Here is a 57,671-nt window from a genome sequence, read left to right as displayed (position 1 = left end):
CAGAGCGACGGCGACTGGTCGTCGCGGCTCTACGCCGTACCACACCGCCAGCCGCCGCCGAACGCGCGCCGTCATCTGCGCCACCGTGCGCCCTTGGCTCATTTCCCTCTCCACGGCCGCAATTACGCGCTGACGGTCTCGCTCGCTCATCCGCAGTTGCCAGGTGAGGGGAAGCGCAGCCATGACACTCAGCGCTCCTCGCGGCCGAAACATCCGAGGCACGCTGCCCGTGTCGTCGTTGATTGGCCTCTCGCGCGAAAGCGCGTGCTCCGCGTCCTTGCTACGGACCTGTACATCGCCTACGGCGAGAGGCGCATCATCGCGCTTCTCAAATCCGGTTTCAAGGTCGCGCTTCTGTATCGCCTCAGCGTCCGAGATCGTTTCGACCGAATTTCCGAGATCGTTTCGCCTCAGGTTCCGAGATCGTTCCGCAGTCGGCTCCTGCTCAGGCTCGTCGTCCGGCTCCGCACGGGACTCCTCGTCGAGGGTGGAGGCGGGGCCCACGACGCGCAACGGGGCATCGTGTGTGCGGTAAGCAATTATGCGGCCAGCACGGCGACGTGAAATCCACCCATCGTCTTCGAGAGCGGCCAGCATGGACCGGAGCGTCCGGTCGGTTACCTCCAGGTCTTTGGCCAGCTCAGCCTGACTGCGGACCGCCCCAACCGCTTCGTCACGGCGGAGCCGGCAGTAGAGCTCCAAAAGTGCCGATCGGTTCCGTCGAGGCGTCCACACGCCTTGGATGCTGCGGCAGCCGACACCGGCCGCCGCACGATAGGACAACCTCGCCCAGGCCGCGTCCTCCGGAAATGGCGCAAGATAGCGACGGGTGGTCCGGGTGCTCGTGTCGGTAATGATCCACGCGCCAGCCGCGTTCAACGCGTCGTAGATGGTCGACGGATGCATGCCGAGTCGTTCAGCCAGGAACCCAATGCTCGCAGTGCAGCCTGCGCGTCGCTGCGAAAGAGCGGCCACCTGGGCTACGACGGGCCAGACAGCGCCATGAGGAAGCCCCAGCGGGATTTTGACCGTGCCATCGGGCAGTTCGTCGAGCGGGCGTGGGACAGCGGGGGAGTAGGCGGTCATGCTGCGTCCCGGCCGTGGTCGTGCTTCAAACGGGGCTGGGGCAAATCCTCAATAACGGCGGCGCCGTCGAGCGGGCCCGCCGTTCGGGCGCTGAATGGTCCGGTTTTTGGGCGCGCTGAATAGAGCGCATGGCTCATGGTGTGCTCCGATGCGGTTTTTGGGTGCACTAAATAGAGGTGCTGGCGTCCCTGCTGTGCAGTTGGGACGGCACCGTCTGGGTGCGTTATGGGGTTAGGCGGGCCCGGGTATATCGCCTCCGGGCAGCGGGTGACCTAGATCAAGGGCGCCTCCGGGGTGACGTGCAGCGGGTGCGCCGGTCGCGGTAGGGCGACGGCGAGCTCGTGCGGCCGACCGGCCAGCCAGCGGCCCTCAGGCGAAGACGTGACAGAGCACGCCTGTATGAGGCAGGGCCGCGGCCGCCGCACCCTGCGGCAGGTGCTGGCAGGGCTAGTCGGTTGCGGCTCTGTTTTTGGGTGCGCCAAATAGAGCGCATGGCTCATGGTGTGCTCCGATGCGGTTTTTGGGTGCACTAAATAGAGGTGCTGGCGTCCCTGCTGTGCAGTTGGGACGGCACCGTCTGGGTGCGTTATGGGGTTAGGCGGGCCCGGGTATATCGCCTCCGGGCAGCGGGTGACCTAGATCAAGGGCGCCTCCGGGGTGACGTGCAGCGGGTGCGCCGGTCGCGGTAGGGCGACGGCGAGCTCGTGCGGCCGATCGGCCAGCGGGCACGCTTCCGCGTGTGGCGTGGTCCAGCCTGCGCGACACAGGGGTGGCTGGCCGCGAGGACGTTGGGTGCGAATTGGCCTGGAGGACGTAGCGAGCTGTGGCATCAGCGGCGCGCTGGTGACCCGTCGTTTGGCCGAGCCGGCGAGACAGGCGCATGTGACCTGTGTGATGTCGGCCGTATGAGGGCGCAGTTGCGTGGCCGGTTGCCCGCTCCAGCTGGTGTCCGGTTTATGGCACACGGGGCACACGCGAGCGGTAAAGATCATCATGGGCAGCGACACGCCGAACACGCCAATTGCGTGCACGACTTGGCCGACCCGGGGATCCTCGTCTATCTTGGACTCCGAGACTTCTGGACACCGGCCAGGCACGCAAAAGCCGAAGCCGATACGCGCCGGGCTGGATGTCTGTTTGTAGAGAGAGCTCTCGCGCACGGTTTACCAGGCCAAGTAGCGCGGGGGCTCTCTGCATTTGTGCAGGTGCGCCGGTGTCGGCGCGGCTTACGTCGGCGTCTGAATGCCTCCTCTTGCCGGGGAGTCGGCGGGCTTAGGCCGCGGTCTGTTGGGGACGTTCGAGGTCGTATCGATCCAGGACCGCCTGCTGTTCGTACCTTGATGTGCTGTCCGCATTCGGGAGCGGCGTGTCGACGCCGCCGTTCAGCAGGATGCGCACCAGCGAGTGAGTGGCCTCGGGCGTCAGCGCAGGAACATTGCGCCCCCGGTCGTTGCGATCGGTTGCCCGCTTCGGGGGCGCGGGATGCAAGGCACTTATCAAGGCCACGAGATAGGCAGTCATGTGGGAGTAGCCGAAGGCCGTGTACGCGGATTTGATGCGATCCTTGACGCCCACGCGGGTGCGGGTGGCGAACACGTGCCTGTCGTTGGACGCCAGCTCTGGTGCCCTGGCTAGCAACATCGGAATCATCGAACGTATCGATGCGGCGAGCTCTGGCTGCTGCCGATGCTCCGGATGCAGGGCGCTGATGAGGTCCGTGAGGTAGACGCCAGCCTTCTTGTAGCCGTGGCGTTTCGCGGCAGCCTCGATGCGCTCCTTCAGCTCCAGCGGCACCGCAAACGTCGATGTGTCTCGCTTCCCCTTGTGGAGCTGTGCCATCGCTATCCCCTCCCATCACTGGTGATCGAGACCGTAGCGCACTCACAAACAGTTTGCGAGGAGCCGCGCGGAGAACTTGCCGCGTTGCTCGCAGTCCGTGGGGGTCACCGCTGGGCGACATGGACGTCTCCTGCTCTTGTGACGGTCACGTAGGAGAACCCGTGGCCCTCTGTAGCTCCTGGTCATTGGCCTTGAGCGCGAGATCACGGCCGCGTGTTCCAGCGCCGCCCATGTCGAATTCCACTGTTGCCGGCCGACGCGTCGTTGCTCGTGGCGCGATCTGAATGAGCCTCTGCTGGTTGAGTCGCCGCGGCTTGTGGTTCGGGAGTTCACGAACGGCCCGGCGGTTGTGGCCTGATGTGTGCAGGGCCTCGAGGCCAAGCTGCCTCGGTGAGGGGGCCGGGGGTAAGTGATCCGCCCCACAAGGTGGCGGCCACTCGCCTTGCTCACCTTCAGGCCACCGTGGGTGGCCAGCTGTGCCTGGCATGTATCCCGCATGCGGGCGCCAGCGCAACCCGTGGGCGGGGGGACCGGATGGCAATCGTTCGGGGGAGGGGACGAATGCTGTCGTCAGGTCACCCTTCTCTTGATGGACCCGCCCCTCAAGGGGGACAGCAGCCGACGCCTGCCCACGGCCTTCAAGTAACAAACTGGTCACAACAAGCCCTTGTCAAGAAATTTGACTCCTTGTAGTAATCGAACCTGTTTACACTCTCACGCGCATCTCTGACAACGACCTTGACTCTTGTAAAGGCGTCTGACTCAGCGAATGCTAGGTGCTTTCGGACTGTTTGTCCCGGTTTCTAAGGAGGTGGCGGTGCCTGTGTCGCATGCATTTCCTCAGGAGATGAAGCCAGCCGGTCCAGGTTGCGACGCGGCGCTGTCTCTGGCCAGCTACTCATCGCGTCGATTCCCGCCAGGCGAGCCCGCCCGGCAGAGCTGTCACATCGCGGCTGCGCGGGTGTTCCCACGCGCGATGCGTCTGGCGTCATCACCGCAGGCGTCGCGATGACCGGGACACATCAGGTGACCACCCACCGGGTGCCCGAAGGCGGACGTGGTCATGCACAAGTCGTCAAGGCTGCCCGGCATCGTGCTGGCAATGGTGCGGGGTTGGTTCAACTGGTGGCATACGGCGGAGCGGTCCTGGTCATGCTGGACAGCAGCGCGACGCCAGCGGTGTTGGTCGCACTCCGCAGCGATGGCATCGCCGAGGCTGTCGCCCAGCCTGAGCTGACGTCGGTGAGCACACTCAACCTGATGGCCGCCGTTGGCTTGCTCGCTGGTGTGGGCGGAGTGTCCAGAGCCTTGGGGCACCGGCGGATGCTCTGGGCGGGGCTGGTGCTTTTCGGGTTGGGCGGGATGATTTCCGCTGTTGCCCCTGCCTGGGCGGTGCTGCTGGCCGGACGGCTCGCTCAGGGGGTGGCCACAGCTTTGCTGCTGCCCGCCTTACTCATGTTGGTGATGCAGGACCTGCCCATAAGGCGGCGCAGTAGGGCGTTGGCGTACTGGGTCTGCTGGTGCGGGCTGGGCTCGGTGCTGGCCTTGTCGGGAGCAAGCCCGATAGTCAGCAGCCATGGCTGGCGGGTGGTGTACCTGGCGGCAGCCGTCGGGGCATTCGCCTTACTGACAGCCTTGACAAGCTTGCTCCCTGCGCGACAACCGTCTACGGCACGGGCGGACGTCGCGGTCAATCTGCTGACGTTGGGGTCGCTGGTCGCGGCGGGCGTAGTGGCCAGCGAGGGAAGCCGGTGGGGATGGACCTCGCTGCGCACCGTGGTGTGCGGCGTGATGGCTCTGGGGCTTGCCGGTGCTGGGCTGGCACTCCGTACCCGCACCGCTCACGGTTCAGCAGCGTCGCAGGAGCGGTGGCACCCAGGGTGGGGAGGACTGTCCTCCTGCCTGCACGGCGCAATATGGCTGATCATGCTCGGCCTGGGAGCGCCGCTGGCGCCCCCTGCAGGCCTGGATGTCATCCAGTGGGGGGGATGGCTTCTGCCGGTGTGGTTGGGCCTGGCGGTGGCCACGCCCATCGCTGCCGCCTGGGGACGGCGATACGGGGCAAGGGCGGTGTTGTACGGCAGCTGTATCGCCGCAATGGTCGGCTGCCTACTGCTGGCGGCGCAACCCAGTCTGCCCGGATGGGGCGCGCTGGCAGCGGCTCTGGTGGGCGCAGGTCTAGGAGCGTTGCTCACCGCGACCTGTTCGGCCGGCCTTCACCCGGATCCTCCGTCACAGCAGGCGAGCGCGGCAGGGGCGTTGGCCGGCGCCCGCACGCTCGCGGGAATGATGGGCACCAGCACCGCCGCAGCGCTTGTGGATCACCCGCTGCCAGGCGAGCGCCTCCCGGGCCACACCGGCGTGATGATCGGCGCTGTGGGCCTGGCCTCGCTATTGGCCACCGCGCTACTGGTCCACGCCCTGCCAGCCCTACATGCCGCTCACGGCCCCGCCGCGGCCCCCCGCGCCGCGTTGATCGTGCACCCGCTTACCGCCGAGGCCGAGGCCGCCGCGCTGCGCCAGCTCCTGACCGAGGTCCGCCACGACATCGCCAGCATGCATGACGACGTCAGCGTGGCCCTAGCCCGGCTGCAGGCCACGGCTCAGGAACCGGTCGAGCTCGACGAGCCGCCACCATCACCGACACATCTCGCACCAGGTTGACCATCCATAGGAGCCGTTGTGCACTCCCCAATCTCCCCGAATCCGCGTCCCACGCAGCACATCACGCTTCGTTGCAAGACCCGGCGAGCGGCACTGTCACATGTCCGGTGCGGCCGCTTAACACGCCCCGCTGGCCCGGACCGGAGTGCTGGCCTGTCGCGCCTTGGCCGCCCTCCCCATAGCCGTCTGAGCCCGTCAGCCGGCGGCGCCGGTTGGCGCGGGGTGCGTCACGGACGCCTCTTGCGGGGCGATACATCGGCTCGGCGGCGCCACAACGAGGCTGCGCCCCGTGCGGCGACCCGCTCTCCCTACGCCGAGAGCTCCGCTCGGGGGCGGGCGTGGTGAGCCCGGATCTGGCCCAGGTCGTCGCCCGGATCTGTGCGCGCGTGGCCCCTGAGGCGATAGCCCGAGTGGTCGTGCTCTCCAGCGGCGTCCGGGTCGACATCGCCACCGGCCCGGACGAGCGGCGGCGCTGGATCAGCGGCCATCAGGTGCTGCGCGAACTTCGGCTGGTCGGCTGGCGAGTTCAGCCGCACCCAGACCAACTGCTGGTAGGCCGGTGGAGCTCAGTGAATCTGGCCCACCGGGTCCAGACCTTGACCGCCGGCGTGCAGGCGATGCAAGAGGTGATCTTCACCGCGGAGGCGGTGCTGGCTGCCGTCCAGCGTCACTACCGAGCCCATCATGACGCCGGCCCTGCCGAGGCGCTCGCGGCGGCCGGTGCCGAGGTGTCGGCCTGGTACCAGCGCTGGCCGGTACGGCTCGCTGAGCTGGAGGGGTTCGACCGTGAAGCGGACAGGCATGTCACCCAACTCCTGCTGGCCCGGTCGCAGGAGCTGGAGCGGCAGGTCCTGCCCTTGTGCGTGCTGCATCGCCAGGTCGTGGACTATTCGGTTGCGGCGCTGGGCGATCTCCTGCCTAACTGGGATGGTCCCGTCGACGTTCGCGCACGCCTCCTCCAGCGAGTGGGGGAGCACTTCGCTGGCTTTCTGCCCACCCCGTCCGGCCCTGCCGCGATGGGGGAGTCGTGATGGCCTGGCTGTTGCTGGCGTTGGCGATCGCCATCGAGATCGGTGCCAGCACGGCTCTTACGGCCGCCGCATCCCACGGTCAAGCGCCTGGTGCGTCAGCTCCACTCACCGCGCTGGCGCTGGCCGGGGTGGTGCTCTCCTACATCCTCATGGCCGCCGCCCTGCGCCAGCAGATGGAGGTCGGTATCGCGTACGCGATCTGGTCCGGGGTGGGCACCGCGGCCATCGCCGTCATCGGCATCGTCGCCTTCGGCGAATCGATCAGCCTGACCAAAACGCTTGCGATCGTCCTGATCATCAGCGGCGTAACCATGCTGCAACTGGCCCCCCAAGCTCGCACCACCACCGCCGCCAGGACAACGATGCCCCCATCGCGGCCAGCGGTGGTGGTGGTGCGACCCGACACGATCCAGGCACTAACCCTCGCCCTGACCGACTTGACCACCGCCCTGGCGCCACTGCGCCCTCCGAACACAGCACTGGCCCCCGCGACGCGCTCGGTCGCCGAACCGGCGGCCCTTGGCCCGCGCACTGCCTTCCTACCCGACGTCCTCCTCACCGCCGCAGCCGCGGTCGTCTCGCCGCAGCGGCGAGTACCCGTCGACGCCACCCACACCAGGCATGCTGACCGGTCCACAGCCGGTACGAGCCCACGGGCGGGCACGACGACCGCTGCCCGCAGCGGCCAGCCGCGGCCGCCGTCGATGACTTCCCCCCTCGATGGCGAGCCTCATGTCTTCATGGCGGCCAGCCGATGAACTGCTCCGCACGCCTAGCACCCCCCCATTTCCCCAGAGCACGGACAGGATCACGATGACTCTTCGCTCGCGTGCCAGGGCGCGCCGCATGCGTTTACCTACCGCCTACGACGACGCATGGCTGCCCCGCCTGGCCACCCCCCATCGCGGCACGTCCTACCGCGGTGACACCGCCACCCTCCTGGGCGCCGCCTGGCGCAACCCGCGCCAGCTCGGCACGATCGCGCCGAGCTCACGCGCCCTGGCTCGCTTGGCGGCCAGCGTCGTGCCCACCCAGGGCACGCCCACCGTGGTGGAGCTCGGCGCCGGCGGTGGCGCCATCAGCGATGTGATCGCCACCCGCATGCCGTCGGGCGGCCGCCAACTGGCCGTGGAGATCAACAACGACCTGGTCCGGCACCTGAGCCGCAGCCGCCCGTGGCTGCAGGTCCTCGGCGGCGATGCCGCCCAGCTGACTCAGCTGCTCGGCCAAGCTGCCGTCGACCGGGTCGACGCGGTGGTCAGCGCCCTGCCCTGGACCTTCCTGCCTGCGGCGCACCGCCAGAGCATCCTGGCCGAACTCCAGGCCGTGCTGGCCCCGGACGGGATCCTGAGCACGATCATCACACTCACCGCCTGGCCCACCCGCTCCTGCCGGGTCTTTCGCCATCAGCTGGCGAGCACCTTCGGCCACATCGAGGTGCTCGGCCCGGTCTGGGCGGCGCTGCCACCAGCCGTCGTGCTGACCTGCCGCAAGCCGAGCCATGGCTGAGCACGGCAGCGGCACAGCCACCTGGCCGCGCAGCTTCCGCCACCGGCGCGTGCACCCGCTGCCCGGTCTGGCCGACCTGATCCGCATCGCTGTGCACGGTGGCTGGACGCGTCGCGATCTGTCCGAGGCCCACCTCTTGCCCGTCCAACGCGCCGAGCTGCGCCCGGTCGGACAGGGGGAGGTGGCGCTGACCTGGCTCGGGCATTCCTCGTGGCTGGTGCGCACCGCCACCCGCGCGATCCTCATCGACCCGGTTTTGTCGGCGAAAATCCCCGGTGTGCGGCCGCGGCTCACTCCGCCCGGGCTGGACGTCGCCGAACTGCCGCCGGTCGATGTTTTGCTGATCAGCCACGATCACGTTGATCACCTGGATTGGTCCACCGTGGACAGGCTGGATCGCCGCATCAGCGTGCTCGTCCCGGCCAAACTAGGTCGCGGGTTTCGCCGCCGAGGCTTTTGCCGGGTGCAAGAGCTGGACTGGTGGCAGCACGCGATGGTCGATGACCTGAAATTCGTCTGCCTGCCCGCCGCCCACTGGTCAGGTCGCACCCCGTGGGGGCTCTGGCGCACGCTCTGGGCCAGCTGGCTGCTGACCGTCCCGACAGGCCAGCAGATCTATCACGCCGGTGACAGCGCCTACGCCCCGCACTTCGCCGCGATCGGCGCGCGCTATCCCGGGATTGATCTGGCCTTGATGCCGACCGGATCCTTTGGCCCGCGCTTCTTCCAGAGCTGGGCTCACCTCGATCCTGCTCAAGCGGTGCGCGCGTGCGCCGATCTGGGCGCGGCCCGGATGGCATTGATGCACTGGGCGACCTTTGTGCTGTCTGACGAACCCCTCCTCGAGCCGCGCACGCTGAGCATCCATGCCTGGCGGCACGCCGGCCGCCCGGAGCAAGACCTGTGGGCGATGGCCATCGGTGAGACCCGCACGCTCGCCACCGCCCACACGCGCGGGCCCGCGCTCGAACCTACACCCCGACCCGCCGGACGCAGCACGCCTGCCCACCCGCACGAGACATGGCCGGACAGCGGCACCCCGCATCGCCCGTCAGGTCAGCGTCAGGAGGTATCGTCGTGATCGACGGATTCCCACGCCAGCGTGGATTGCTGCGGCTGAGCGGTGCCCCACACCTCCCTCTCCAAGCACTGGCGGACGAGCTGCGCTCGCTGACCGGACGCGACGTCCAACCAGTCCCGGCCGAACTGGTCTCCCTTCCGGTCGGCGCTGCGGCTCAGGTGGGTCAGCAGCCGGCGGCGAGCGTGCGTGCGCTGCGCGCCCAGTTGGCGGCTGGTGAGATCGATTGTGCGGTCCATGCCGTGTCGGATCTGCCCACCACCCCGGAGGGGCAGCTGGCGATGGCGGCCACCCCCGCCCGGGATGATCCCCGTGATGTCCTGCTCGCCGCCCGCCCCTTCGGCGAACTTGCCCGGGGTGCGGTGGTGGGCACCACGTCGGCCCGCCGTCTGGCCATGCTGCGCCGGCTGCGGCCTGACCTGAGCTATCACCTCATCGACGGCGACGCCCAGATCTGCATGGACATGGTCGCCGACGGGCAGCTGGCCGCCGTTGTGTGCGGCCGACTCGACCTCGGCCGCCGCAAGGCCAAGGTCGGCCAGGTTTTCGCGATCGAGCAACTGCTGCCCGACCCCGGTCAGGGCGCGCTCGTCTTGGAATGCCTCAACGACCGGTATGACGTCATCGACACCGTGCGCGTGCTGCACGATCTGCGCACCTGGCGCGCGATCACCGCGGAACGGGCGCTCCTGGCGGCCCTGAACCCCGAGGGCCGGTTCGTCGTCGGCGGCTACGCCGCCGACGACGGCCACCTGGTCAGCGTGACCGCGGCGGTGCTGTCGCGCGACGGGCGGCGCCTGGCCCGCACCTTCGGCACGGCCGATTCCACCGAAGCGGCCGACCTGGGTCATCGGCTGGGGGCTGACCTGCACGCCGCAGTTGCCTCCTGGGACCTGCTCGCCGAAACCGGAACGGGTGAGACGACATGAGCGTCCCCGCAACTCCACTGCGATCGCCCGCACGGCGCGCCCCCAGCGCGCCGACAGCCCGCACCGCCACCACCCTTGCCACCTGCTTCGCTGGTGGTGGGAGCGCGCGCCGCCCCACGATCGGCGGTGCCCTTCCCCTGACGCGCGCCACCACTGCTCCCGTCTGGCCGCACCCGCCTGCCGGGCGCGGTGGTGGCGCGACCTCTTCTGCTACACCCAACCGACACCGCAGCCCTTTGCGACAGTGCCGCCCTGTCGCCTCCTCCCGGCCGCCGCTTGCTCAGGCCATCCCATCGGCTGCGACGGGCCGATCGCTCAGGGAGGTCTGGTGTCGGTAACCCCGCAAGCCGCGCCCGCTGGGTCAGCCGCTGCCGCCACGCACGCTGAGCACATCCACGCTGACCACATCCCTGCTGACCACGCGCAAGCCCGCATCTCCCGGTCGCACCGCGATGTCGGGTCGAGCGTGGTGCTCGTGGTGATGTGCGGCATCGCCAACGGCCTGGTGATGGCCGACATCGTCGCCGCGACGATGTGCATCAGCGTGATGCCCATGGCCGGGCCGCGCGAGGCCGTCGTGCCGGACGCGCTGGCGCGCCAGCTGGGGCTGGCCGGCTGGAGCTGGATGGCTACCGGTTTTCTGATTTGCTTCGCGGCCCTGCTGAGCGTCGGTGGGCACTTGGCCGCCCGGCTCGGCCCTCGCTTGGTCCTCGGGAGCGGGCTGGTGATCTTCGCGGCGTCCACCGCGGCGATGATGGCCGCCCCCACCTGGCTGATCCTGCTGGCCGCCCGTGCCGGACAGGCCAGCGGCGCCGCGCTGATGATCCCCGCCTCGCTCGGGCTGTTGATCGCGCACCTGCCCCGGCACCGTCAGCGGGCGGCGATTGGCTGGTGGAGCGGCGCGGGCGCAGCGGGCACGGTCTTGCTGCACGCCGGTGGCGGCGCGCTGGTCGCCTCGCTCGGCTGGCGGGCTCTGTTCCTGCCGGGATTGGTGCTGGCCGCAGCGTCGGTGTGCTTGCTGCCTGCGCTCCCGCGTGATCATCCCGGCGCTGGCCGGATGCCCGATCTGCTGGGTGCGCTGCTGCTGGTCATTGGCATCGGCGCTCTCGTGCTGGTCATCTGTCACGGCGCCGATTGGGGATGGACCTCGCGGCGCGTCCTGGCCGTGACGGTGCTGGGCCTGACCGCCGTAGCGGCAGTGCTGTGGCGCTCACGCTTCCACCCGCGTCCGGCCGTGCCGCTCGCCCTGTGGCGGCACGGCCGCTGGCGGTGGGGCTGGCTGATGTCGGCGATTTACGGCGTGACCGCGTACCCGATCTTGGCGTTCGCTCCGTCCTACCTGGCCGACATCGGGTTTGACGCCTGGTGGGCCAGCCTGCTGCTGTGCCCGCTGTCAGCGGCGGTCATGCTGGCCGGCCCGCTCGCGGGCGCCGGGAGCGGGCGGTGGGGATCGGCCGCCGCCGCCTACACCGGCGCGATGCTGGTCATCGCCGCCGGCATCGCCTTGGCCTGGCTGCTGCGGACCGATCCCGACAGCGCTCTGGCGCTGGCCGCGCTCGCCGTGCTCGGGCTGGGGCTCGGCATCCTGTCGGCAGTGACCGCGACCGTCGGAAGCCAGACGCATGTGCCTGGACAGGCGGCCGTGGCCAGCGCGGCCACCATGACTGCCCGCCAAGGTGGGGGAGCCCTGGGGGTAGCGGGCGCCAGCGTGCTGCTTCAGCACCCCCTCCTGTCCGGCCCGTCGGCCGGATACCAGTCGATCCTGATCACCTGCCTGGCCGCCGCCGGGCTATGCGGGCTGCTAGCCGTGGCCCGGCCGCTCATGCTCGCCTGGAAGAGCAGGCGCGTCCCCCAGGAAATCCGGCAGCGGCCCGCCCGGGTCCGCCTGGCCGCCGTCCCGCCCCCCGCGGCGCCGCCCCTGCCGCCCACGGTGCCGCCCGCACCAGCCGCACTCTCCGCGTCACCCGTGCCCCGCGAGGTGCTCGAGCAGTTGCATACGGCGCTCATCCAGGCCGCCCAGGCCGCCGAGACCTGGCTGCAGGCCTACCCCTCCGATCCCGTGCCGATACAGCCATCATCACGGGCAGCCGCCTTGCCAGCGGTCGCCACCGGCGACATCGCCCGCTGCTGCCCATGTCACCCCGAACTCGATCCCCTGGCGGCGACCATCCTGCATGCCACGCCCGCCGTCACCGCCCGGCGACGCCGGGTCCACCAGCGGCTCCAAACCGCAGCGCCCATCGCCGGGGGACACGCTTATGGCCGCTAACGACACCTCTGCGCGCCGGCTCGCAGACGCCGCGCCGCGTGGCTGCCCCCCGCCGCCTTTTTCGCAGCTCACCCCTGCTCTCACCCCGATGGCTCCCCACTCCAGGGAAGGATTCCTGTGCTGATCACCATCGAAATCGCCGCCGATCCGGTCGACGGTCGAGCGACCCGCGACCTACGTACCGTCACGCAAAGCGCCGTGAAGTTGTTGCACGTGCGCCCGGACCAGGTTCACCTGACCGTCAGCGACACCGGCCACACGACGCGAGCCCGCCACGAGCGATGGGCCGCGATCACCTCACCGAAGACGTTGTGGAGCGGGTGCTGATGTCCGCCTCGACCGTGACGGCTCCGGCGCCGCAGGCGGGCGAGGCCGCCGAGCTCGTCGCGTCGTTACACGACCGCATGACACACGTGATCGACAGTGAAGTGGCGCGGTTGATCAGACGCGTGAGCTTCACCCCGGCAACGCACACGGAGCTCGCCACCGCACTGAACCGGATCGCAGATGCGCTTTTGGGGCCTGTGTGCGCGCGAGTCAGCGCGCACGCCGGCACCCCCGACGCCGACCGCTACGTCACCGCGGCACGGGAACTGTTCGCCCTGACGCCCGGCCGCCCCGACACCGGATGGACAGCGTGAGGACCCAGGTCCTTGCCGCGCAGGCAGCGACCGACGCAGCCGTGCTGCGCGGCCGCGTCGGCTTGGTGGTGCCGCCGAGCAATCCCACGGTGGAGTCGGAAATCACGCGCCTGCTCGGGACCGGCTACGCGGTGCACACCACCCGCTTTTCCGTCTCACACCAGCCGCTGCGGGCCCGCCTGGAGTCCTACAACGCCGAGCTGCCCGACAAGATCATCTCGTTTGGCGGGCTGAAGCTGGATGCGCTGCTGGTGGCCTGCAGCGGCTCCCGCTACCTGCTGGGAGCCCACAACGACCATGATGACTGCGCCGCCCTGAGCGCCCAATTCGACGTGCCCATCTCGACCGCCACACTGGCCACGCATCAGGTCCTGCGCCGCCTGGACACCCGTGCCCTGGTGTTGGTCTCCCAGTATGAGGCCTGGCTGACCGAACACGCCAGGCAGTACTGGCGGCGAGCCGGCTGGCGCGTGCGCGTCCTGGCTATCCGCCCGGGGACTCGGTATGCGCCCTACGCGGTCGGCGCCGCCGAGCTAGTCGAGCAGGTCGCGCGCGCTCATCTCCCACACGATGCGGTGCTGCTGTGCACCGGCGCCGGGACGGCGACCCTGCAGGCGTTGCCGGAGCTCGGCCACGGAAACAATCGCGTGCTGCTCACCTCGAACCTGTGCAGCGCCTGGTGGCTCATCCACCAGGCGGGGGCAGCGCCCGACGAAGGCTTGCCCTGGGCGCTGCGACGCCTGGCCGCACAAGGACTGGCTCCATGAACAGTCCCCTGTCTGGCCGCAGCCCGCGCGTCATCGTGGTGGGGGCCGGTCCAGTCGGCCTGACCGCCGCACTCACCCTGGCCCGCGCGGGCGTCGCCGTCACCGTGTTGGAACGCAGCCCGGAGCTCGGCTCGCACTCGCTCGCCACGACCTTCCACCCTGCGACCCTGGACCTGCTCGCAGGTCTCGGCGTCGCCGAGCCGCTCATCACCGGCGGCACTCTGGTCGACCGGCTGCAGTGGCGCACCTGCCGCGGCCGTGTGCTGGCCGAGATGAACATGGGCCTGTTGACCGGGATGACCGACCATCCGTTCCGACTGCACGCCGACCAGGGGAGACTCCTCACGCTGCTGGAACGTGAGCTAGCACGACACCGCCACGCGCAGCTGCGCCTAGTCTGCGCGGCGGACGCGATTACCGACACCGGAGCGCAGGTACACATCCACGCGGGCGGCCAGTGGGAGGCGGCCGACTACGCCATCGCCGCCGACGGCGCACACAGCACCATCCGGTCCCTGCTCGGCGTGCCCCTGGCCGCGACCCCGTATCCCACCCAAGCGCTGCGCGTCCTTACCGACACGCCCCTGCAGCAACGGCTGCCCGGGCTTGCCCCGTTGACCTACCTGCAAGACCGCACCCTGTCCTGCAGCCTGCGCCAGCTGCCCGACCACTGGCAGCTCGTGTTCCGCCTGCCCCTCACGAAAGACCCCAGCCCAGCCACCCCCCACCCCACCCAGCGCCGCCCGTCCCGCGCCGCGGTGACCGCGTTGACCCGCCAGGCCCTGCCAGGATTCGGCAAGAACCTGCGGATCTTAGACGCGCACAGCTATCGCCTCGCGAGAGGTGTCGTGCCGAGCTTGCGGCACGGGCGCGTGTTCTTCGCTGGCGACGCAGCCCACCTGACCTCCACCGCCGGAGGACTCAACATGAACGCCGGCCTCCAGGAGGCCGCTGAACTCGGGGAAATCCTGGCAGCCGTGCTCAGCGGTGGCTTGCCCGACGCCGCCCTGGACGGATGGGCGACGCGGCGCCGACGCATCCTACTGCAGGCGGTTATCCCCCGCGCCGAGGCGCAGGTGGCCGGGGTGCAGGACCGTGACCGGCATCGCCGGCGGCCCGCCGTCACCCGGCTGCGCGCCATCGCCGCCGACCCGGCGGCCACCCGAGACTACCTGGCCAAAGCCTCCCTGCTCGACACCATCTCCCCACCGATAGGGCACACCTGATGCGCATCTGGCTTCAGAAACACACCGTTGAGGGCCGCTCGGCCCTGCTCGACAAGCTGTATGCCGAACACGTCGTCGCCGTGGCCGGACCCGGCACCACGATCGACATTCACACCCTGCCGCCGGACACGTACGCGGCCGCCTTACCCGAGCCACTCGTCGGCTATGGCGAGATCGGGCAACTATTCGCCGACTTCTTCGCCGCGTCTGCGGTGGCCGCCGAGCGGCAAGGCTATGACGCATGGATCAGCGCAGCCGAACAAGATCCCGGCCTCGCTGTGGCCGCCTGGCGCACCGGCATCCCGGTCGTAGGCTATGGACAGGCCGCCTGGCAGCTGGCCCGCAACGGCGGCTATCGCCTAGGTGTGCTCGGCTTTGTCGACGCGCTGGCCGAGCCGATCATCGGCAACATCTGCGCGGCGGGGGCGGATCTGGTTTCCTACCAGGTCATCGCTGAGGGCACCGCGCTGGTGGAGCACGCTTTGGCCCAAGATTTCGACCCGTTGGTCCGGGCCTACACCGCGGCGGCGGCGCGGGCGGCGGCCGCAGGCGCGCAGTGGCTGGTCTCTGCTGCGGGCATCCCTCACGAGATCCTGGTGCACCTAGGGGTGCGTGAACTGGCTGGGCTGCCCCTGATCGATCCGCTCGGCCTGGCTGTCGCCACCGCCGAGCATCTGCACCGGCTGCGCACTCTGGGCATCATCGCCCGCCCGGAGGTGGGATATGCGCGCCGGCCGCCACGCTCCCTCGTCGAGCAGGCGGACCAGGAGCTGATCGTGAAGGCAGTGGCCCGATGATCGATCCGCTGCTGCGCCGCTTGGCGGCCCCTTACATTCACGCCGGCGATCTGGTACAGCCCCGTTCTGTTGGCGAGCGCCTGGATGAGCCCCTGCCCAGCGACGGGATGCCCGGCATGGTCGTGCAAACCTGCGAGACGCTGCGCAAGGCCTCCGCAAGTGCGGCCGATGCCGGGGTCGTCGGCCTCATGATCACCGGCGCGGTCCGCGCCGCAGCCGACGCGCCGCTGGCCGCCTACCAGACCAGCGGTGAGGACGCGGTGGTGGAGGCCGCCGCAGCGTACGGCGGGATCGACCGCAGGCGGGTCGTGCGCGAATGCCCGCTGGCGATCCGCCGAGCTATCGCCGGCTTTGTGCCCACCGATGGGGCCAGCGAGGTCGCCCGGCGGGCAGACGCGTGACGCGCCGATCGCCCACCGACGCTTTCGCCGGCCAAGTCGTCCTGGTGACGGGCGCCGCCGGAGGCATTGGATCGGCCGTCACCAGCGCCTTTTCCGCCGAAGGCGCCACCGTCGCCGCCGTCGACCTGGCGGATGCACCGCTGCGCAAGCTGGCCACGATGATGCCGAGGGTCGTGCCGTATGCGGCCGATCTCACCGATGAAGCCTCAGCCACCGCGATGGTCGACGCCGTCGAGCGGGAACTCGGCCCGATCACGGCGTGCATTCACGTGGCAGGACAGCTGGTGGCCGCACCGGTTATCAAGACCACCGCCCGGCAATGGCGGCACATGTTCGCGGCTAACACCGACACGACCTTTCACGTGTGCCGTGCGGTGGCCGACGCCATGATCCCGCGTCGCCGCGGCGCGATCGTCACCGTGGCCTCCAACGCCGCCAGTGTGCCCCGCGTCGAACTGGCCGCCTACGCCGCCTCCAAGGCCGCCGCGGTCATGTTCGCCCGTTGCTTGGGATTGGAACTCGCCCCCTACGGCATCCGCTGCAACATCGTCTGCCCCGGCTCAACGGACACCGGCATGCTGGCCGCCACCGGCCAAGATCCGGCCAGCGCAATCGCCGGGGCCCCCGATCGGTGGCGGCTGGGAATCCCCCTGGGCCGTATCGCCCAGCCAGCCGACGTGGCCGCCGCCACCCTATTCCTGGCCAGCGAACAAGCCCGGCACATCACCATGCACAGCCTGTTCGTCGACGGCGGCGCCAGCCTGAGCGCCTGACGCCTCCACCCACCCCCTCCGCCCCGTTCAGCCCCCATCCCTGTTGGGAGACACCATGACCCTGTCCCTGCTTCCGCCCAAAGCACCGTTGGCCAGTGAGCACATCGCCCCGCTGATCGGCCAATACCGCAGCGGCGACATCCTGCTGAGCGGCGGCTCCTACAGCTTTCTGGGCCGCGGCGGGCGCACCCTGACCGGCATCTCCCTGGACGATCTGCCCGCCACGCTGGCCACCTGCCTCGGCTCCGACCCTCAGGCCATCGCGGCTGGCGCGATCACCTTTGACGCGACCTCTTGCCGGCTTACCCTGTGCGATGAGGCCCTCTGGGCGGGTCCGCTGTCGGCTCGCTCGTGTTTTCGGTGCGGCACCAGCGACTGGCAGATCACCGCGATCCCGGCCGAGCCAGACTACGTCAAGGCGGTCCAGATAGCCCGTGACCGGATCACCGCCGGCGAGCTGGACAAAGTCGTGCTCGCCCGCACCTTGGAGCTGATCGGGCAACAGCCGGTCAGCGTCACCGACCTGCTGCTCCATCTGGGCGGCCGCGGCGCCCACACTTACGCGGTGCCGCTCGGCGGCCAGGAAACCCTGATCGGGGCCAGCCCCGAACTGCTCGTGGCCCGCCATGGCCGCACCGTGACCGCCAACCCGCTGGCCGGCTCGGCCCGCCGCAACCCGGCCAACCCGCGCAAAGACCGCGCCATCGCCGATCGGCTGCTGATGTCGGCCAAGGACCGGCACGAGCACCGTCTGGTCGCCGACGCCGTCGCCGCGGCGCTGGCCCCTCACTGCGAGCACGTGCACGTGCCCGAGCCGACCCTGCTGGCCACCCCCACCATGTGGCACCTGTCCACGCCGATCATCGGGCGCCTGGCGTCCCCGGCGCCGACCTCGCTGGAACTGGCCGCCGTTCTCCACCCCACCCCGGCCGTGTGTGGTACCCCCACCGCCGCGGCGGCCGCACTAATCACCGAGCTCGAGGGCGGCATGGGCGTCGCACGCGACTACTACGCCGGGCTGGTGGGCTGGCAGGACGCCTCGGGCGACGGCGAGTGGGCGATCGCGCTGCGCGGCGCCGTCCTGGACGGCGAGCACCGGCTGCGGCTGTTCGCCGGTGCGGGCATCGTCGCCGACTCCAACCCCGACCTTGAACTCGCCGAGACCGACGCGAAATTCCTCACCATGCTGCGCGCCTTGCACGCCCGCACCGTCCGCTGACCCACGCCCGCATACCAACCACGCCACCGCTGTGAAGGAGAACACCCCATGTCCCTGCCCTCCATCGACGCCTACCTGATGCCCGACTCGCCGGTCGAAGGCCGGGTGACCTGGCCGATCGACCACGGCCGCGCCGCCCTGCTCATCCACGACATGCAGAACTACTTCCTGAGGGCCTTCCCGCAACCGGCCGCGCCGCCGTTGGCCGACCTGATGGCCAACGTGCTCTCACTGCGCGAGGCCTGTGTACAGCACGGCATCCCCGTGCTGTACAGCCGTCAGCCGGGCGGCCAATCCCGCGCGCAGCGCGGCCTGCTGCTGGACTTTTGGGGGCCCGGCCTCAGCGCCAACCCGTTCGACACCGCCATCCCTGACCCGCTCGCCCCGCGCCCGGGCGATCACGTGATCGACAAGACCCGCTACAGCGCCTTTCACCACACACACCTGGCCGAGGTGCTGGCCGGCCTCGACCGCACACAGCTGATCATCTGCGGCGTGTACGCCCACATCGGCGTGCTCACCACCGCCACCGACGCGATGATGCGCGACATTCAGCCATTCGTCGCAGCCGACGGCGTCGCCGACTTCAGTCGCGACCACCACGAGGCGGCGCTGCGCCACATCAGCGACCGGGTCGGCCGAGTCATGGCCACACGCGCCATCATCACCGCCCTCAGCCAGCAGCGCCTGGCCGTGTCAGGGCGGTAACCCCAGCATGTTGACCGAAGGACCACGCCCATGATCATCCCCGGTTCCTCTCCACGCATCGGCTCCCGGCAGCACACATGGCCAGGCAGCGATCGCACGCCGTCCATCCATCAGGCCTGCCGTCCAGAGCGCGACGGCAGCCTCGGCCGAGGCGCACCACTCCGACTGCCGGATGCGGCCGTGCACTGGCAGGCCAGAGCTCCGTGGCCGGTCGCCGCCGATCCCCTGCGCCGCGAGCCCCAGGCCGCCGCCGTGAACGCGCCTGGAGGGCCGCGGTGAGCCCGATGATGACTCACACGACACCACCGGATGCGCAGCCCGTGCCGCTGGAGACACGGGGGAGCGCGACGCCGATCCTGTCGATCGATCTGCAGCAGATCAGGCTCAATCATCACGCCATCTGCGCCGCGTTTCCAGACGCGTTGGTGTACTACGCCGTCAAAGCCAATCCGGCCCCCGAAGTTCTGGCTAGCTTGACCGCCGCAGGCTGCCGCTTTGATGTCGCCTCGCTCGGTGAGGCTCGCGCGGCGTTGTTAGCGGGAGCTGAGGGCTGCCATTTGTCCTACACCACGACGGTCAAGAAGGCCGCTGATATCAAGGCGGCGCACGAGTTGGGCGTGCGCGTGTTCGCGGCCGACAGCGCGGACGAGATCGACAAGATCGCCGGTGCTGCGCCGGGTTCGCGGGTTTTTGTTCGCATCGCCGTCGACGACAGCCAAGGCACGGCGGCCGCGCCCTTTGGCAGCAAATTTGGGTGCGAGCCGGAACTGGCGGCGGATCTGCTGCGGCGCGTGGCCCGCGTGGGGCTGGTCCCGGCCGGGGTCAGCTTCCATGTCGGGTCCCAGCAGCTTGATGTGGACGCGTGGGAGCAGCCCATCGCGGCCGCGGCCACAATTTGTCGCCAGGTCGGCTGGGAACTGCCGCTGCTGAATCTGGGCGGGGGCCTGCCAGCGGGTTACACCGAGCCGGTGCCCGCACTCAGCCAGTACGCCGCCGCCATCAACCAGAGTCTGGACAGGCACTTCGGCGGCAGCCGGCCCCAGCTCATCCTCGAGCCAGGACGGGCCATCGCCGCCTCGGCAGGGACCACGGAATGCGAAGTGGTGCAGGTGACCCATCGCCGGGGCGAACGCTGGGTGTATCTGGATGTCGGCCGGTACGGGGGCCTGGCCGAAACCGAGAACGAAATGATCATCTACCCGATGTGCGCTCCCGACGTCGGCGGCCCGCTCGGCCCGGTCATCGTGGCCGGACCCACCGCTGACGGAGATGACATCCTCTACCAACGCCACCGTCCCGAGCTGCCGCTCGCGCTACGCGCCGGCGACCGGGTCCGGATCGGTTGCACAGGCGCCTACACCGCGACCTATTCCTCGGTGTCCTTCAACGGCCTGCCGCCTCTTCGGATGCGTGTCGTCGACTCCACCTTGGCCAGCCGGGGGAGCCGGTGAGCGCCCCGAATCCGGAGGTCGGGCTGTTCAAGGGGCGGCACGTGCTGGGGGAGTTCTACGGCGTCGACCCGGGCCTCCTCGACGATGAGCCCCGCCTCTGCACCGTTCTGCAGCAGGCACTGGCCGAGGCCAAGGCCACCGTGGTCGCCATGGCCAGCCACCACTTCGATCCGCAGGGCGTGACCGTGATGGCCCTGCTGTCGGAGTCACACGCCACCATGCACAGCTACCCGGACTACCACCCCGGCGAGGGCGGCGCCTGTTACGTGGACGTCTTCACCTGCGGATCAGTGGCCGACCCCGAACGCGCATTCCATGCCCTCAGCACGGCCCTCCGGCCTGCGAGATACCACGTCGTCATCCTCGACCGAGGTACACCCGCCCCGCCCATCCCGCATCCGCTGACCTCTCTACGAAAGGCGAACCCATGACCCGCAACGCAACCGAGACGCTGTCGCCGGGCCTGACCCGCACCTGGACGATCACCGATGTGGTGTACGAGGCGAAAACCCCCTACCAGCAGGTGCTGATCGGCGACACCCCGCACGGTCGTACCCTCTTCTGCGGCGACGCCGATGCGATGGAGCGGCAGAGCTCGGAGCTGTCGCAGCTTCTCTACCATGAGGCGCTGATGGTGCCGCCGCTGGCTCTCGCCCCTGCCCGGCCCCGAGTGCTGATCATCGGCTCCAGCGAGGGTGTCGCCAGCCAGATCGCGCGCCGGGCGGGCGCCGCACACGTCGACCACGTCGACATCGACCTCGAATGCGTCCGGGCCTGCGCCGAGCACCTGCCCTACGGCTACACCCTCGCCGACGTCGAAGCCGCCCTAGCCGGAGATGGCCAGGTACGGTTGCACGCCGAGGACGGTCACCAGTTCGTCCTGGCACGGCTGGCGGACGGCACCCGCTACGACGTCATCGTGGTCGATCTGCCGGATGAGGCGCCCGACAGCGACGCTCAACACAACCGCCTCTACGCCCGCGACTTCTTGAGCCGCTGCAAGGACCTGCTGACCGCCGGCGGCGTGGTCAGCACCCAAGCGGGATGCCCCACGCTCTGGCGGCAGGACACTCTGCGGCGCGCCCTGACACGATTCAACGAACTGTTCCCGAGCGTGCTGTGCTTCAACGCCTGGGAGCATGAGTGGAGCTTCATCACCGGCGCGCCCCATGCCAGCGACTATCCGCTGTCCACGCTGCTTCAGCGTCGCCTTTCTACCCTGCCCTACCGGCCCGAGACGATGGACACGGTGAGCGCCGCGAGCGCCACAATTCTCCCGTACCACCTGCGGCCCGCCATGGTGCCGCTGCCTACCCCCGCCACCGTGCGGGAGCCGTGATGGGCATCGGGATGATCAGACAAGGGCGGCCGAACATGGCGCTGGCGACCCGGATCGTCGCAGCCGCGCAAACCGCGGCAGCCCATCACCGGCATCAGCACCCCGCCGCTTCCGATGGCGCGCAGGGACTTCCGGCAGACAACGTTCCTCCACCGTCGGCACCTGGGGACGGCACATGCACCCATGAGCCAACACCAGGTGGATCAGAGACGGACAGCTCGGAGCCGTTCATCAGAGGGCTGCGCCACGAGCACCGCCCACTGTCGTCCCCTTGACGATTCGTTTCGACCGGTATCAGCAGTCCTGCGTGATTCAAGTGAGCTCCTTGGCTGGAGTCTCGAAGGAGGAAACATGCTTGATCCTTTTGAGGAGTACAACGAACTGCGACGCAGTCGTCCCGACCTCTTCGTCAACCCGCATGCGACGGTGATTCAGGATTTGGACCCGTCGGACCGTGAGGCGTTCGGTCTGCGCTACCGCGACCCGTATGTGATCCTGCTGCGAGACAAGGTCCGCTTCCCTGACGGCAGCGAGGGCGGATATGTGCGCATCGTGCACGCCGCCGAGGGAGCAGGTGCGGCCATCCTCCCTGTACACGAAGGGAAGGTCGTGCTCGTGGAGCATTTCCGGCATGCCACCCGCCGATCGCACTGGAAGATCCCGCGAGGATTCTGTGCGCCGAACGAAACCGTAGCGGACACCGCAGCCCGGGAACTCACCAAGGAACTGGGCTGCGCTGCGAAACGCTTATGCAGGATCGGCACCATGCATGCCGACACCGGGCTCATCGCTCACTCCACCGGTCTGTTCTGGGCGGAAGTCGGTCCTCCCGGGCGGTTGGACACCAGCGAAGGCATACGACAGGTGGCCCTGTGCGATCGTGCCGAACTCTCGGCATGGATGTCACGGGGAGACATCACTGACTCGTTCACCTTGTCCGCCCTCAGCCTGGTCCAAGAACTCGGGCTTCCGCCGTATGCACGCGAGTCACTCCCAGCGGGGTCACATGCGCAAGAAGGGCGTGAACAGTTCGCTGTGTCCGAACGCATGTAGACGCGGCCACTGCCCGGCCTTCCCGCCGTCAGGCCACTCAAGCCAGCGCCCCCTTCTCCAAGGGCCCGGTGCTCCGCCCGCGCGGCTGTCGCGTCCCGCGCCTGCCGTTCGGCAGGCGCCGATCCGCGTCACGTGCCTCGCGCGACCGCGCGATCGTGGCAGCGCTCAGCAGCAGATCAGACCTGATGCCGTGTCTGTTTCGGCCGCGCAGGAGTGGCAAGCTCCGCTGCCCACGCCCTCCGGCATCCAAGATCACCCGGAAGGATCTCTGCCATGCTCCTGCCCGCTTCCTCCCGCCCGCTTTTCTCCCACGGCGGTGGCGCGCAGACCTTCTACACCGTGCGCCTGCGCGATGCGGACTTGCCCGAGATGACGAGCCTCCGGCTGCCTCATGCGCCCCGTGAGCCGCATCTTCTGGCTCCTGGCCTAAATCACGTGGCCATCAGTGACCCACCACTTCCGTGGCCACGGGCGGTGGATAATGCTGAGCACCGGCTCCGCGCCACCCTGAGCTACCTGTGGGATCGGCACCCAGACGACGTTCTGACCGGCGACGCGCTGATCGAACAGGACCTGCGGCCCGGGCACACCAGCTGCACCGTCTACCCGGGTCTGCGCCTGGACGGCCTTCTTCACCACGTGTGGCCGCGCGGCACCCCGCCCTCGGTCGACGTGCACGCCCTCGACGCGGTCGTGCTCCTGCAGGGCGTGTGCTTGTTCAGCGGCGCGGCGGCGTGGGCCACCACAGCGGCCGGCCGCCGGGTGCCGCTCGCCAGCACCCGCGGCGGCGGTCTTGACGAGCCGATCATCGCGGTCGGAGCAGATCCCCGGCCTACCGTCTCGGAGGTGGAATGCACCCTGCGGCTCGGCACCGTCTGCGCCGGCCTCGCCCGGGGATCCCCCGCCGCGTGCCGGTCATCGGACGTCTGGACTCGCCATACCTGTCCTATCCCCTGTTCGCGCTGCAGACCGCGCTCGACGGGTTGATGCCGGCCCGGCTCCTGGCCCGATGGACCGACCTGGCCCTCACCCGCCACCACCAGGAAGTCCGCCGCCAGGCGCGCGTGATGCGGGCGGCCATGGCCGGACGGCGCCCGGTGCGCCTGGATGTCTGGCCCGAACTCACCGCTGTCGCGCTACACCTGCGCGCCGCGTTAGCACGCGGACGCGTGCCAACGCTGGAGGAACTGGTCGACCTGGCCTGCCAGCAGGACCAGCTGTGGAAGGAGTTGATCGCGCTGGAGCCGCCGAGCAGCCCGCTCGAGTTCGGCTACTTGACCTACGTCGCCTCCGCGCTGCGCGCCGGCATGCCCGGCAACGGCCCGCGGCTGGTCGTCTTCGTCGACGACCCGTACGAGTGGAGGATCCTGGAGCGCACCCGCCGCCTGGGCCGCCAGCTGCACGGCGGCGCTGGCCTCGCGCCGCTGGGGCTGTATCCGCTGTCGCGCATGTGGGTGCAGCCCTCAGACCGGGCCCGTCCCGACCTGTACAGCCATGACCCCGGCCGCCACGCCCTGACTCCCGACGGCCAGCGGATCGATCTGACCGACCTGGCCACCTCGCTGTACACGCCAACGAGGAATGATGCCTGATGCAGCCGACATCCCAAGCTCCCATCGCTTCGGCCGTACGCCACCCACTCGCGCCGCTCACCGAACAGGAGGCCGCAGCGGCGTGCCGGGCGGCGCTGGCCTCCGGCGCGGTGCATCCGGGGGCACGTATCTCCTACTGCGCGCTGGCCGAGCCGACCAAGCAAGCGGTGCTCAGCTGGGACGGCACGTCGCTGCCGCGTGAGATCACGGTGGTCACGTACGAGCCGAAGCTCGGCCGCACCAGCACGCTCACGATCGCCCTGCCGGAAGGCACGCTGGTGTCCTGCATGCGCGCGCCTGCCGGGCAGGCGCCGATCATGCTTGAGGAGTGGCTGGCCAACGCCGAGGCCGTCCGCCAGAACCCCAGATTCAAGGACGTCTGCGCCCGGCGCGGCGTCACCGACATGTCCACGATCAAGATCGACCCGTGGCCCGCGGGCAACCTCGGGCTGCCCGTGGACGCCGAGGGCCGCGCTGCGTCGCGTACGTCTCGGATGGGCCCGGCGACAACGCCTACGCCCATCCCATCGAAAATCTCGTCGTGCTGCTCGACCGCGACACCGGCGAGATCGTCGAGCTCCACGACGGCGAGGTGATCCCGGTGCCGCGCGCCTCGGGCCGCTACGAGGGCGGCGTTCGGGAGCTCGCGCCACTGCAGATCGTCCAGCCAGACGGCACGGGCGTCACGGTCGACGACGGCGCGCTGCGCTGGGGACCGTGGCAGCTGCGCGTCTCGATGCACCCGATCGAGGGCCTGGTGTTGCATGAGATCTGCTACGTCGACGGCGAGCGTGTCCGCCCCATCGTCTACCGTGCCAGCCTGTCGGAGATGGTCGTCCCGTACGGGTCGACCTTTATGAACCATTTTTGGAAGGCGGCCTTTGACGCCGGTGATGTCGGCGTCGGTATGGCTGGCGTGGCCAACAGCCTGGAGTTGGGCTGCGACTGTCTCGGCGAGATCGTCTACCTCGATGCGGTCACGGTGGACGAGGACGGCACTCCCGCCACGCTACGCAACGCGATCTGCCTGCACGAGGAGGACTACGGAATCCTCTGGCGGCACGCCGACATGACGGCTGGCACGTCGGAGGTCCGGCGGTCACGGCGGCTGGTGGTGTCGTTCATCGCAACCGTCGGCAACTACGAGTACGGCTTCTTCTGGTACTTCTACCTCGACGGCACGATTCAAGTCGAGGTCAAGTTGACCGGCATCGTCCAGACGCAGGCCGTCGCCCCTGGCAAGACTGTCGCGTACGCGAACCTCGTGACGCCCGAGCTGGCCGGGCCGCACCATCAGCACCTGTTCAACTTCCGGCTCGACATGTGCCTCGACGGACCGCTCAACTCCGTGTATGAGGTCGAGGCCACCCGCATCCCGCTCGGGCCGGACAACCCGTACGGCAACGCCTTCACCGCAACTGCAACGCTGCTGACGACCGAGGCCGAGGCTCAGCGGATGGCCGCCCCGGACAAGGGTCGCTACTGGAGGATCGTCAACCACGGGTCACGCAACGCCGTGGGCCAGCCCGTCGCCTACAAGCTGATGCCCACCCACGTCGGCCCCGCGCTGCTCGCCGACGAGGGGGCGGCGATCAGCAGGCGGGCCGCGTTCGCGACCAAGCACCTGTGGGTGACGCCGTACGCGGCCGGCGAGCGGCGGGCCGCTGGCGACTTCCCCAACCAACACCCCGGCGGGGCGGGGCTGCCCGAGTGGACGGCCGCGGACCGGCCGGTCGTGGATGCCGACATCGTGCTGTGGTACACCGCCGGCACCACGCATTTCTGCCGACCGGAGGATTGGCCGGTGATGCCGGTGGAGTACGTCGGCTTCATGCTCAAACCGGTCGGCTTCTTCGACCACAACCCCGCCATCGACCTTGCCCCCGCGCAACCGCCACCAGGTCACTGTCAAGCGAAGCCGGGTTCGGCGGGCTTGGACGGTTCGCGCGGCGGCACGACATGAGCCCGCTGCAGCGCGGCCGCCTCTGGCTGGCGGTCTCGACAGTCGGGTGGGCTTTGCTCACCCCGACCAGCAAGTTCGCCATGAACAGCGGATTCCTTCCGCTCAGCCTGCTGGCGGTGCAACTGGCCACCGCGGCGGCCGCCCTCGGCGCGGTGGTGTGGCATCGCGGGCGGCAGGCGCTTCCGCCCCTGCGCCACAGCTTGCTGAGGGCGCTGCTGGAGCCGGTGGGCAATGTGGGCCTTTGCTGGCTGGGATTGGCGTATCTGTCGGCCGCGCGCAGCTCGCTGTTGTACAGCGTGGAGGGGCTGCTGACCGCCGTGCTCGCCGCGGTGGTGCTGCGCGAGCGGCTCAGCGCGGCGGCCTGGTGCGGTCTGCTGGCGGGGGTGCCGGGCCTGTGGCTGCTGATGGGAGCCTCGACCGGCCTGTCGATGACCGCGGGGAGCATGCTCGTCCTGGCGGGGGTCACCTGTTCGGCGATCTACGGGATCGTGACCGCCCGCGTCATGCGCCGCGACGTCGACGCCATCACTACTAGCGCCGTGCAGATGACTCTGGCCCTGGTGGTGGTCGCCCCCTTGGCCCTGGGCGGTGAACTGTTCGGCTCTCATTCGGTCCCGGACCTGCCCGCCTGGGGCGCGGCCATCGGCGGGGGGTTGCTGCTGGCCGGGCCTAGCCTGCTGTACACCGCCGCTTTGGCGCATGTCCCAGTGGGGGAGAGCGGCCTAATTTACAACGCGATCCCGGTGATCGGCGCCGGGCTCGGCGTGCTGTTGCTCGGTGAGGCCCTGAGCCTGGCGCAACTGGTCGGAGGCGTGCTCGTGCTGGCCGGCGTGCTACTGGTGACGACGCATAAAGAGACAGGGTCGAAGCCTCGTACACGTGACGACCTCGACGCGCTCGGACCGCCCACACGCTACGCCAACGTCGGCCGCCCAGGCTCAATTACGGAATCAGACCCCGAATGACGGCGATGAACATGTCTCGATATGGATCGATGTTCGGCCCGGACGTCACGTTCCTAGGCGTTGAGCGCTGCGACGTCCACGATCCTGCTTCGTACCACGGTGCCGATGTGGTGATCATCGGTGCACCGTTCGACGGTGGCACCACGAACCGGCCGGGCGCCAGATTCGGCCCGCAGGCGCTACGTCAAGCGTGCTATCAAGAACACAACGGGTCCCGGCCCAGCCTAGCCCTGCGCGTGGATGCCCTGCGCGACCTGCGCGTGCTCGACGCCGGGGACGTCGAGTGCTATTCCGGCGACATCGAGGGCTCGCTGGAGGCGATCGAGGAGGCCGTGCAGCACATCGCCGCCTCGGGGGCGATCCCGCTGGTGCTCGGCGGCGACCACACGATCGCGCTGCCCGACGCCTGTGGCACGGCCAAGGCGTACGCCCCGGGACGCACTTCGATGATCCACTTCGACGCGCACGCCGACACCGGCGACATCGCCTTCGGTCACCTGTACGGGCACGGCCAGCCGATGCGCCGGCTCATCGAGTCGGGCGCCATTCGCGGCGACAGGTTCGTGCAGCTCGGGCTCCGCGGCTACTGGCCCGAGCCCGAGACTCTGGAGTGGATGGCCGAGCAGCAGATGCGCTCGTACGAGATGAGCGAGATCGTCGCCCGTGGCCTCGAGGAATGCCTCACCGAGTCGTTCGAGATCGCACTCGACGACTGCGACCAGATCTTCCTATCCGTGGACATCGACGTCTGCGACCCGGGTCACGCGCCGGGCACCGGAACGCCCGAGCCGGGCGGGCTGACGGCCAGGCAACTCCTCGACACGGTGCGCAGGATCTGCTACGAGCTGCCTGTGGCGGGCATGGAGCTGGTAGAGGTCGCGCCGCCGTACGACCACGCCGACATCACCGCCTACCTCGGCAACCGCGTTGTCCTGGAGGCGCTGTCAGCAATGGCCAGACGCCGCAAGGATGACGCTGGCGGCTTCGCTGGGACCCCCGCCAGCCCCTCCTCGACGGCCGTTAACCCGGCCGACCGACGCATTCTTCCGGCAAAGGTGGCCACTCTGCGGGTCGCGTCAGGTGCGTGGCTGGCCGATATCCTCCTCCTCACCCGCGGGCCGGTCGTTCAGTTCGGGGCTGCGGTCACCTGGCAATCGTGCGCGATCGCGTGCTCCCGGCCTTCTGCGCTACGTCATTGATGTCCGCGGTTTAATCGTTGTGGGCAGCTTCGCGTGGCCGCGGACGTTGGGGCTGGTCGTCCAGGATGCTCCGGTCATGTCCACGTCATAGTCGACTTGGACCGCACGCACCAGTTCCTGCAGAACGATCCTGGCTTCGAGGCGGGCCAGTGGAGCGCCCAGGCAAAAATGTGGGCCGCGCCCGAAGGCCAAGGTCTGGGAGGTGTCGCGAGACATGTCGAACAGGTCTGCATCGGGGAAGACGCGCTCGTCACGATTGGCCGCAGCGATCACCAGGAGCATAAGCGCGTTGGCTGGCACGACGGTCCCGTACAACTCAACCGGACGCGTCACGCGCCGTGCCGTGTATTGACTCGGCCCTTCAAGGCGCAGGGTCTCCTCCACCCACCGGTCGACCTTGATCTCGCCGGACCAGACACGCACGCGCTGCTCAGGATGCTGCCAGGCGCATCTCCAAGCAGTGCCCAGCAATCGAGCCGTGGTCTCGTTCCCGGCTACTCCCAGCAGCATCAGGGTGGCGATCACTTCACGGTCGGACAATCGCCTGCCCTCGATCTCCGCCTGCAGCAAGGCCGAAGCCAGGTCATCGCGCGGCTCGCGCCGCCGCTCGGCGATTAGACCACCGTAGTAGGCTCCGAGTTCCATGTTGGCTTGGGTGACCGCCGGTGTGAGGCGGCCGTTGATGTCGCCGCGCGTCATGATCTGCTGGCTGAGCCCCAGCAACATGGGGCGGTCAGCCTCGGGCACGCCGATGAGCTCGGAGATGACATCAACGGGAATCGCGGTCGCGAAGCTGATGAAGTCGCCGGAGCCTTGCTCCAGTAGGGGCCTGAGATGCTTGCGAGTGAGCTCACGGATACGCGGCTCGAGTCGGCTAACCCGACCAGGCGTGAAGCCGCTGGCCACCAGCCTCCGCATGAGCGTGTGCTGCGGGGGATCCATGGCCACGAACCCCATCACCTCGGCGGCGTCGGGCCCGAATTCTTCGATCACTGGTCCATGATCGGAGGAGTACAGGCCCGGATCGCTCCACGCCGCCGACACATCAACATGCCGGGACAGGGCCACGATTCCGAGGTCCGGATTGTGGTAGAGCGGTTGCTCATCCCGTAACCGCGCATACGTCGGGTAGGGGTTGGCGTACAAGGCCGGGTCGTTCGGGTTGTAGGTGACCATCGCGAGCGTCATCTCCTTCACACAAAGCGGACCTGTCAGGCCGGCGCGACAGCCGACCGGGTGAGCGTTGTGGTGACGACCTTCGGCCGCCAGGGCCCGGCGACCCTGCGGCCGCGTCGTCTCGGATGTGGTTCGACAGCGATCCTGATCCGCTCCAGGGCGCGGACCTGCCGCGCCCTACGCGGTGGGGGATCCACCGGCCATGATTTTGGCGACCCCGCCGTATACGCCAACGCGGTCCACCGGATATCTGTTGGCGTCGTCACTGTCAGGGCGCCAGTGCAGGACCTCAACCAGCCCCGGATCGACCAGTTCGCATCCGTCAAAGAACCGCTTGATGTCAGCGTAGGGCCGCATGAAGGGCTGGTTCTGGGCCGTTTCGTACTGACGGTTGACGTGGTCGTTATGGTCAGCACGAAATCCCTCTGCGGTGCCATGGGCGATGGCGAGGTAGCTGCCGGGGGGCAAGGCCGATTTGAAGTGGTTCACCGCGGCGTAGGCGGTGTCGTTGGCGTCGTCAGGAATGAAGTGCAGGACGCTGATCATGAGGAGCGCGACCGGCTCCTGCCAGTCCAGGAAGTCGCGGACGTATGGGTGAGCCAGGATGTCGGCTGGTCGGCGAGCGTCGCCCTCAACGATGCGGACGCGATCGGAGCCGGCCATCAGGACACGGGCGTGAGGGATGACGTAAGGGTCGTTGTCCACATAGACCACCTTGGACGTCTCGGCCACCTCGTGAACGTTGCCGCGCGTGGGTAACCCGGCCCCTACGTCGATGAACTGTCGGATGCCCTGCTCCACGAGGAAACGCACCGTGCGCCGAAGGAAGTCGCGGTTTGCATGGATGGCGGGGCGATAGTACTTGACGAGGGCCTCGATTCTGGCGACCGCGTCGCGATCGATTTTGAGGTTATCGTCGCCACCGAGGACATAGTCATACATCCGGGCCGCGCTGGCCTTGTTCGGGTCGACACCTACGATCCATGCCGGCTCGCTCATGGGTCTCCTCACACGCGCGTGAACGATAGATCAAGATCGGCATTGTAGAGCGACAATGCCACTACGCGGTGATTTTGCGACGAATTTCAGTCAAAGCCGCAACCGTCCGTTCGTCCGGCTCAGCGGACATGTCGAGCCGGATGTGTGCCATGAGGTATTCGTCCATCACGTCTCGGTCGGTGATGAGTTGGTCCTCGACCAGTCCGGCGGCGAAGACGAGAAGCGGCGCCCCGAATCGTTGGAGGATCGTGAACGAACCGCCCCTGGGCCGATAGCGCCCACCATGCAGACGGTTGATGCGCAACGCGATGTTCGGACGCTTGGCCATGTCGATGAGATGCGAAATCTGCTCTTCCTGGATATCCACGCTGCCGGGCATATCCAACAGTGCCGCCTCTCGAAGGACAAACCACAACTGGGCCGACTGCTGCTCGATCGGTCGGATTTGACGCTCCATGATGAGGCGCACGGCCAGCTCCACCTGGTCGGGAGCAGGATCCGGATGGTGAGCAGCCTGTCGAGCCGCGCGCGCGTACGACTCAGTTTGCAGCAGCGGCGGAACCCCCTCGGCGTAGTAGCCCTTGATGATGCCAGCATTGGCTTCGCCAGCCAGCATCGTTGCCAGCCACGGGGGTGAGGTGGAGAAGTAGTCGAGCCACCACGCCCCTTCATGCTCGCCATGGGCGACCTCGAAGATGAGTTTGCGGTATTCGGCCCTCACGCCGTACCGGGTGAGCAGCCGCTCCAACTCGTCCTCTGTGGGTGTCCTTTCACCACGCTCGATCTGCTGGATGGTCTGTTCGGTTGTCTCCAGCGTGGCAGCCGCTTCCGTCTCAGGCAGCTTGGCCATGACGCGAAGGCTCCGTAACCGCTGACCAATCAGATTCCCTGGCTCGATCCGAACACGGTGAAGCTGTTCCACCTGGACTGCGGGGAAGGGGTGCGTGGGGCTGGCAGCGACATCGCTTCCATCGCCGAGCGGCGTGTACTGGTGGACAGAGGAGGAACGTCGAATGCGGCCCGTCTCGGCCCGGCGCGCCATTCGCATCAACTGGCCGATGGTCCGCTGGGAGTCAGGAGAGAGCTGTGCATAGTCCGCGGCGACCTCCTCACTGGAAGGGATGTCGGCCAGGGGCTGGGCTGTGGTGCGTTCACGTGGAACGTCGTCCCCCATCAGCCAGCCGGAGGAGACATCCAGCAGAGCTGCCATGGCCCTGAGGAGGTTGAGGTTCGGATTCTTCCTTGCCCCGGAGCACAAACCTGAGATGTAGGCAGGCGTCACCCCGAATCCCTGCTCGTCCAGCAGCTCGCAGAGTTGCGCGTTGGTCAATCCGCGATCGTCTAGGGCCTCTGAGAGACGTTCCGCCAACGTCGCCATAGTCGCCGCCCAGCCCTTCTTGATCAGAACAACTGTCAGTTAAGCACATTTCTAGCAGTTGACAAGCGGCCTGAGAACACGATCAAATCAAGCCCCGACCACCATGACCGAAATAGCGCGTGCCCGGAGATGGACGTTTGGGCACACCACCATCGCGTTCCATGTGAGGAGTCCATAGGTGAAACGTCAACAACAGCACATTAGGGATGGCCCGTTTCTGAAGATATGGATAAACCTCCTGCTTGGGCGTGTCATACCTGTGTGGCCACTCAGGAAGGTCGGCATCGGCGGGCGACCGTCTGGATCCGTGACATGGTGATGCGGCTTTCTATCGCGTCAGTGGCCCCGATCTTCCTCCGGTCGACACACGGAGATAGAAGGTCATTACGCGGTTGGGAGTTGGTTAGCGTCCGGTCAGCACCACTCTAGCCACAGCGCTCACGTCCTTTCCCCGCATGCTTTCGTTGATTCACGCAGCTCGCCCGTTCGTTCCGGCGAGGAGAAAGGGGGCACCGAATGCGATTTGAAGTGCTGGGGCGTCTAACTGTGTACGCCAATGACCAACAGGTTCCCCTGTCGCCCCTCAAGCGCCGCCTGGTCGCGACGCTGTTGCTGTCTGGAGCAACTGGCATCCTCGCCGAAGACCTCATGACGGCCCTGTGGGGCGACAGTTGGGGTCGCGAAGGAGGTCTCAAAACGCAGGTGTCGGAGCTGCGACTCCTCCTACCGGAGCGCATTCCTCCGGGCGGCGCTGCCGGCTACCGCCTTGACCTTCTTCCCGGCGACAGCTTCGATCTGCATGACTATAGAGCCCTGTGCAGCGACGCCAAGGCATTCACCAATCGCGGCGACTACGCCAGGACGGCGGAAGCTCTCGCTGGGGCGCTGGCCCTCTGGGGCGACCCACCATTAGCGGATGTTCCGGACAGAGGCGGCAAACTGCCGCTGGCGCGTGACGAGCTGCTGATCGACCGCAAAGGCACCGTGATGGCACTGCTTCAGGCGCGGCTTCACCTCGGGCAGTATCGCGAGCTGCTGACAGAGGTGCGTCGCGAACTGACCGATGACCCGCTGTCGGAGCAACTGCACGCCTTGCTGATGACCGCCCTGCACCGTGGCGGCGAACGCATCCTGGCCCTCCAACACTACGAGGCCGTCAGCGCCCTGCTGACCCAGGAGACCAGCATCGGCCCGGGTGTCAGGCTACGTCAGCTTCGCGATGAGATCGCCGAGGACGAAAGCCGCTCGATGCCTGCCAACGAGCACCCACGGGCCGCACCGCACACCTGGCCGCCCCCTGCCCAGCTTCCACCCGATGTCATCGACTACACCGGGCGCCAGGACGAGGTGCAGTCGCTGGTCGACTATTTCACCTCAGCCGAGAACGACACGGGGGTGCGTATCGCTTCGATCACCGGTCCCGGCGGCGTGGGCAAGAGCGCGCTGGCCGTCCATGTGGCGCACCTGATCCGGCACGCCTACCCGGACGGGCAGCTGTACGTTCGGCTGGAGGCCATGTCGGAACGGCCACGCGACGTCGGCCAGGTCCTCGCTGAGCTCCTCGGCTCTCTCGGAGTCCACCCCCAAGAGCTTCCTGGTACGCCTGCTGAGCGCACCGCGCTCCTGCGTTCCCTGCTCGCCGGTCGCCGCATGCTTCTCGTCCTGGACGACGTCTTGGGAATCCAGCAGGTCAATCAGCTGCTTCCGGGCACGGCCGGATGCGGCGTCATCATCTCCAGCCGCATGCACCTGGCCGAAGGTGCCATGCTGCGAGTGCGGCTCTACCCGCTCAGTAACACTGAGTCCCTGCACCTCCTCGGTGAAATCATCGGCCACGACAGGATTGCCTCCGAGGCAGAGGCGGCCGCCGCCCTCGTGGAGGCATGCGACGGCTTCCCGCTGGCGATTCGGGTCGCAGGGGCACGACTGACGGCGCAACCTCATTGGAGCCTGCGCTACTTTGCCGATCGTCTCGCGGAGCTCGACTCCGACGAGATGGGAGTGGCCGCCAGCATCGCCGCCGACAGCTATCACGCCCTTCCCAACGACGCTCGCCACGCGTTCCGGGTCTTGGCATTGGCGGGGCCAAGCGATTTCCCCAGTTGGGTCGCCACGATGCTATTGGGAGCTGATGCCGAGAACCTGCTGGAAACATTGACCACGCACAGCCTCATCGCGCCTGCTGGCACCGACGCGCTCGGCCAGCCGCGCTACCGCCAGCACGGGCTGCTGCGTACCTTCGCCGCCGATCGGCTGGCCGAGCGCGTGGCCGAAAGCGACGCGGTCGTGGACCGGCTACTCCTTGGCTGGCTCGAACTTGCCGACCTCGCGGACTCCCTCATCCCACATGAGCCGAACAGTCCTCCCCCGGCCCGGCTCAGCAAGTGCCTGTACGCACCACCACTGGCCAGGCGTCTCATTCAGGCCGACCCCCAGAATTGGTTCGCGTCCGAAATCGGGAATCTCCTGGACGTTGTCCGGTTTGCCTGCCGTGAGCTGCGGGTTCAAAGCGCCGTTGGTGTCGCCTTACGCATCCATTCGTACCTGTTCTGGGCGCGCCGAAGCCGAAACGCGCAGACCATGTGGCGGCTTATCATGCACACCGCCCTTGCCAGCGGGGACGAGCGGCTGGCGGCGGAGGCACGGCTACGGCTGGCGATCCTGATCTCCCGGTCACCAGGAGGCGCTGAGCGGTCGATGCCCATGCTCAACCTGAGCACCGAGGTGTTCAGATCCGTCGTCGACCGGCGGGCCCTTGCGCGATCATTGGCCGCCCGCGCGGTGGCCGGCGAACGGCTCACCGGCAGACAACGCCAGGAACACCTCAGCCAGGCGACCAGCGACGCTATCGAGGGCTTGAAGATCGCCCAGACGGCCCGTGACGTCCACACCCAGGTGGCGTGCCTGCGCACCCTGGGGTTCATTCTCAGCCGACGCGGTCTGCACAGCGAGGCGATCATGCGGTGCCGGGAAGCAGTGAAGCTGTCCGAGACCATGCCGACCGGCACCGGGCAGAAGGCCTACCAGGCATACACGCTGTGGATGCTGGGCAGGGTCGAACTGGCGGCGGGCAACCACGACGTGGTCCTTGACCTGTGCAGCCGACGCGTCGACCTTGTCACCCCACTCGGGCACGAGGCAGGCGACGCATCCTTCCTGGAGATGGAAGGCGACGCGTTGATGGGGCTCGGCCGCCACAACGAGGCGGCCGAGCGGTACGCCGCAGCGACGACCCAGTACGAGGGAGAAGGCACCAGGCACCACGTCGACCGGTGCAGGAGCAAGCTCGCCGCGGCGATGCGAGTCACGGCTTAAAGGCGACCCCGCAACGAAGCTTCAGCGGCTGAGACCGGTCGACCGGCAGCACCTCACCAGGCGCCCACTGCTCAAGGAAGACGAAGCCGGGAGGGTCAACCAGGTTCAACCCGTCGAAGAAGCGCCGGATGTCCTCACCTGGCCGGAAGTTCGCCGGGACCGCCAAGCGCTCGTTCTGGCGCTGAATCCGCTCCCACACCACAGGGTTGATCTCGTCGGTGGTCGCATGCGAAAGGATGAGCATGGACCCGGGCGCCACCTGCTCCATCAGGTCGTTGACGATGCCGTACGGATCGTTCCCATCGGGGACGAAGTGGAGGACGGCCACCAGAAGCACCGCGACCGGCTTGGAGAAGTCGATCAGGCGCTGAGTCACCGGGTTGGTGATGATCTCGGCGGGGGTCATCACGTCCGCCTCGATGTAGCCGGTGTTGGGGTTATCGACGATGAGCGCTTCCGCGTGTAAGAGCACGCTGGGATCGTTATCGACGTACACCACGCAGGCATCGGGCACCTCTGCCTGGGCGACCTGGTGAACATTTTGCTGGGTAGGCAGGCCGGAGCCTATGTCCAGGAACTGGGTAATGCCGCAGCGGGTGGCGTACCGGGTCGCCGCCGCGAGGAATCTGCGGTTGACCACTGCCACTTCCCTGGCCTCCGGTGCGTCGTCAAGCACGACGTGAGCTGCTTCCCGGTCTACTTCGTAGTTCTCCTTGCCGCCGAGCAAGTAGTCATAGATGCGGGCGGGTGAGGGCTTTGTCGTGTCGATTGCCGATCTCATGATCCACCTTGGGGGGTTGGGCTGACAGTGAATCGCTCATAGTGGAAGGTGTTCCACTATCCGGGTGGTGCGTCCAATTGGCGGAACGCGACGCCCGGAAAGATGTTGTGTTGATCATAGAGGGCGCAGCTGCCGGTTCGACACCGGTGCATTCTCATCCAGGCTGGAGGGCCGAGGTGCCTCGCCATCGCCGTAGCGGATCTGAGTGCCCTCGCCTGCCGTCGAGCTCCACCTGCACGAGGGCGAGGAACTTGTCAAATGGGAATCCTTTGCAGGGGCCAACGTGAGAGCCGGTGCACGAGTACACGTGGGTGACGTCGGAGTGCCCACAGATGCCTTTCTTGTCGGCGCACACCTCGGCTGAGCACAGCTTGCGAACGGGAATGTCGTCCCCACTGCGTGACCGAGGCGAAACAGTCGGCAAACGACGTCAATCGTAAGCGCTTCTGTATGAATGATCTAGACCAAATGTAGGACAGATCTCAAGTTCGGGACGTGGGAAAGACGCCGTCAGGAGGAATGCGGCTCACAGGCCAGAATCAAACCTGATCATAACCGCACGCTAACCCCATATCGTGCTGATTTTCCGTACTGTCACTTCTGCGTCGTCATGGCTCGCAGGGAACATAAAGGCCGGAACGCCCCACGTTGGCCAGATGTCAGCGCCCATCGGCATACACAAGCAAGGAGGCTGAGTTTTGCGTACGCGACCGCCGTCACCAGGGTCTCGCCGCGACGCCGTGGGCCATGCCGCCGGCCAGCTTTCTGCACGAGGAACTGGAGCCTTCCCGTTCAGCCGCGGCAGAGGGGGAGGCCGCGGACGCAGGAGGGCCGGCGGCCGCCTAGCTGAACAGTCATTGCAAGGTGAGCTGTGTCTCGTCAGGCGGCTGCGCAAGCATCTGGGCCGCTTGCGCAAGCCGTCGGTGTTGGAGCCCGGCCTCAGCACCAGCTTGGCATTGGGACAGAGTGTGACGCCCAATCCCTGTTCCATATCGTCCGGATGTTGCCGAAAGAACGCTGCGATCTGGATGATCGTGGCTCTTCCCATGCGTCCGCTGGCAGCAGCGCCGCTGACGCCAAGGCGGTCAGAGCGTTGCCTACATCTGAGAGGTGCACGATGAACGGTTGGCCGCTGCCCCTCGGCCTCGATCGCCGTTGGGTGGAGTGGAACCCAGATGATCCCCGCAAGCCAGCTCAATCCAAGCGGCCTCCGGGAGACTGGGTTGCGGCAGGGCGAGTCATGCATGGCATCTACCTAGAGCGGGCTCCGGAGGACGCTCGCGACATCGAGGTGATTGTCCTCATCAACGGCCGGTCCATCGGCAAGCCGTGGCGCCAGAACGCAGCCGCCTCGCATGAACAGATCCCACTATGTTCCCCCTGGAACTGGTTACGCTCCGAGGACGAAGACTCCGATCTCGGGCAAGCGCTCACCCGAAGCACACCGCAGGGCCCCACTCCTCATTGCCTGTGGCCTCTGCAAGCAGTCCTCGACAACCTCCTCGCCTATGCCGAGGTCCGACTCAAAGACACCCGTCACGAACAGTTGGCCGCTGACGTGCAGGCTCTCGAAGCTCGTATCGAAAGCAGCCCGTTGGAACCCGTCTTCCGCCGAGACCACATCGTGCTGAAGAAGGAAGACGGTAAGGAGGACGCCTTCACTCTCCTACGCCTCGGTCGGCCAGAAAAGATTGGGAACCTCTGGAACCTCGACACCGTAGCCCGCCTCTGGCAAACGGCCTTGGCAGGCTACCCGCTCCTAGCTGAACGAGAATGCCTAGGATTACAGGAAGTCGCGGAATGGCCAGTGTCCGACTTCGTCCGCCATCCCTCCTTGATGCAGGGCGTGACGTGGTCCGTCATGGCTTTGATCAATGGCCACTGGATACCGCAAGCCGCAGAAGATGTGCTTTCCGAGCACCTCTTTCAAGGAAGAGACCACGAGTCGACCCTGTTTTCCCTCGTTTCATGACGAGATCGCTGTGGACAGGTGTATCAGGGAGGTGAAGGGCGTACGTAGTCCCTCGACTACTGGAAGGTCACCTTCCAACTCAACGTGAGCCTGCCCAGCCTGATATCCGCCAGGCGTCATGGTGAACCTGGACTGAGCGCGCTGTGCGTTCGCGCCCCAGCCACACCCGGCAGACCACCGGAGGCGTGGTCGCTTTCCTGGCGATCTACCTGCTATTCGAGCCGACAGCATTCCGAGCGCCGATCACGTCACTGCCGACATGCGTGCCTAGCACGAATGCCCTCATCCCATCCATTCCCGACACGACAGGAGACCCGTCGTGACAACTGACCTCGACGCTGCTCCCCCGTGGCGCAACTTGCCGCCGGGCCCCCACGGCACACCCTCCCCTACGCTGGACGAGCGCCGCCGGTTCCGTCCGGTCGACCCGGTCACCCTGCCAAGCGGGGACCAGGTCCCCATGGCAGTGCGCTACGACGATGTTCGCGCTCTGCTCGCATGCCCGCACAGCAGCCGCGACCTGACCGCTCCCGGCCTGCCCCGGATGGTCACAGGCTTCTCCGCCGACGACGTGCCCGGCGTGCTGATAACGATGCACGGGGCCGACCACGAGAGGCAACGCCGCATCCTTCAGAGGGCCTTCACCGTGAACGCCGCCGAGCGGTGGCGGCCACAGTGCCGAGAGATTGCCCACGAACTCCTCGACGGCGTCGACGGCTCCGTCATCGACATCGTGGCCGACTACGCGCTGCCGCTGTCGGCGCGCATGATCTGCCAGGTACTCGGCGTCCCCGCCAGCGACTGGGCCCGCTTCCACAACTGGACCGCGGCCTTCTTGTCCGCCACCGCTGAATCGGCCGAGACACGCATAGAGGCCTTCGTCGCGTTTCGCAGTTACCTCGAGCACTTGGTCGCCGCTCATCGCAACACCCCTGGCCACGACCTGGTGGACGACCTCATCCGGGCCCAGGACGAGGGCGACCGGCTCAGCCAGAACGAACTGGTCAACGTCCTTTTTGTGCTCATCGCCGCCGGCCACGAGAGCGCCTCCACGATGATCACCCGAGGCGTGTATCGGCTGTTGCTGCACCCTGAGCAGTGCCGAACCCTTCAGGCAACCCCGGCGTTGGTGCGCTCAGCGGTCGAGGAAATTCTCCGCTACGACGGGCCTGGCGCGCCGGGCCTGCTCCGGCTGCTGACGGAGAAGCTGGATCTCCCCTCGGGGGCTACCGTGGCCGCCGGCACTGTCGTCCTTCCGAATATCAACGCCGCCAACCATGATCCGGACGCCTTCCCCGAGCCACAGAGGTTCGATATCCGTCGCTTTGCTGCTGCGACGCGACCGCACCTTGCCTTCGGCCACGGCGCGCACTTCTGCCTGGGCGCCAACCTCGCCCGCATGGAACTGCAGGAGGCCCTCAGCGCCCTTCTCCTTCGAGCCCCTGGGCTGCGGCCAGCCCTGTCACTGGACGATGTTCGATGGACCACGCAACTGTTCCATCAGCCCCTGCGGCTACCCGTGATCTTGGCTTGAGCGGGTAGGGCAACGCTTCCTGCCCTTTCTTGCGGCGATCAGATCGCAATGGCGGAGCAGTCGCGAAGATCAGAGCCGTAGACGGTGGCGGTGTGGCGTTGTGAACCCTCTTTGAATCCATCGGAGAAAGTGAACCCCTTTTGAACACTGTTGCGGTGGTGCTGAGCGGGCTTAGGTAGGAGGCATGAATCGCCGCTCGCCGAAGGACAGCACGCCCTCTACAGCGCGTGAAACGCTGGCGGCCGTCGGAGGCCCCAAGCACGCCGCATCAGTGACCGCGCAGGAGGACAGTCCTGCTGTCGACATACCAGGCGGTGGCTCCACGGGACTGCAGGACAACGTCACCGTTCCATCCGGCATCGACCCGAACAGGCCGAACGTAGCTCGGGTGTACGACTACTTCCTGGGTGGCCGCGATAATTTCGAGGCCGACAGGGCGGTCGCTGACGAGATTCTGGAACAGACCCCGGAAGTGCGGGACACCACGCGCGCCAACCGAGAGCTTCTGGGCCGAGTGGTGCGCTATCTGGTCAAACAAGGGATCCGACAGTTCATCGACCTAGGCTCGGGCTTGCCGACGCAGGAGAACGTGCACCAGGTCGCGCAGGCTGCGGTTGCGGACGCGCGTGTTGTCTACATTGACTACGACCCCGTCGTACTGTGCCACGGGCGCGCATTACTTGCGACCAACCCGAACACCGTGGTGGTCCGCGCGGATCTGCGCGAGCCCGGGACGATCCTCGAACACCCGGAGGTGCGCGCTCTCATCGATTTCACCAAGCCGACTGCAGTGCTCGCATTCGCGGTCTTGCATTTCCTCGAGGATGAGCAGGCATACGCGGTGGGCAACACGCTCATGGACGCATGTCCTGCCGGGTCCTATCTCGCCGTCTCGCATGTTCTGGACACCGATGCGGCTCAGAAGGGCCGGGACATCTACGCCAGACGGAATGCGAACGCCAACCTGGTGCCGCGCTCGCGCGAGCAGATCCGGAGGTTCTTCGACGGGCTCGTGCTGGTCGACCCCGACCTTGAGCCGTCCCCCGACAAGGAGCCGGACCTGGTCTATCTGTCGCAGTGGAAGCAGCTTGAGGACGGCATCGCGTTGCAGGACCGGCTCACACTGTGCGGCGTCGCACGACGATCGGAAAGTTGATCAGGGCCCCGGTTTGCCCATGTGCGCCTGGTGCTGCTGGACGTAGCAGCACCGTTGTCCGTCTCGGCTGAGGCCTGAGCTCTCAGCTGGCGGTTTGTTTCCTTCACCTTCCCTCCTTTGGACATCCATGAAACGGTTACGCTTAGCAGCAATCTCAATACTGAGCGTGCTTCTGGTGGCGTGTGCGCCGCCTCCGAAGACTGCGGCGCCGGGCATATGCGGCTCCGGCATCGCTACCGCAGCACCACCGTCCACGGCTGCAGCGACAAAGCTGGAAACCGTCCAGGTGGCCATCATTCCCATCCCGGACGTCGCCCCGGCCAAGCTGGCTGAGCATTGCGGCTACTTCGCGGCCGAAGGCCTGAAGATCCAGTGGGCCCCTATCCACGGCGCGTCCGATGCGATCCCGGGCCTGCAAAACGGCAACCTCCACGTATCGCTCTGGAACTACGTCACGGCTTACGCCACCGAGGCCGCGCAGCCCGGCCTGGCCCGCCTGATCGCCGACGCCTACGCGGCCACCGAGAACACCTTCCTGCTCATGGTCCGCCGGGATTCGCCGCTCCAGAGCCTGGCGGATCTGAAGTGGAACGGCAGCGGCGAGAAGGTAACGGTCGGCGTGGCGACCCTCAAAAGCGTCTCCACGCTCACCACGGAGCGCACGCTCCAGGTTGCCGGAGTCAGTGCGGACGACATCACATTCGTGAAGATTCCGCTGCCGGAGATGGCTGCGGCCGTCCAAAACGGCCGCGTGGACGTGGGATGGTTCACCGAGCCGTCGATTACGTACTTCAAAAAGGAATTCAACGGTCGCACGCTGGCTGATGTGGCTACGGGGCCGACCAATCAATGGCCGGTCGCTGGCTGGGCAGTCTCGGCGAAATGGGCGGCCCAGCGTCCTGATCTCGTCGTGCGCTTCCAGCGTGCTCTTGCCCGCGGGCAAGAGCTGGCCGCCCTGGACGACAGTACGGTCAAGAAGATCCTGCCCACCTACGCGAACCACATCGACGCGGCGACGGCCAGTTCGATCACGCTTGGCCAGTTCCCGATCACGCTCAACCCCACTCGCCTGCAGCGGGTCGGCGACGCCATGCTGGAGCTGTCCAAAGGCGCGAAAGACCCGTACCTGACCAAGCCGATCGACGCCGCCGATCTCATCTGGGATCCCTCCCTCTCAGCCTCGCCCACCGTCTCCTCTTCTCCCGGGTCCACGCCATGACCGACTATCACGATCTCAGCGACGTGTTCGCTGCCGGCTCGCCTGACGCCGGGCAGCGGGCGATGAGCCCGCAGCAGGCACTCCAGGCGATGATCACCGGAGCCGACATCCGGTTGAAGACCTTGTGGGCGTTCGTCACCTTGGGCATTGCCACCTTCCTCAAGGACGGCTCCCTGTCCAGCGACGACATTGCGGCCGCATGCCAGGCCAACCGGTCGATGATGCGGAGGTTTTTGAACGCGGTGCATGCCTACGGCCTCGTGGGCGTCGATGAGCAGGGGCACTATGGGCTGACCGCGCTGGGCCGAGCGCTGCTGCCCGGCGAAGGCTCGATGTGGGCCGCAGTCGGCGTGACCATGGCGCCGCTGTGGCAGGAGGCCGGCGAGCGGCTGCCTGAGACGATCCGCACCGGACGTCCCGCGGTCTTGCAGGGCCATGCCACCCCTTACCCGATCCTGGCCGGCGATCCGAGGCTCGCGACGATGTTCGACATGTTCATGGCCGGTCGAAGTCTCGCCATCGGCCGCGCGCTGGCTGAGCGCGACTACAGCGGCGTGCGCACGGTGGTCGACGTCGGCGGCGGGACCGGCGACATGCTCGCCAAGATCCTGCACGCCCATGAGCACCTGAATGGGGTCCTCGTGGAAAGGCCCAGCGTCACCGAGCACGCCGAACTCCACCTTGCCGAACAAGGGCTGGACGACCGGGTCCGGATCATCCCCGCCGACATGTTCAACGACGCCTGCCCATCCGCTGATGTGATCATCCTGTCGTCGGTCGTCCACAACCATGCCACGGCCGACAACCGGGTGCTGCTGTCCCACATCCGCGAGGCTCTGGAAAAGGCTGGGACGGCCGCCCGCCTGTGGTGCATCGAGGCGCTGCTGGGTGAGCCGGGCGTCTACAGCAGCGCCGTCGATCTCGACATGCGCATGATGAGCCTGTTCGCCGGCGGACAAGAGAGAACGCTGGAGCAGTACCGGGAGCTGATGCGGCTGGCCGGGCTCGACATCGTCGGCACCGAGCCTCTGCCGAACGATCACACCCTCATGATCGCTCAACCCAGCGGCATGGGCCTGATCTCCTGACCGTCCCGGGCTGGGCGGTTGGCCTCTTGCGCCAAGCGCCCCGGCCCATTCCCAGCAGACACGTATCTCCGGAGATGACCAAGGTGGTCACAGCACTGACGTGGCGGCGTCGCGCCCTGCTCGGCGCGGCAGGGCTGGGCATCAGCGGCGCCGCCGCCGAACTCGCGCACCGGCTCGGCCCGCCCGAGTTCCGGGTGCTGCCGTCGCCGTCCAGCGTCGCCGTCGCCGCGGTTCAGCTCGCGGCCGACGCCGAGTTCGCCATGCATGTGAGCGCTACGCTCGCCGCCTGCGGTCTCGGCCTGCACGCCGCGATGATCATGGCCGTGCCCGCAGGACTGCTGCTCGGCGCGCTGCCCGGCACTGAGCGGGCGGTACGGCCGGTCATCGAGTTCCTGCGGGCGATCCCCTCGCTGGTGCTGATCCCGCTCGCCTGGGCGCTGCTCGGCGACCCGAGCGCCGCCAAGACCGCGCTGATCGCCTACAGCTGTTCTTGGCCCCTGCTGATCACCACCCTGTACGGGATACTGGAGACGGATCCGCTGGCCAAGGACACCCTGCGCGCCTACGGCTTCAGCCCCCTGCAGGTCCTGATACGGGTCAGCCTGCCCAGCACCGCGCCCCACATCGCCACCGGCTTCCGCCTGGCCATCGCGGTCGCACTCATCGTGTCCATCAGCGTCGAGGTGATCAGCGGCAGCTCACCCGGCATCGGCACCTACATCGTCGCTGCTCACAGCATCGGCCAGCCCGAGCGCGCGCTAGCCGCCACGCTCGCCGCCGGACTGCTCGGCCTGGCCGCCACGGCTCTATGCACCGCCGCCGAACACCGCCTGTTCGCCTGGTATCGGCACACCGCTGGAGCGTCCCGATGACCGTCCCTCGACCTCAGCGACCGCGTTACCAGCTGCGCCGCTTGGCGACTGCGCTGCCCGCCCCGGCCGCGCTGCTGCTCTGGGAGTGCGCCGCCCGCGCGTTCGGCCTCCTCTACTTCCCGCCGCCCACCAGCATTGCCGCCCGCGCCTACCATTTGTGGTTCAGCGGCCCGCCTGCGCACCTCTTCCTTACCGCCGAGGCAGTAGAGGACCTGCTGCCCAGCCTGACCCGCCTAGTGGTCGGCTGGACGCTGGCCGCTGCCCTCGGGCTGGCAACGGGCCTCGCACTCGGCCGCCTGCCCATCCTTGCTGCGCTGGCCGACCCGCTCCTGCACATCGGCCGTGCCATCCCGCCGCCTGCGCTGCTGCCGCTGTTTCTCGCCACGTTGCCGATCGGCACGCCCACGCAGCTCGCCACCATCCTGGCCGGCGTCATCTGGCCCATCCTGATCAACACTGCGGATGGCGTCCGGCACGTCCATCACGCCTACCTTGACACCGCCAGCGTCTTCCAGCTTGGCCGCGCGCGGCGGCTCCTATACGTGATCGTGCCCGCCGCAGCGCCGAAGATTCTGGCCGGGCTGCGGCTGAGCGTCTCCCTGGCGCTAATCATGATGGTGGTATCCGAGCTGACGGCCAGCACCGATGGGCTCGGCTACCGGCTCCAAAACGCCGCCGGCAGTGTGGATGTGCCGGCCATGTGGGCAGTGATCGTCCTGCTCGGCATCGCGGGCATCGCCGCCAACGGCGTCTTCCTGTTCGTTCAACGCCGCCTTCTCCGCTCAGGCCAAGCCGCGCGGCCGCGCGGCCACGTCCTGGCCTGGCAACAGTGAGGAGCTCTCGCACCATGTTGTTGGCCATGCCGTCGATCGTCAGCCATCGCCTCGCCGCGATCTCGCACGTTCTCGCAAGCAGGCTCGGCGATTCGCCGCCGGGGACCCACCTCGCGCCCGCCTTCAGCGGCGTGAGATCACATGATCAGCTTTGTGGTGGTGGCCGGTGGCCGCCGGAGGCGCTCTCACCGAGCAGGCATTCGGCGCCTGCTCGCTGTCACCCATGCTGGAGAAGCCGATGAGATTTGCTGACATCGAGGTCGTCGCGTTCGACTACGGCGGCACAATTTCAGGGAACCAGATCGATCACCGACTCGGGGAGAAGCCGGTTGACCCGGGAGCTGCGGGCGCCCTGCGCGAACTGCACCGGATGGGCAAGCGGCTGGTGCTGGCTTCCAACACACTCCCGGGAGAGCCTCGCTGGCCGGCGCTGGCCGACGCCGGGCTCGACAGCCTGTTCGCCGGGGCCGCGTTGTCGTACTGGCTGGGCGTCCGCAAACCGGACCCGCGCTTCTACCGTGTGGTGTCCGCCATCGCCGATTGCAGCGCCGACCGGATGATGTTCGTCGGTGACCGGCTCGACTATGACGTGGCTGCCCCGCTGGACAGCGGAGCCGGTGCGGCGGCGCTGGTCCGGCCGGGCGGGTTGCGGCCGGGTGAACTTCTGCCCGACGGGGCCGTCGTGATCGGCCATGTTCGCGAGTTGCCGACGCTGCTGGCCCGGCAGGCGACGCCATGATCGAGATCACCTTGATGGACATCAACTTCCGCGACGGCGGCTACGACCGCATGACTCGAAGTTTCCAGCGGCTGGATCTGCTCGCTGGCCTGGCGGCCGCGCTCCCGTTCCCGCCCGACGTCGTGTTCCTCCAGGAGGGATACCGGTTCGGTGACGACGGCGCCGAGCTCATGCACTACGCCGGGCAACTGCTGGGCGGCCTGACCGGTTTCTTGATGCCGCCAGTTCACGGGTTGCTGTACCAGGTCGTCTACCTGCGCTGCCCGCCGTTTGTGCCGCTGCGGCACTTCCACCGCCACAGCCCAGGCGTGTACCACGATCAGGAAGGGTGGGTACATGCCGGGCATCCCGCCCTAGGCGAGCGGGTGCTGAAGCTGTGCAGTGTCCACATGGCCTACCACGACGGTGACGCCCGGATGAGCGAGGCGAAGCGGTACAGCCGCTACGCCGCCTCCGGGGAGTTTTCCGTCCTGGCTGGCGACTTCAACTCGCTGTGGCCTGACTGCCCCCGCCACGATGAGCTCGAGCCGGACTGGACGGCGCTGCCCGACCATGCCCGCGGGCACAAGACTCTCGGCCCGGGAGATCGTGCCGCGGGGGAGTGGGTCAGCGACCGGCGCGCGGGCACGGTGCTCGCCGAGGCCGGATGGGTGAATGTGGGATGTCTGGCCGGCGACATGCGGCCCACCGTCCAGCCCGAGGTCGATAACGGCCAAGGAGCCCGCATCGATCATATTCTCGTCAGTCGCGGCCTTGCCCCCGCTGTCGTCGCCAGCTCCTACGACGTCGACGACAGCTCGATCGGCGCCCGGGCCAGCGACCACAAACGGGTTTCCGTACGCCTGAACCTGGCGGCGCTGGCTCCTTCCCTCGATCGGGCGCCTACACCGCCGGTCGGCGGCGGATAAGCGACTGGCCGCGCTGCTACCACCACGTCCACCCTCCGCCACGGAAGGCATGAACTCGTCCATGAGTGACCAGCAGAAGCTGCGGCCGCATCAGCGTGACGCTGTCGATGCCACAGTGGCCGCGCTCACCCGCGCCGAGCGGGCCACCACGGTCATGGCCTGTGGGACCGGCAAGACTCGCATCGGCGCTGCCACCGCCGAACGCCTGCTGCCCCGCACCGGCGGAAGCCGGGTCTTGATCGTGGCGCCTTTCCTGGAGCTGCTCACTCAGACCATCCGCGAGTGGCGCGCGGTCCTCGGTGATGCGGCCTTGGGCCGCATCATTGCCGTCTGCTCCGACCAGAGGGTGCTGGATGAGCATGCGGGCGAGCTCCACCAGCAGCACGCGGCCGTCACTTCCGACGCCGCCGAGCTGGCTCAGCTGGCCGCTGGCCCGGGCGGGGTGACTGTGGTCAGTACCTACCACAGCCTTTCGGTGATCGCTGCCGCTCATGAGAATGGCCTGCCCATGTGGCATTTGATCATCGTCGATGAGGCGCACAGGAGTGCCGGCAGCCTTGGCAAGGCGTGGACCATCGTCCACGGTAACGCCCACCTGCCGGCCGATCGGCGGCTGTACCTGACTGCCACCCCGAAGGTGATCCTGGGCGGCGACGACATCGTCAGTATGGACGATGCGAAGATCTTCGGCGAGGTGGCGCACCGCCTAGGCTTCGCCGCCGCCCGGAAACTGGGGCTGCTTGCCGGCTACCAAACCGTCGTACCGGTAGTCACCAACGAGCAGCTCCGCACCGCCGCCCGCGCCCCGCAGCCGGCTGAGTTCTACCAGAGCGGGCGGTCGGCGATCGCGGCGACCATGCTTGCCACGCAGATCGCTGTGCTGCGCGCCGCTGAGGAGTACGGCATCCGCCGCTTGATCACCTTCCACAACCGGGTAGGCAGCGCCGAATGGTTCGCCGCAACCCTCCGCCACGCTGCCACCTTGCTCGACCCGGGCCAACGCCCGGCCCGCTTGTGGACCGGGCATGTGCACGGCGGTCAGCCGCTCGCACAGCGCCGTACCATCCTCGATCGGTTACGCTCCGACGACGACGAGCTGGTCGTCGTGGCCAACGCGCGTGTGCTCGGCGAGGGCATCGACGTGCCGGCCGTCGATGGCGTGGCGTTCATCGACGCCCGCACCTCCCCGATCGACACCATCCAGGCCATCGGGCGGGCGCTCCGGCGAGGCACCCAGCCCGGCCCCAAGACCGCTTCCATCATCGTCCCGGTTATCCTGGGCCCCGGCGAGGACCCAGAAACCGCCCTGGACACCTCCGCTTATGCCTCGGTTTGGCAGGTGGTCCGCGCCCTGGCCACCCACGACGACGACCTCGCTACCCACCTCAGCACGCTCCGCCGCCGCCTGGGCACCGGCTCCGCCCGCACCGATGCCACCGACTCCTCCGAATGGCCACTGCCCGACTGGCTGCGCATCACCGGCGTGCCCGTCCCGCCCGGCTTCGCCAACGCGATCACCGTCCGCACCGTCCGCGCCAGCACCCACTCCTGGGAGGAGTACTACGGCGCCGCACAGGCATACAGCGCCGAATTCGGCGACCTGCTCGTACCGGACGGTTGGCAGACGCCGTCAGGGCTGAAACTCGCGAACTGGCTTCATCACCTGCGCACCTACAAGAAGGCCGGCAGCCTCGCGCCCGCGTGGATCGCCCGCATGGACGCCCTCGGCATGGTGTGGGATGTTCGCGAGCACAACCGGCAGCGCGTCATCGCCGAGTGCGCCAAGTACCACCAAAAGCACGGCGACCTGCTCGTGCCCAGCGATTATACCACCGATGACGATCCTCCATACCCGCTCGGCTCCGTCGTCAGCAACACCCGTGTCCGCTACCTCAACGGAACCCTTGATCCCGGCTTCGCCGCCAAGCTGACCGCTCTCGGCATGGTCTGGCACGTCCCGGACACCGAGCGAGCCCAATTCCTCGCCGACCTGGACGCCTACCGCAAAACGCACGGCGACCTGGACGTCCCTCAGCAGTACGTCACCCCCGGCCCCAATCCTCGCAAGCTGGGCCGCAAGGTCGCCGGCATGCGGCGGCGCTGGCGAGAAGGCACCCTGACTAAGGAAGAGATCAAGGAACTCGAACAGCGCGGCTTCATCTGGGACGCCCTGGAGCACCGCTTCAACCGCTACCTGCATGCGCTGCACGTCTACAAACGCACCCACAACGGCAGTGTCGAAGTGCCGCAGAAGTACGTCACCCCGCCCCCCGAGAAACTCACCCTCGGCCGGTGGCTCTCCCAGGAGAAGGCCCGCTACCGCCGAGGCGAGATGCTGCCTCACCGCGCCAAGGCACTCCGTGCCGCTGGCGTCCGACTACCTCCTCGGCGGTTCTGATGACGCGCCGGGCCGCGCGGTCATGAGCTGCCGGGCAGGGATTCCCCCCGCCGAACCCCAACCCTTGATCACCAGTTGCGAGGCCCTGGCGCTGAGTGGGCGACCTCTTGGCCCGTGGCCACTGTCACCGGAGACAGCTTGATCTGCACGAGTAGTCGACCGAAAGGCCGATCGCATGGCTACGGACAGGCAAGCCGCCCATCGCCGCCAGCTCGGTGCGGAGTTACGAAGGTTGCGAGAAGCCAGTGGGAAGACCATTGAGGCGACCGCCGGACATCTGGAGTGCTCGTCGGCGAAGGTATGCCGTATCGAGAACGGCCACGTGGCCGTCCACCCGCGCGACCTTCACGCCATGCTCGGCCTGTACGGGGTGACTGGCGCGCGCGGTGCGGCGTTGCTCGCGCTGGTGCGGCAAAGCCGCGACAAGAGCGGCTGGTGGCACACGTACGCGGATGTCATAGCCGAAGGGGACGAGTTCTTCCTCAGCCTCGAAAAGGAAGCTGCGATCATTTGCGACTATCAGCCCTTCTTGATGCCCGCACTTCTGCAATCCGAGGCGTACATGCATGCCGTGATAGATGCCGGGGCGCCCCCCGCGGTAGAGGACCAGCGAGCTGCTTTGCGTCATCATCGCCAATCGATCGTGACGGGAGACCGGCCGCGCCAGCTTCACGTGCTCCTTGAAGAGGGTGTGCTGCACAGGCCTGTCGGCACCTCCGGGGTGATGCGGGAGCAGCTCCAACACCTGCTCGACATGGGTGCACGACCTGGTGTTCGCCTCCAAGTCCTCGAGACGAGCGTCGGCCATCATGCCGCCGAGGGGCGGGCATTCACCCTGCTCGGCTTCCCCGATCCGGACGAACCTAAGGTCGTCTATCTTGAGCTTTTCAACGACTCCTGCCTGCTCGACGACCCTGGTAAGACCGCCGGCTATGGCCGAGTCTTCAGCTTTCTTCAAGACATAGCCCTGTCGCCCAGTGAGTCCGCCTCCTTGATCAAGACTTTGCTGGTCGGCTCGCTCGCGTGACCATGCCCGCGGACGATCGTCGTGGCATCGCTGTTATCCAGGGCTGTCCTGCACGACTTCGCCGGGGTGCGGGGCGCCGAGCACCAGGACCATGGCCCCCATCAGATCGATGTTGGCCGCCGCGACGGCGGACGCGTCACCACGGTGGACATCGACGAGGAGATCGCCGAGCCGGCCTAAGAAAAGGGCGGCGTGGCTATCCCGCGTGACGAACTCGCCAACAACCATCATCGACCAGTTGCCCATCGTGGCCCAAGAAAGAGAGGAGGGGGCGCGTGGGTGGAACCACGGCGGCGTCGGTACGGCTCGCGAGGCGTGCTGGCGGGCCGCGCGGCGGCGCTGCTGCTCGGCCTGGTCGCGGGCGGCTGCCTGGGCTCGGGCCTGCGACGGCCACGGCGCGAGCTGCTGGCGTCCGCGGTAAGCCAGTGGGCCAGCCGGGATCGCAGCCACGCCGGCAGCCAACGCGGCTGGCCCGTGTGCGGATCCTGGGAGCCGTCGATACGGTGGTTGATGGCGTGCTGGATGTCGCTGGTCGCGGTACCGGAGGTGAAGACGTCCAGCCAGCTGCGCAAGTGCTGGACGGTCAACTGTGCCAGCAGAGGATCGTGGAGCGCTCACACGCGACGAGCATGTCGGCCCTGGTGCGCGGCGTGACGGCGGCCGACCTGGAACCAGCCTCGCCGGTGAAGTGGCCGCGAGCCATTGGCGCGTGCCCGCGCTACGGGGGTCTAATCCCTATATGAGCGGACCGGGGCGAGGGGATCCGAATTGATCCACAGGCAGCGTTTCGACAGGCCACGGAACCTCCTCCGCGCCGTCGTCGACGCCGGTGGGTACGAGGGTGGGGGAGTGGTCGAAGTCGTCGGCCAGGTCCTGTAGGAGGCACCCTGGCACGGTGAGGATGTACTGGGGCGGCGAGGTTGCCGAGGCCGTCGGCACGTGTATCCGCATGGTGCCTGAACGTTTGCACCTGGAGCCCCTATGACGGAAACCGATTGCCTCATATTCTGACGGCGATGACTCATCGCGAGAACGCCCGGCGGCGCCCATGACGGCTGCGGGAGGCACTCAGTCGTTCAACGCAGAAGCCGCTCTTCACGCATTGACCCTGGCATGCGCCGACCTGGGGCTGAACCGTTCCGGCGCGACCCGTCTGGGCCCCGTAGGCGATAACGCGACCTTCCTCCTGCCCAGCGAACACGTTGTCGCCCGGGTCGCCTGGGGGAGCGCGGCCCTGGACCGTGTCAAACGGGAGCTGCGTGTCTCGGCGTGGCTGGCCGCCCAGGGGGTGCCCGCGGTGCGAGTCGCGGCCGTGCCCGGCCAGCCGGTGACCGCCGATGGCCGCATCATCACCTTCTGGGAGGAGATCCCGTCCGCACAGCAGGCGTCCACACGGGAGATGGGGGCGCTGCTGCGCCGCCTGCACGCGCTGCCGCCGCCGCCGGACGGCATGCTGCCCCCATTCAATCCGTTCATCCGTCAGCAAGCGCACGTCGACCAGGCCGTCAACCTCAGCGAGGCCGACCGCCACTTTCTTCTCGACCTGATCGCAGAGCTGAAAGCGGCCTACGCGCGGCTTCGCTTCCACCACCCCGCCAAGGCCATCCATGGCGACCCACACCGCAAGAACCTCGTGCGGGACGCGAACGGCACCACGCTGATGCTCGACCTTGAGCGGTTCAGCGTCGGCCCGCCGGAATGGGACGCGATCATACCCGCCGTGTACCACCGAATCGGCTGGTACACGGCAGATGAGGTCGCCGCGTTCACGGCCGCCTACGGCTGGGACGTCACCACATGGGACGGATTCGCGACCCTGGCCCGGGTGCGCCAGCTGCGGATGACGACGTGGCTGGCAGGCCGCACTGGCCGCGAACCCCGTCTGCTTCCCGAGGTTCGCCTGCGCATCGCCACCTTGCGCGATCCGAGCGTCGCCCGCACCTGGACGCCCGGAACGTAACCTGACCGGTCGCATCAAGCCACGCACCGCCGCAGCACATCACGCCACTGCTCGCGGAAGTCGCCGACTGCCCGTGCCTTCTCGTACGGCGTCAAGCTGCGGTTGAACCGCGTGATGTACTCGCGTACTCGGGCTGATCTGATCCGCCCGGCGCGTTCGATCGCAGCACCGGCGACCAGGCAGGCTTGTTCCACCTCCTTTTGAAGCGGCTTGCCGGCCAGGTGGGCGCCAGCGAGCGTCAGCTGCGCGAACACCCGGGATCGGGGGAAGCGGTCGCTGGATTCGTCCAGCGTGAGCTGGGCGAACTCGATGGCGTTGCCCTTGTCCCCGAGGGCGGCGAAGGAATGCCCGAACTCGTCACACAATTCGGCCCGGTCGAAGTAGGCGATCCAGTCAGGTTCAGCCTCAGACCGCCCCTTGCCGAAGGAGCGTTCGGCCTCCCGCAGCGCGGCAATGGCGTTGCGCCGGTCACCGAGGCTAGCCAGCGCACGCGCCTCCATTGCGCAGTACATGGCGTGCACGACCGGCGTTGCCGCGCCCTCGGCGCCGAGTTTGGCCGCGCGAGCGAACGCGACCGCTTCGCCGTACTCGCCCAAGAAGTTGGCCTGGTGGCTCATCAGCGCCCACACTTTGCCGGCCAGAGCGGGATCGCCGGCGGCGTGGGCCAGGTTCAACGCCTGCATGAAGTAGCGGCGCGCCAGGCCGTGCAGCCCCGAGTCGTAGGCCATAGCGCCGACCTTGTACGTCATCACGGCGGCGGCGGCGAACAGCTCCCGCCCCACCGCTGCGACGTACTGGCCGTGCAGCAGCTCGCTAACTTCGCGATGGAGATACTGCACCGCCGTCTGGCGGCGGTACTCGCCTCCGAAGCGATGGTCAAGATCCTCGAACAGGTGCGTGGTCAACCGCACCCGCTCCACGTCCGCCTCGGTGACCTTCCGAGCTCGTCCGCTGCGCCGCGGCGGCTTGGGAGGAACGGCGATCAGCCACAACCCCATCGGAGACAGGAGCGTCTTCGCCGGCACGTCGTCCAAACGCAGCAACTGGTCGCGTGCCAGGTCCGCTTCCCAGAGCTTCCGGGTGGTGCGCAAAATCGTGGGCGGCGCGGTGGAGAAGTCAAGCCCGAACCCGGGGCCAAGGTGCGCCCCGGTGGAGGTCATGCCGATGTCGTCCAGCGTGACCACTCGGCCGAGCTCGCGGCCGAGCACAGAGGCGATAAGGTGCGGCGTCTCCCCCCGGGGGCGCATGCCCTCCAGCCAGCGGGCCACATACACGTGCGTGTATGAGCTGGGCAGTCCGCGCAACAACGCGAGTTCGCGCAGCTTTCCCGCGAGCTTTTTATTGGACATGCCCGCCTCGGCCATAAGGTCGGCCAATTCCCTATTCACCATCGCGCTCATGAAGAGCCTCCGCGGCATACGTCGGCTGCAATCCTTTACAGAGCGTAAGGGCACGATGTGTGCCCTAAAAGGGTGCGCCGAAAACAAAATCAACGAAGTGAACCCCTTTTGAACCCCCAGCGCGAAGTGAACCCCATTTGAACACTGTTGCGGCCATGATCTCCGAGCTTAGGTAGAGGTCATGGACAGCTTGCCGAAAGGCACAACGCGGCCGATGGCGCGAACGCCGCTGACGACCGCGTTGCTGTATGCCTCGCTGGGCTGGCCGATTGCGGCGGGTGCCCACATCACCGCAAGCGGATGCTCCTGCGGGGACACGCTCTGCGGCACGCCCGGTCGCCACCCGCACTGGCAGCAGGCGCCCAGCACCGACCCCGTGGTGCTGCGCATGCGATGGGTCCTTCATCCCCACGCCACCGTGCTCGCGCAGATCGGCGTCGCCTTCGACATCATGCACATCTCCGAAGACGACGGCCGCCGTCTTCTCGGCGCGTGGGATCAGGCGAAGATGCCGCCCGGCGCGCCGATGCTGTACGCCGACAACGACCTGCTAGTCCTCACACGACCCGAGCAACCAGCCGGCACGGCGGACACATGGCTCGCGCTGCCGGTACCCACTGTCCGACCATCGGGTCCGCCGAAGGCCAGCTGGGTGGTGCCCGCCACCCCGGTTAATGCGGCGACCCTGCCTTCGGCGCAGGAGGTGCGCCGCCTTCTCAACGGCGGCATGCCGTCCCCTCGCGAACAGCAGGGTCAACTCCAGCCCTTACGAGCGGCCCTCCGCACACGCCCGACAGCGTCCTACGCCGCCAGTGGCGGCATGGGCACGCCTGGATCGGATCGGGAGATTCGATGAAATTCCACCCATTCGGCATCGTGGCACGCCTGATGAGCCACGGCCGCCGGTTACCGCATAACACGCTGCAGATCCCGCGAGCGCACGCCAGCGGCGGCGAACTGGCCATCGACGCAGCCGTCGTCGCCAACTTCCTCTTCTCGCACGGCTCCGGGGTCGACCTGCTGGTATGCGGCGGCCCCAGCCCGCACGTTGCCGGGATGACGACGATCGCGCCCGCCGGCTACGGCGGCTTCGCGTCGGCAAGCCGCGAAAGGGTCTCCTGCTGGCCACACCGTATCCGGCGTCTGCTGCCGCGCATGGTGTGGGCTGTTCGCCTCACCCAGCTCGCCATCACGCTGCTCTGCGCGGCGACGTCATCGCCCCGCAGGGACGCGCTGAGCCGGGCCGCCTACCGCGGTTCCGCCGGCGACGGCACCGCCTCCTTGCACCCATCGCCTGCCGCTCTGAGGCTCTGATGACGGCAGGAATCATGTGGGCAGAGCCGCCCGCCCTCCCAGAGGTGGACTCCTACAGGCCGAACGCCGCCCGTGTCCACGACTGCCTCCTCGGCGGAAAAGATCACTACCTCATCGACTGCCAAGCGGCTGAGGCGATGGAGACAGCAGCGCCTGGCACGCACGATGCCGCCCGCGCCGACCGGGAGTTCCTCATCCGAGCGGCCACGTGGGCGGCCGAGCGCGGCCACACTCAGTTTCTCGAGCTTGGCACCGGGTTTCCCTCCCAGCCGAACGTCCATGAAGCCGTGCAGGCGGTGCAGCCCGACGCACAGGTGGTGTACGTCGATCACGACGACGTGGTTGTCGCTCACGCGCGCGCGCTGCTCGCCCGCGTCCAAGCCAACGTCGGCGTCGTCCAGGATGACGTGAGAGATCTTCCACGTGTCCTCGCAGGGGCAGCCCGATGGATCGACTTCAGCAGGCCAGTGGTCGTAAGCCTCGTCGGGATCCTGCATTTCGTCGCCGACGCCGACGACCCGGCCGACATCATCGCGACCCTTCAGCGGCACGTGGCGCCCGGCAGCGTCCTCATCGTGTCGCACCTCTGCTCAGACGCGATGGAAGCCTCCATCGCCGAAACCGTGGCGGCCCCGTTGGAGAACTCGCGCACGCCCCTCGTTCTCCGTACCGGCGAGCAGATCGCCGCGCTGCTGAGCGGACTCACCCTTTACCCGCACGGTGCATGCGCCGACGAGGGTGAAGAGGGTGAACTCGTCGAGGTATCGGCCTGGCGGCCGCCGTTCGGCCGGACCCCGAAGCCGACAGGCGTTGTGCAGGTTCTGGGCGCGGTCGCCGATCTCCGCCCCGCCAGCCGGTACCACATGTTGAAGGCTTCCTGATGAACGTGATGAAGCATCGCGGCCTGGTCGCGTCTGCCGCGGAAGGGAACCGCGCCGGACGCCCACGGTGGTGTGAGCCGGGCGCACACCGACTCCCGCCCCGGCCGCCGGCCTCGCGCCCATCCGGTGAGCACACACCGTGCCCTCGCTTGCGAGGCCGGCACCACACCTCGTCCTCTTGTTGCCGCAACCGTACGCACCAGAGGCGGGCGCCGGCCATGCCCCGCAAGGCACCGCGGCCGAGCCCGCGCCACCCTCACACCTGCTGGGCGGAGGCCGCGGCCTTCCCCCACGCACTTCACCGCGAATCTCGGGCGTGTTCCCTGCGGCGCCCGCTGACGGCCTCCGCTTCACGCCCTCCTGGTGGCCCGCGTCACCCCCGCGCGCGGCCACCGGCGGTGCAGGCCAGGCATTGCCCCCGCACCCCGGCCTGCACCGCCCTTCCGCGGAAACGCGCCGGAGCGCGATAACGGTCACTTCGTCCCGAGAGAACACCCGCTGACGGACAAGCATCCGTCAGCATCCCCTCCGCTGCATGGGAATCGACACATCCATGAAATGGCTACGTATAGTCGCATCTTGCTTACTTATTGTGTGGATGGTTGCCTGCGGCAGCCGCACCTCGCCCCCCACCCCCACCCCCAACCAGCCCCTTCAGCCGGTCACGGTCGGGATCATGCCCATCCCGGACTGCGTCACCATCCCCATCGCCACCGCCAGGAACTACTTCAAGGCCGAGGGCCTCCAGGTGAAGACCGAGATCGTCCAAGGCGGCGGCGCTGCCATCCCCTCGCTGAAGTCCGGCACACTGCATTTCGCGATCATGAATTACACGGCGGCCATCGTGACCGAGGCCGAAGAGCCCGGCACGCTGCGGATCGTGGCGGACGCCTACCAGGCCGCGCCCAACACGTTCAAGCTCATGGTCCCGAACAACAGCCCCATCCGCGGGATCACCGACCTACGGGGCAAGCGCATCGCAGTGGCGACTCTGAAATCGGTCAGCACCCTGACAACGGAAGCGGTCCTCGCGATCGCTGGCCTAACCCGCAAGAACGTGCACTTCTCCAAGATGCCACTCACCGAGATGATTGCGGCACTGGAAAACGGAACCGTCGACGCCGCCTGGTTGACCGAGCCCTTCATCACCAGCTACGGCACGAAATTCGGCGGCCGGACGCTCCACGACGTGATGTCGGGACAAACTGAGGACTGGCCTATCGCCGGCTGGGCCGCCTCCGCCGAGTACACCAAGAGCCATCCCCGGGAGGTGGCCGCCTTCCAACGGGCCATGCAGAAGGCTCAGCTCGATGCAGCGGAAGACAGGCAGCTCGTCGCCAGCATGCTGCCCAACGTCATCAAGATCGATGCCAAGACCGCCGGCATCATATCGCTGGGCATCTTCCCCATCGACCTCCACCCAGGCCGCATCCAGCGCGTCGCCGACGTCATGCAAGAGTACGACTACATCGAAAGCCACCTCGACGTCGGCCCCATCCTGCTGCCGCGGCCAGCATGACCACCTTCCCGACATGGCGCGCGGGCACCACGCCCTGGCTGGAGCCACTCTCACACCCGAAGGCGGCAGGCCGCAGCCTACCTGCGCGGTCCACGCCACGTCGCGGGCGTGCCGCGGGCAGCGGCCCGCTGACAGCGCCCGCTCGACGCCCTCCAGCTGGCCCGATCCCTCCCGCGCGCCGCCACCCGCGGTGCAGACCAGGCATCTCCCTCCATGATCAGCCCGCCACGCCAGAAGCGAACACGCTGACGCAGCCACCCCACCCGACGCTTTCGACAACCCGTTCCAGATCCCCGCCGCGATACGCGCAGCCGTGCCGCACACCCTGTTGCCCACTCGTCACCGCCATCCACCCCCACTGTCGTAAGGGCACATCTATGACAGCCGCGCCTCAGACCGCCGACACCGTGGAGCCAGCCCCCGCCAACAAACAGCATCACCAGGCCATTCAGGTGATCCTCGACAACCTGCCTGGATACGCTGCCCTGTACACGCTGTGCGACCTGCGCATCCCCGACCGCCTCGCACGCTCGGCCGCCTCCGTGGACGAGCTCGCGGAGTGGACCGCCTCGACCATGCTCGCGGCCGACCTCAGCCGCGACTACCTGCGGCGGGTGCTGCGTGCCGCCCACGCCTACAGGTACGTGCGCCTCAACCCCGACGGCACCTACCAGTTGACCGATGTTGGCCGCACCCTCCGCAC

The 57,671-nt window shown here is 67.8% G+C and carries 52 protein-coding genes and 1 pseudogene (2 of these 53 cut by a window edge); 46 read left to right on the top strand and 7 right to left on the bottom strand.

The genetic code is table 11. From position 1 onward, the window contains the following. Nucleotides 1-564 carry the 3' portion of a hypothetical protein gene (locus tag ID574_RS53040; protein ID WP_188196713.1) on the top strand. The gene continues 12 nt to the left of window position 1, outside the view, so 564 of the gene's 576 nt are visible here — the last part of the coding sequence; its start codon lies beyond the left edge, outside the window; its stop codon occupies nucleotides 562-564. A 1,794-nt stretch (nucleotides 565-2,358) separates the two neighbouring features. Here the strand turns inward: ID574_RS53040 and ID574_RS53035 are convergent. Further along, nucleotides 2,359-2,925, bottom strand: a complete 567-nt coding sequence (locus tag ID574_RS53035) for a hypothetical protein (protein ID WP_188196712.1) — start codon at nucleotides 2,923-2,925, stop codon at nucleotides 2,359-2,361. Between the two features lie 1,008 nt (nucleotides 2,926-3,933). On the opposite strand from ID574_RS53035, the gene ID574_RS53030 reads away from it, so the two are divergent. The 5 genes from ID574_RS53030 to ID574_RS53010 all read left to right on the top strand — a co-directional run bounded on the left by ID574_RS53030 (nucleotide 3,934) and on the right by ID574_RS53010 (nucleotide 9,210). Further along, nucleotides 3,934-5,589, top strand: a complete 1,656-nt coding sequence (locus ID574_RS53030; RefSeq protein ID WP_223168012.1) for an MFS transporter — start codon at nucleotides 3,934-3,936, stop codon at nucleotides 5,587-5,589. A 341-nt stretch (nucleotides 5,590-5,930) separates the two neighbouring features. Beyond that, on the top strand, nucleotides 5,931-6,620 hold the full coding sequence (locus tag ID574_RS53025) for a hypothetical protein (RefSeq protein WP_188196710.1): 690 nt from the start codon (nucleotides 5,931-5,933) through the stop codon (nucleotides 6,618-6,620). After that, the gene (locus ID574_RS53020) at nucleotides 6,620-7,378 is read left to right on the top strand and encodes a DMT family transporter (protein WP_188196709.1); all 759 of its coding nucleotides are present in this window, start codon (nucleotides 6,620-6,622) and stop codon (nucleotides 7,376-7,378) included. The genes ID574_RS53025 and ID574_RS53020 overlap by 1 nt, the downstream gene beginning before the upstream one ends. Before the next feature lie 88 nt (nucleotides 7,379-7,466). Then, the gene (locus ID574_RS53015) at nucleotides 7,467-8,129 is read left to right on the top strand and encodes a class I SAM-dependent methyltransferase (RefSeq protein ID WP_188196708.1); all 663 of its coding nucleotides are present in this window, start codon (nucleotides 7,467-7,469) and stop codon (nucleotides 8,127-8,129) included. Then, a complete protein-coding gene (locus tag ID574_RS53010) occupies nucleotides 8,122-9,210 on the top strand; it encodes an MBL fold metallo-hydrolase (RefSeq protein WP_188196707.1) in 1,089 nt (362 codons plus the stop codon). The genes ID574_RS53015 and ID574_RS53010 overlap by 8 nt, the downstream gene beginning before the upstream one ends. On the opposite strand, the gene ID574_RS61145 is transcribed toward ID574_RS53010, so the two are convergent. Then, nucleotides 9,192-9,446: a hypothetical protein gene (locus ID574_RS61145; protein ID WP_223168017.1), complete on the bottom strand. Its 255-nt coding sequence runs from the start codon at nucleotides 9,444-9,446 to the stop codon at nucleotides 9,192-9,194. The genes ID574_RS53010 and ID574_RS61145 overlap by 19 nt on opposite strands. Before the next feature lie 3 nt (nucleotides 9,447-9,449). On the opposite strand from ID574_RS61145, the gene ID574_RS53005 reads away from it, so the two are divergent. The 21 genes and pseudogenes from ID574_RS53005 (at nucleotide 9,450) to speB (ending at nucleotide 28,499) form a co-directional block, all read left to right on the top strand. Next, nucleotides 9,450-10,136, top strand: coding sequence for a hydroxymethylbilane synthase (locus ID574_RS53005; RefSeq protein WP_262496167.1), 687 nt, complete (start codon nucleotides 9,450-9,452; stop codon nucleotides 10,134-10,136). Nucleotides 10,137-10,464: 328 nt separating this feature from the next. Next, complete coding sequence (locus ID574_RS53000) at nucleotides 10,465-12,405, top strand: MFS transporter (protein ID WP_188196705.1); 1,941 nt, start codon at nucleotides 10,465-10,467, stop codon at nucleotides 12,403-12,405. Between the two features lie 117 nt (nucleotides 12,406-12,522). Then, nucleotides 12,523-12,732: a hypothetical protein gene (locus ID574_RS52995; protein ID WP_188196704.1), complete on the top strand. Its 210-nt coding sequence runs from the start codon at nucleotides 12,523-12,525 to the stop codon at nucleotides 12,730-12,732. Next, entirely contained in the window at nucleotides 12,717-13,046 is a 330-nt protein-coding gene (locus ID574_RS52990; protein WP_188196703.1) for a hypothetical protein, read from the top strand. Before ID574_RS52995 ends, ID574_RS52990 begins: the two co-directional genes overlap by 16 nt. Continuing rightward, entirely contained in the window at nucleotides 13,043-13,813 is a 771-nt protein-coding gene (locus tag ID574_RS52985) for an arylmalonate decarboxylase (RefSeq protein WP_188196702.1), read from the top strand. Before ID574_RS52990 ends, ID574_RS52985 begins: the two co-directional genes overlap by 4 nt. Next, nucleotides 13,810-15,039: an FAD-dependent oxidoreductase gene (locus tag ID574_RS52980; protein ID WP_188196701.1), complete on the top strand. Its 1,230-nt coding sequence runs from the start codon at nucleotides 13,810-13,812 to the stop codon at nucleotides 15,037-15,039. The genes ID574_RS52985 and ID574_RS52980 overlap by 4 nt, the downstream gene beginning before the upstream one ends. Beyond that, complete coding sequence (locus ID574_RS52975; protein ID WP_188196700.1) at nucleotides 15,039-15,836, top strand: aspartate/glutamate racemase family protein; 798 nt, start codon at nucleotides 15,039-15,041, stop codon at nucleotides 15,834-15,836. The genes ID574_RS52980 and ID574_RS52975 overlap by 1 nt, the downstream gene beginning before the upstream one ends. Beyond that, the gene (locus ID574_RS52970) at nucleotides 15,833-16,237 is read left to right on the top strand and encodes a hypothetical protein (RefSeq protein WP_188196699.1); all 405 of its coding nucleotides are present in this window, start codon (nucleotides 15,833-15,835) and stop codon (nucleotides 16,235-16,237) included. Before ID574_RS52975 ends, ID574_RS52970 begins: the two co-directional genes overlap by 4 nt. Then, nucleotides 16,234-17,010, top strand: coding sequence for an SDR family oxidoreductase (locus ID574_RS52965; RefSeq protein ID WP_223168011.1), 777 nt, complete (start codon nucleotides 16,234-16,236; stop codon nucleotides 17,008-17,010). Before ID574_RS52970 ends, ID574_RS52965 begins: the two co-directional genes overlap by 4 nt. 55 nt (nucleotides 17,011-17,065) lie before the next feature. Next, nucleotides 17,066-18,229, top strand: a complete 1,164-nt coding sequence (locus ID574_RS52960; RefSeq protein ID WP_188196697.1) for an isochorismate synthase — start codon at nucleotides 17,066-17,068, stop codon at nucleotides 18,227-18,229. 48 nt (nucleotides 18,230-18,277) lie between these two features. Further along, nucleotides 18,278-18,937: an isochorismatase family protein gene (locus ID574_RS52955; RefSeq protein ID WP_188196696.1), complete on the top strand. Its 660-nt coding sequence runs from the start codon at nucleotides 18,278-18,280 to the stop codon at nucleotides 18,935-18,937. Between the two features lie 284 nt (nucleotides 18,938-19,221). After that, nucleotides 19,222-20,388, top strand: a complete 1,167-nt coding sequence (locus tag ID574_RS52950) for a type III PLP-dependent enzyme (protein ID WP_223168015.1) — start codon at nucleotides 19,222-19,224, stop codon at nucleotides 20,386-20,388. Further along, the gene (gene speD, locus ID574_RS52945) at nucleotides 20,385-20,819 is read left to right on the top strand and encodes an adenosylmethionine decarboxylase (RefSeq protein ID WP_188196695.1); all 435 of its coding nucleotides are present in this window, start codon (nucleotides 20,385-20,387) and stop codon (nucleotides 20,817-20,819) included. Before ID574_RS52950 ends, speD begins: the two co-directional genes overlap by 4 nt. Next, entirely contained in the window at nucleotides 20,816-21,727 is a 912-nt protein-coding gene (locus ID574_RS52940; RefSeq protein WP_188196694.1) for a spermidine synthase, read from the top strand. The genes speD and ID574_RS52940 overlap by 4 nt, the downstream gene beginning before the upstream one ends. Before the next feature lie 351 nt (nucleotides 21,728-22,078). Continuing rightward, the gene (locus ID574_RS52935; protein WP_188196693.1) at nucleotides 22,079-22,780 is read left to right on the top strand and encodes an NUDIX hydrolase; all 702 of its coding nucleotides are present in this window, start codon (nucleotides 22,079-22,081) and stop codon (nucleotides 22,778-22,780) included. Nucleotides 22,781-23,053: 273 nt separating this feature from the next. Next, entirely contained in the window at nucleotides 23,054-23,767 is a 714-nt protein-coding gene (locus tag ID574_RS52930; protein WP_188196692.1) for a hypothetical protein, read from the top strand. Continuing rightward, complete coding sequence (locus ID574_RS52925; RefSeq protein ID WP_188196691.1) at nucleotides 23,689-24,372, top strand: hypothetical protein; 684 nt, start codon at nucleotides 23,689-23,691, stop codon at nucleotides 24,370-24,372. The genes ID574_RS52930 and ID574_RS52925 overlap by 79 nt, the downstream gene beginning before the upstream one ends. Next, nucleotides 24,372-24,644: pseudogene (locus ID574_RS63245) on the top strand (hypothetical protein); the annotation flags it as partial. The gene ID574_RS52925 and the pseudogene ID574_RS63245, both read left to right, overlap by 1 nt. 56 nt (nucleotides 24,645-24,700) lie before the next feature. After that, entirely contained in the window at nucleotides 24,701-26,335 is a 1,635-nt protein-coding gene (locus tag ID574_RS52920; protein WP_336245642.1) for a primary-amine oxidase, read from the top strand. Continuing rightward, entirely contained in the window at nucleotides 26,332-27,300 is a 969-nt protein-coding gene (locus tag ID574_RS52915; RefSeq protein WP_188196690.1) for a DMT family transporter, read from the top strand. The genes ID574_RS52920 and ID574_RS52915 overlap by 4 nt, the downstream gene beginning before the upstream one ends. After that, complete coding sequence (gene speB / locus ID574_RS52910; RefSeq protein ID WP_336245641.1) at nucleotides 27,297-28,499, top strand: agmatinase; 1,203 nt, start codon at nucleotides 27,297-27,299, stop codon at nucleotides 28,497-28,499. The genes ID574_RS52915 and speB overlap by 4 nt, the downstream gene beginning before the upstream one ends. Here speB and ID574_RS52905 read toward each other — a convergent pair. The 3 genes from ID574_RS52905 to ID574_RS52895 form a co-directional block, all read right to left on the bottom strand. Next, on the bottom strand, nucleotides 28,488-29,687 hold the full coding sequence (locus ID574_RS52905; RefSeq protein ID WP_223168009.1) for a cytochrome P450: 1,200 nt from the start codon (nucleotides 29,685-29,687) through the stop codon (nucleotides 28,488-28,490). The genes speB and ID574_RS52905 overlap by 12 nt on opposite strands. A 165-nt stretch (nucleotides 29,688-29,852) precedes the next feature. Further along, the gene (locus tag ID574_RS52900; RefSeq protein WP_188196689.1) at nucleotides 29,853-30,674 is read right to left on the bottom strand and encodes an SAM-dependent methyltransferase; all 822 of its coding nucleotides are present in this window, start codon (nucleotides 30,672-30,674) and stop codon (nucleotides 29,853-29,855) included. A 61-nt stretch (nucleotides 30,675-30,735) separates the two neighbouring features. After that, nucleotides 30,736-32,052, bottom strand: coding sequence for a helix-turn-helix domain-containing protein (locus tag ID574_RS52895; RefSeq protein ID WP_223168008.1), 1,317 nt, complete (start codon nucleotides 32,050-32,052; stop codon nucleotides 30,736-30,738). Between the two features lie 516 nt (nucleotides 32,053-32,568). Here ID574_RS52895 and ID574_RS52890 point away from each other — a divergent pair. After that, nucleotides 32,569-35,367 (top strand): AfsR/SARP family transcriptional regulator, encoded by a 2,799-nt coding sequence (locus ID574_RS52890; RefSeq protein WP_188196687.1) that lies wholly within the window; start codon nucleotides 32,569-32,571, stop codon nucleotides 35,365-35,367. On the opposite strand, the gene ID574_RS52885 is transcribed toward ID574_RS52890, so the two are convergent. Beyond that, nucleotides 35,357-36,148: an SAM-dependent methyltransferase gene (locus ID574_RS52885; RefSeq protein ID WP_188196686.1), complete on the bottom strand. Its 792-nt coding sequence runs from the start codon at nucleotides 36,146-36,148 to the stop codon at nucleotides 35,357-35,359. The genes ID574_RS52890 and ID574_RS52885 overlap by 11 nt on opposite strands. Nucleotides 36,149-37,388: 1,240 nt before the next feature. Between ID574_RS52885 and ID574_RS52880 the strand changes: the two genes are divergently transcribed. From ID574_RS52880 to ID574_RS52820, 13 genes are all read left to right on the top strand, one after another. Further along, nucleotides 37,389-38,120 (top strand): hypothetical protein, encoded by a 732-nt coding sequence (locus ID574_RS52880; protein WP_188196685.1) that lies wholly within the window; start codon nucleotides 37,389-37,391, stop codon nucleotides 38,118-38,120. A gap of 460 nt (nucleotides 38,121-38,580) precedes the next feature. Then, complete coding sequence (locus ID574_RS52875) at nucleotides 38,581-39,654, top strand: cytochrome P450 (protein WP_223168007.1); 1,074 nt, start codon at nucleotides 38,581-38,583, stop codon at nucleotides 39,652-39,654. Between the two features lie 184 nt (nucleotides 39,655-39,838). Next, nucleotides 39,839-40,810 (top strand): SAM-dependent methyltransferase, encoded by a 972-nt coding sequence (locus ID574_RS52870; RefSeq protein ID WP_188196683.1) that lies wholly within the window; start codon nucleotides 39,839-39,841, stop codon nucleotides 40,808-40,810. A gap of 127 nt (nucleotides 40,811-40,937) precedes the next feature. Beyond that, nucleotides 40,938-42,029 carry an ABC transporter substrate-binding protein gene (locus ID574_RS52865; protein ID WP_223168006.1) on the top strand — a complete coding sequence of 364 codons (1,092 nt, stop codon included), beginning with the start codon at nucleotides 40,938-40,940 and terminating at the stop codon, nucleotides 42,027-42,029. After that, nucleotides 42,026-43,117, top strand: a complete 1,092-nt coding sequence (locus ID574_RS52860) for a methyltransferase (RefSeq protein WP_188196681.1) — start codon at nucleotides 42,026-42,028, stop codon at nucleotides 43,115-43,117. Before ID574_RS52865 ends, ID574_RS52860 begins: the two co-directional genes overlap by 4 nt. Nucleotides 43,118-43,200: 83 nt before the next feature. Further along, nucleotides 43,201-43,989, top strand: coding sequence for an ABC transporter permease (locus ID574_RS52855; protein WP_223168005.1), 789 nt, complete (start codon nucleotides 43,201-43,203; stop codon nucleotides 43,987-43,989). Between the two features lie 41 nt (nucleotides 43,990-44,030). Beyond that, complete coding sequence (locus ID574_RS52850; protein ID WP_223168004.1) at nucleotides 44,031-44,822, top strand: ABC transporter permease; 792 nt, start codon at nucleotides 44,031-44,033, stop codon at nucleotides 44,820-44,822. Between the two features lie 223 nt (nucleotides 44,823-45,045). Continuing rightward, nucleotides 45,046-45,561: an HAD family hydrolase gene (locus tag ID574_RS52845; RefSeq protein ID WP_188196678.1), complete on the top strand. Its 516-nt coding sequence runs from the start codon at nucleotides 45,046-45,048 to the stop codon at nucleotides 45,559-45,561. Beyond that, nucleotides 45,558-46,469, top strand: a complete 912-nt coding sequence (locus ID574_RS52840; protein ID WP_188196677.1) for an endonuclease/exonuclease/phosphatase family protein — start codon at nucleotides 45,558-45,560, stop codon at nucleotides 46,467-46,469. Before ID574_RS52845 ends, ID574_RS52840 begins: the two co-directional genes overlap by 4 nt. 61 nt (nucleotides 46,470-46,530) lie before the next feature. Then, nucleotides 46,531-48,867 carry a DEAD/DEAH box helicase gene (locus ID574_RS52835; RefSeq protein ID WP_188196676.1) on the top strand — a complete coding sequence of 779 codons (2,337 nt, stop codon included), beginning with the start codon at nucleotides 46,531-46,533 and terminating at the stop codon, nucleotides 48,865-48,867. Between the two features lie 175 nt (nucleotides 48,868-49,042). Then, nucleotides 49,043-49,894: a helix-turn-helix domain-containing protein gene (locus tag ID574_RS52830; RefSeq protein ID WP_188196675.1), complete on the top strand. Its 852-nt coding sequence runs from the start codon at nucleotides 49,043-49,045 to the stop codon at nucleotides 49,892-49,894. A gap of 21 nt (nucleotides 49,895-49,915) precedes the next feature. After that, nucleotides 49,916-50,074 (top strand): hypothetical protein, encoded by a 159-nt coding sequence (locus ID574_RS52825; RefSeq protein WP_188196674.1) that lies wholly within the window; start codon nucleotides 49,916-49,918, stop codon nucleotides 50,072-50,074. An 868-nt stretch (nucleotides 50,075-50,942) separates the two neighbouring features. After that, the gene (locus tag ID574_RS52820) at nucleotides 50,943-51,854 is read left to right on the top strand and encodes a phosphotransferase enzyme family protein (protein WP_188196673.1); all 912 of its coding nucleotides are present in this window, start codon (nucleotides 50,943-50,945) and stop codon (nucleotides 51,852-51,854) included. Between the two features lie 14 nt (nucleotides 51,855-51,868). On the opposite strand, the gene ID574_RS52815 is transcribed toward ID574_RS52820, so the two are convergent. Then, complete coding sequence (locus ID574_RS52815) at nucleotides 51,869-53,254, bottom strand: NsdA family TPR-like regulatory protein (protein WP_188196672.1); 1,386 nt, start codon at nucleotides 53,252-53,254, stop codon at nucleotides 51,869-51,871. 181 nt (nucleotides 53,255-53,435) lie between these two features. On the opposite strand from ID574_RS52815, the gene ID574_RS52810 reads away from it, so the two are divergent. From ID574_RS52810 to ID574_RS52790, 5 genes are all read left to right on the top strand, one after another. Next, a complete protein-coding gene (locus ID574_RS52810; RefSeq protein ID WP_188196671.1) occupies nucleotides 53,436-54,110 on the top strand; it encodes a hypothetical protein in 675 nt (224 codons plus the stop codon). After that, nucleotides 54,107-54,568, top strand: a complete 462-nt coding sequence (locus ID574_RS52805) for a hypothetical protein (RefSeq protein WP_188196670.1) — start codon at nucleotides 54,107-54,109, stop codon at nucleotides 54,566-54,568. Before ID574_RS52810 ends, ID574_RS52805 begins: the two co-directional genes overlap by 4 nt. Then, on the top strand, nucleotides 54,568-55,449 hold the full coding sequence (locus ID574_RS52800) for an SAM-dependent methyltransferase (RefSeq protein ID WP_188196669.1): 882 nt from the start codon (nucleotides 54,568-54,570) through the stop codon (nucleotides 55,447-55,449). The genes ID574_RS52805 and ID574_RS52800 overlap by 1 nt, the downstream gene beginning before the upstream one ends. A gap of 535 nt (nucleotides 55,450-55,984) precedes the next feature. Then, nucleotides 55,985-56,968, top strand: a complete 984-nt coding sequence (locus ID574_RS52795) for an ABC transporter substrate-binding protein (protein ID WP_336245640.1) — start codon at nucleotides 55,985-55,987, stop codon at nucleotides 56,966-56,968. Nucleotides 56,969-57,345: 377 nt separating this feature from the next. After that, nucleotides 57,346-57,671, top strand: the start of a protein-coding gene (locus tag ID574_RS52790; protein ID WP_188196667.1) for a methyltransferase family protein. It continues 1,237 nt past the right edge of the window; only the first 326 of its 1,563 coding nucleotides appear in the window; the start codon lies at nucleotides 57,346-57,348; the stop codon falls past the right edge of the window.

The sequence above is a fragment of the Nonomuraea sp. SYSU D8015 genome (assembly GCF_008065375.1).
Lineage (GTDB): Bacteria > Actinomycetota > Actinomycetes > Streptosporangiales > Streptosporangiaceae > Nonomuraea.
This window is presented reverse-complemented; position numbering and strand designations above follow the sequence as displayed.

Coding starts and splice junctions, on each gene's coding strand:
- ID574_RS53010 (WP_188196707.1), top strand. CDS start 8,122: ATGGCTGAGCACGGCAGCGGCACAGCCACCTGGCCGCGCAGCTTCCGC.
- ID574_RS52865 (WP_223168006.1), top strand. CDS start 40,938: ATGAAACGGTTACGCTTAGCAGCAATCTCAATACTGAGCGTGCTTCTG.
- ID574_RS52860 (WP_188196681.1), top strand. CDS start 42,026: ATGACCGACTATCACGATCTCAGCGACGTGTTCGCTGCCGGCTCGCCT.
- ID574_RS52950 (WP_223168015.1), top strand. CDS start 19,222: ATGATGACTCACACGACACCACCGGATGCGCAGCCCGTGCCGCTGGAG.
- ID574_RS52915 (WP_188196690.1), top strand. CDS start 26,332: ATGAGCCCGCTGCAGCGCGGCCGCCTCTGGCTGGCGGTCTCGACAGTC.
- ID574_RS52880 (WP_188196685.1), top strand. CDS start 37,389: ATGCATGGCATCTACCTAGAGCGGGCTCCGGAGGACGCTCGCGACATC.
- ID574_RS52895 (WP_223168008.1), bottom strand. CDS start 32,052: ATGGCGACGTTGGCGGAACGTCTCTCAGAGGCCCTAGACGATCGCGGA.
- ID574_RS52900 (WP_188196689.1), bottom strand. CDS start 30,674: ATGAGCGAGCCGGCATGGATCGTAGGTGTCGACCCGAACAAGGCCAGC.
- ID574_RS53020 (WP_188196709.1), top strand. CDS start 6,620: ATGGCCTGGCTGTTGCTGGCGTTGGCGATCGCCATCGAGATCGGTGCC.
- ID574_RS52960 (WP_188196697.1), top strand. CDS start 17,066: ATGACCCTGTCCCTGCTTCCGCCCAAAGCACCGTTGGCCAGTGAGCAC.
- ID574_RS52975 (WP_188196700.1), top strand. CDS start 15,039: ATGCGCATCTGGCTTCAGAAACACACCGTTGAGGGCCGCTCGGCCCTG.
- ID574_RS52905 (WP_223168009.1), bottom strand. CDS start 29,687: ATGACGCTCGCGATGGTCACCTACAACCCGAACGACCCGGCCTTGTAC.
- ID574_RS52830 (WP_188196675.1), top strand. CDS start 49,043: ATGGCTACGGACAGGCAAGCCGCCCATCGCCGCCAGCTCGGTGCGGAG.
- ID574_RS52955 (WP_188196696.1), top strand. CDS start 18,278: ATGTCCCTGCCCTCCATCGACGCCTACCTGATGCCCGACTCGCCGGTC.
- ID574_RS53030 (WP_223168012.1), top strand. CDS start 3,934: ATGACCGGGACACATCAGGTGACCACCCACCGGGTGCCCGAAGGCGGA.
- ID574_RS52835 (WP_188196676.1), top strand. CDS start 46,531: ATGAGTGACCAGCAGAAGCTGCGGCCGCATCAGCGTGACGCTGTCGAT.
- ID574_RS52980 (WP_188196701.1), top strand. CDS start 13,810: ATGAACAGTCCCCTGTCTGGCCGCAGCCCGCGCGTCATCGTGGTGGGG.
- ID574_RS52805 (WP_188196670.1), top strand. CDS start 54,107: ATGAAATTCCACCCATTCGGCATCGTGGCACGCCTGATGAGCCACGGC.
- ID574_RS52890 (WP_188196687.1), top strand. CDS start 32,569: ATGCGATTTGAAGTGCTGGGGCGTCTAACTGTGTACGCCAATGACCAA.
- ID574_RS53035 (WP_188196712.1), bottom strand. CDS start 2,925: ATGGCACAGCTCCACAAGGGGAAGCGAGACACATCGACGTTTGCGGTG.
- ID574_RS52810 (WP_188196671.1), top strand. CDS start 53,436: ATGGACAGCTTGCCGAAAGGCACAACGCGGCCGATGGCGCGAACGCCG.
- ID574_RS52875 (WP_223168007.1), top strand. CDS start 38,581: ATGGCAGTGCGCTACGACGATGTTCGCGCTCTGCTCGCATGCCCGCAC.
- ID574_RS52940 (WP_188196694.1), top strand. CDS start 20,816: ATGACCCGCAACGCAACCGAGACGCTGTCGCCGGGCCTGACCCGCACC.
- ID574_RS52930 (WP_188196692.1), top strand. CDS start 23,054: ATGCTCCTGCCCGCTTCCTCCCGCCCGCTTTTCTCCCACGGCGGTGGC.
- ID574_RS52885 (WP_188196686.1), bottom strand. CDS start 36,148: ATGAGATCGGCAATCGACACGACAAAGCCCTCACCCGCCCGCATCTAT.
- ID574_RS52870 (WP_188196683.1), top strand. CDS start 39,839: ATGAATCGCCGCTCGCCGAAGGACAGCACGCCCTCTACAGCGCGTGAA.
- ID574_RS53015 (WP_188196708.1), top strand. CDS start 7,467: ATGCGTTTACCTACCGCCTACGACGACGCATGGCTGCCCCGCCTGGCC.
- ID574_RS52845 (WP_188196678.1), top strand. CDS start 45,046: ATGCTGGAGAAGCCGATGAGATTTGCTGACATCGAGGTCGTCGCGTTC.
- ID574_RS52795 (WP_336245640.1), top strand. CDS start 55,985: ATGGGAATCGACACATCCATGAAATGGCTACGTATAGTCGCATCTTGC.
- ID574_RS52935 (WP_188196693.1), top strand. CDS start 22,079: ATGCTTGATCCTTTTGAGGAGTACAACGAACTGCGACGCAGTCGTCCC.
- speB (WP_336245641.1), top strand. CDS start 27,297: ATGACGGCGATGAACATGTCTCGATATGGATCGATGTTCGGCCCGGAC.
- ID574_RS52840 (WP_188196677.1), top strand. CDS start 45,558: ATGATCGAGATCACCTTGATGGACATCAACTTCCGCGACGGCGGCTAC.
- ID574_RS52815 (WP_188196672.1), bottom strand. CDS start 53,254: ATGAGCGCGATGGTGAATAGGGAATTGGCCGACCTTATGGCCGAGGCG.
- ID574_RS61145 (WP_223168017.1), bottom strand. CDS start 9,446: ATGGACCGCACAATCGATCTCACCAGCCGCCAACTGGGCGCGCAGCGC.
- ID574_RS52800 (WP_188196669.1), top strand. CDS start 54,568: ATGACGGCAGGAATCATGTGGGCAGAGCCGCCCGCCCTCCCAGAGGTG.
- ID574_RS52970 (WP_188196699.1), top strand. CDS start 15,833: ATGATCGATCCGCTGCTGCGCCGCTTGGCGGCCCCTTACATTCACGCC.
- ID574_RS52820 (WP_188196673.1), top strand. CDS start 50,943: ATGACGGCTGCGGGAGGCACTCAGTCGTTCAACGCAGAAGCCGCTCTT.